At 45.0% G+C, this 57,671-nt stretch carries 40 protein-coding genes (1 of these 40 running past the window's edge); 12 read left to right on the top strand and 28 right to left on the bottom strand.

All coding sequences use genetic code 11. From position 1 onward, the window contains the following. A protein-coding gene (locus CA598_RS13640; RefSeq protein ID WP_094876862.1) for a TetR/AcrR family transcriptional regulator crosses the window boundary here: on the bottom strand, window positions 1-52 show its beginning. The gene continues 548 nt to the left of window position 1, outside the view; only the first 52 of its 600 coding nucleotides appear in the window; its start codon is at window positions 50-52; its stop codon lies beyond the left edge, outside the window. Between the two features lie 138 nt (window positions 53-190). On the opposite strand from CA598_RS13640, the gene CA598_RS13635 reads away from it, so the two are divergent. After that, window positions 191-1,078, top strand: coding sequence for an ABC transporter ATP-binding protein (locus tag CA598_RS13635; protein ID WP_094871622.1), 888 nt, complete (start codon window positions 191-193; stop codon window positions 1,076-1,078). Beyond that, window positions 1,075-1,887 carry an ABC transporter permease subunit gene (locus CA598_RS13630; RefSeq protein ID WP_094876861.1) on the top strand — a complete coding sequence of 271 codons (813 nt, stop codon included), beginning with the start codon at window positions 1,075-1,077 and terminating at the stop codon, window positions 1,885-1,887. Before CA598_RS13635 ends, CA598_RS13630 begins: the two co-directional genes overlap by 4 nt. A 96-nt stretch (window positions 1,888-1,983) precedes the next feature. Here CA598_RS13630 and CA598_RS13625 read toward each other — a convergent pair whose 3' ends face one another. The 4 genes from CA598_RS13625 to CA598_RS13610 all read right to left on the bottom strand — a co-directional run bounded on the left by CA598_RS13625 (window position 1,984) and on the right by CA598_RS13610 (window position 6,220). Then, window positions 1,984-2,946 carry a glycoside hydrolase family 43 protein gene (locus CA598_RS13625; RefSeq protein ID WP_094876860.1) on the bottom strand — a complete coding sequence of 321 codons (963 nt, stop codon included), beginning with the start codon at window positions 2,944-2,946 and terminating at the stop codon, window positions 1,984-1,986. Window positions 2,947-3,051: 105 nt separating this feature from the next. Next, complete coding sequence (locus CA598_RS13620; protein WP_094871617.1) at window positions 3,052-3,963, bottom strand: carbohydrate ABC transporter permease; 912 nt, start codon at window positions 3,961-3,963, stop codon at window positions 3,052-3,054. Window positions 3,964-4,017: 54 nt separating this feature from the next. Continuing rightward, entirely contained in the window at window positions 4,018-4,896 is an 879-nt protein-coding gene (locus CA598_RS13615) for a carbohydrate ABC transporter permease (protein WP_094871615.1), read from the bottom strand. Window positions 4,897-4,975: 79 nt separating this feature from the next. Then, a complete protein-coding gene (locus CA598_RS13610; protein WP_094876859.1) occupies window positions 4,976-6,220 on the bottom strand; it encodes an extracellular solute-binding protein in 1,245 nt (414 codons plus the stop codon). Between the two features lie 275 nt (window positions 6,221-6,495). On the opposite strand from CA598_RS13610, the gene CA598_RS13605 reads away from it, so the two are divergent. The 3 genes from CA598_RS13605 to CA598_RS13580 all read left to right on the top strand — a co-directional run bounded on the left by CA598_RS13605 (window position 6,496) and on the right by CA598_RS13580 (window position 13,695). Next, window positions 6,496-7,401 carry an ArsR/SmtB family transcription factor gene (locus tag CA598_RS13605; RefSeq protein WP_042186035.1) on the top strand — a complete coding sequence of 302 codons (906 nt, stop codon included), beginning with the start codon at window positions 6,496-6,498 and terminating at the stop codon, window positions 7,399-7,401. A 460-nt stretch (window positions 7,402-7,861) separates the two neighbouring features. Beyond that, complete coding sequence (locus CA598_RS32935) at window positions 7,862-12,610, top strand: LamG-like jellyroll fold domain-containing protein (protein ID WP_256990499.1); 4,749 nt, start codon at window positions 7,862-7,864, stop codon at window positions 12,608-12,610. Window positions 12,611-12,786: 176 nt separating this feature from the next. Then, window positions 12,787-13,695 carry an ArsR/SmtB family transcription factor gene (locus tag CA598_RS13580; protein WP_094876858.1) on the top strand — a complete coding sequence of 303 codons (909 nt, stop codon included), beginning with the start codon at window positions 12,787-12,789 and terminating at the stop codon, window positions 13,693-13,695. A gap of 148 nt (window positions 13,696-13,843) precedes the next feature. On the opposite strand, the gene CA598_RS13575 is transcribed toward CA598_RS13580, so the two are convergent. From CA598_RS13575 to CA598_RS13515, 13 genes are all read right to left on the bottom strand, one after another. Continuing rightward, window positions 13,844-14,131, bottom strand: coding sequence for a hypothetical protein (locus CA598_RS13575; protein ID WP_094871611.1), 288 nt, complete (start codon window positions 14,129-14,131; stop codon window positions 13,844-13,846). A gap of 12 nt (window positions 14,132-14,143) precedes the next feature. Beyond that, the gene (locus tag CA598_RS13570; RefSeq protein WP_094876857.1) at window positions 14,144-15,640 is read right to left on the bottom strand and encodes an alpha-N-arabinofuranosidase; all 1,497 of its coding nucleotides are present in this window, start codon (window positions 15,638-15,640) and stop codon (window positions 14,144-14,146) included. A 108-nt stretch (window positions 15,641-15,748) separates the two neighbouring features. Beyond that, window positions 15,749-16,456, bottom strand: a complete 708-nt coding sequence (locus CA598_RS13565) for a DUF421 domain-containing protein (protein WP_094876856.1) — start codon at window positions 16,454-16,456, stop codon at window positions 15,749-15,751. A gap of 161 nt (window positions 16,457-16,617) precedes the next feature. After that, window positions 16,618-24,585: a polysaccharide lyase family 8 super-sandwich domain-containing protein gene (locus CA598_RS13560; protein ID WP_094876855.1), complete on the bottom strand. Its 7,968-nt coding sequence runs from the start codon at window positions 24,583-24,585 to the stop codon at window positions 16,618-16,620. Window positions 24,586-24,626: 41 nt separating this feature from the next. Further along, a complete protein-coding gene (locus CA598_RS13555) occupies window positions 24,627-26,459 on the bottom strand; it encodes a glycoside hydrolase family 35 protein (RefSeq protein WP_094876854.1) in 1,833 nt (610 codons plus the stop codon). Between the two features lie 25 nt (window positions 26,460-26,484). Then, window positions 26,485-27,759 (bottom strand): alpha-L-fucosidase, encoded by a 1,275-nt coding sequence (locus CA598_RS13550; protein WP_256990498.1) that lies wholly within the window; start codon window positions 27,757-27,759, stop codon window positions 26,485-26,487. Window positions 27,760-27,873: 114 nt separating this feature from the next. After that, window positions 27,874-29,271, bottom strand: a complete 1,398-nt coding sequence (locus tag CA598_RS13545; protein WP_094876853.1) for an ABC transporter substrate-binding protein — start codon at window positions 29,269-29,271, stop codon at window positions 27,874-27,876. Between the two features lie 144 nt (window positions 29,272-29,415). Further along, a complete protein-coding gene (locus CA598_RS13540) occupies window positions 29,416-30,252 on the bottom strand; it encodes a carbohydrate ABC transporter permease (protein ID WP_042186014.1) in 837 nt (278 codons plus the stop codon). A gap of 15 nt (window positions 30,253-30,267) precedes the next feature. Further along, a complete protein-coding gene (locus tag CA598_RS13535; protein WP_042125419.1) occupies window positions 30,268-31,197 on the bottom strand; it encodes a carbohydrate ABC transporter permease in 930 nt (309 codons plus the stop codon). 170 nt (window positions 31,198-31,367) lie between these two features. Beyond that, window positions 31,368-32,951 carry a response regulator transcription factor gene (locus CA598_RS13530; RefSeq protein ID WP_094876852.1) on the bottom strand — a complete coding sequence of 528 codons (1,584 nt, stop codon included), beginning with the start codon at window positions 32,949-32,951 and terminating at the stop codon, window positions 31,368-31,370. Beyond that, window positions 32,951-34,672, bottom strand: a complete 1,722-nt coding sequence (locus tag CA598_RS13525; RefSeq protein ID WP_094871600.1) for a sensor histidine kinase — start codon at window positions 34,670-34,672, stop codon at window positions 32,951-32,953. The genes CA598_RS13530 and CA598_RS13525 overlap by 1 nt, the downstream gene beginning before the upstream one ends. A 67-nt stretch (window positions 34,673-34,739) precedes the next feature. Beyond that, complete coding sequence (locus CA598_RS13520; protein WP_094876851.1) at window positions 34,740-36,902, bottom strand: alginate lyase family protein; 2,163 nt, start codon at window positions 36,900-36,902, stop codon at window positions 34,740-34,742. After that, on the bottom strand, window positions 36,892-38,013 hold the full coding sequence (locus CA598_RS13515) for a glycoside hydrolase family 88 protein (RefSeq protein ID WP_094876850.1): 1,122 nt from the start codon (window positions 38,011-38,013) through the stop codon (window positions 36,892-36,894). The genes CA598_RS13520 and CA598_RS13515 overlap by 11 nt, the downstream gene beginning before the upstream one ends. Before the next feature lie 258 nt (window positions 38,014-38,271). On the opposite strand from CA598_RS13515, the gene CA598_RS13510 reads away from it, so the two are divergent. Then, a complete protein-coding gene (locus tag CA598_RS13510) occupies window positions 38,272-39,534 on the top strand; it encodes a TraB/GumN family protein (protein WP_094871595.1) in 1,263 nt (420 codons plus the stop codon). A 300-nt stretch (window positions 39,535-39,834) separates the two neighbouring features. Here CA598_RS13510 and CA598_RS13505 read toward each other — a convergent pair whose 3' ends face one another. Then, window positions 39,835-41,121: a Gfo/Idh/MocA family protein gene (locus CA598_RS13505; protein WP_094876849.1), complete on the bottom strand. Its 1,287-nt coding sequence runs from the start codon at window positions 41,119-41,121 to the stop codon at window positions 39,835-39,837. A 144-nt stretch (window positions 41,122-41,265) separates the two neighbouring features. Between CA598_RS13505 and CA598_RS13500 the strand changes: the two genes are divergently transcribed. Beyond that, complete coding sequence (locus tag CA598_RS13500) at window positions 41,266-42,096, top strand: helix-turn-helix transcriptional regulator (RefSeq protein ID WP_094876848.1); 831 nt, start codon at window positions 41,266-41,268, stop codon at window positions 42,094-42,096. Between the two features lie 3 nt (window positions 42,097-42,099). On the opposite strand, the gene CA598_RS13495 is transcribed toward CA598_RS13500, so the two are convergent. From CA598_RS13495 to CA598_RS13480, 4 genes are read right to left on the bottom strand one after another with little or no spacing between them, the layout of a single operon-like run. Further along, on the bottom strand, window positions 42,100-42,528 hold the full coding sequence (locus tag CA598_RS13495) for an RbsD/FucU family protein (protein ID WP_094876847.1): 429 nt from the start codon (window positions 42,526-42,528) through the stop codon (window positions 42,100-42,102). Window positions 42,529-42,540: 12 nt separating this feature from the next. Continuing rightward, a complete protein-coding gene (locus tag CA598_RS13490) occupies window positions 42,541-43,191 on the bottom strand; it encodes a class II aldolase/adducin family protein (protein ID WP_076298138.1) in 651 nt (216 codons plus the stop codon). An 18-nt stretch (window positions 43,192-43,209) separates the two neighbouring features. Further along, window positions 43,210-44,655 carry a rhamnulokinase gene (locus CA598_RS13485; RefSeq protein WP_094876846.1) on the bottom strand — a complete coding sequence of 482 codons (1,446 nt, stop codon included), beginning with the start codon at window positions 44,653-44,655 and terminating at the stop codon, window positions 43,210-43,212. A 30-nt stretch (window positions 44,656-44,685) separates the two neighbouring features. Next, window positions 44,686-46,452 (bottom strand): L-fucose isomerase, encoded by a 1,767-nt coding sequence (locus CA598_RS13480; RefSeq protein WP_094876845.1) that lies wholly within the window; start codon window positions 46,450-46,452, stop codon window positions 44,686-44,688. 244 nt (window positions 46,453-46,696) lie between these two features. Here CA598_RS13480 and CA598_RS13475 point away from each other — a divergent pair, with 244 nt between their 5' ends. Continuing rightward, entirely contained in the window at window positions 46,697-47,467 is a 771-nt protein-coding gene (locus CA598_RS13475; RefSeq protein WP_042125399.1) for a DeoR/GlpR family DNA-binding transcription regulator, read from the top strand. 43 nt (window positions 47,468-47,510) lie between these two features. Here CA598_RS13475 and CA598_RS13470 read toward each other — a convergent pair whose 3' ends face one another. Then, a complete protein-coding gene (locus tag CA598_RS13470) occupies window positions 47,511-48,179 on the bottom strand; it encodes an SGNH/GDSL hydrolase family protein (protein ID WP_094876844.1) in 669 nt (222 codons plus the stop codon). Between the two features lie 109 nt (window positions 48,180-48,288). Here CA598_RS13470 and CA598_RS13465 point away from each other — a divergent pair, with 109 nt between their 5' ends. Then, a complete protein-coding gene (locus tag CA598_RS13465; protein ID WP_094876843.1) occupies window positions 48,289-49,263 on the top strand; it encodes an aldo/keto reductase family protein in 975 nt (324 codons plus the stop codon). 58 nt (window positions 49,264-49,321) lie between these two features. Here CA598_RS13465 and CA598_RS13460 read toward each other — a convergent pair whose 3' ends face one another. Then, window positions 49,322-51,997: a YhgE/Pip domain-containing protein gene (locus tag CA598_RS13460; protein WP_094876842.1), complete on the bottom strand. Its 2,676-nt coding sequence runs from the start codon at window positions 51,995-51,997 to the stop codon at window positions 49,322-49,324. A 234-nt stretch (window positions 51,998-52,231) separates the two neighbouring features. Between CA598_RS13460 and CA598_RS13455 the strand changes: the two genes are divergently transcribed. Beyond that, complete coding sequence (locus tag CA598_RS13455) at window positions 52,232-52,759, top strand: hypothetical protein (RefSeq protein WP_094876841.1); 528 nt, start codon at window positions 52,232-52,234, stop codon at window positions 52,757-52,759. 92 nt (window positions 52,760-52,851) lie between these two features. On the opposite strand, the gene CA598_RS13450 is transcribed toward CA598_RS13455, so the two are convergent. Next, window positions 52,852-53,811, bottom strand: coding sequence for a glycoside hydrolase family 43 protein (locus CA598_RS13450; protein ID WP_094876840.1), 960 nt, complete (start codon window positions 53,809-53,811; stop codon window positions 52,852-52,854). A 12-nt stretch (window positions 53,812-53,823) separates the two neighbouring features. Beyond that, a complete protein-coding gene (locus CA598_RS13445; RefSeq protein WP_373455825.1) occupies window positions 53,824-55,089 on the bottom strand; it encodes a glycoside hydrolase family 27 protein in 1,266 nt (421 codons plus the stop codon). Window positions 55,090-55,415: 326 nt separating this feature from the next. Here CA598_RS13445 and CA598_RS13440 point away from each other — a divergent pair, with 326 nt between their 5' ends. Both CA598_RS13440 and CA598_RS13435 read left to right on the top strand, forming a co-directional pair. Continuing rightward, the gene (locus tag CA598_RS13440) at window positions 55,416-56,372 is read left to right on the top strand and encodes an ArsR/SmtB family transcription factor (protein WP_094871572.1); all 957 of its coding nucleotides are present in this window, start codon (window positions 55,416-55,418) and stop codon (window positions 56,370-56,372) included. Window positions 56,373-56,499: 127 nt separating this feature from the next. Further along, window positions 56,500-56,658: a hypothetical protein gene (locus tag CA598_RS13435; RefSeq protein WP_036675694.1), complete on the top strand. Its 159-nt coding sequence runs from the start codon at window positions 56,500-56,502 to the stop codon at window positions 56,656-56,658. Window positions 56,659-56,790: 132 nt separating this feature from the next. Here CA598_RS13435 and CA598_RS13430 read toward each other — a convergent pair whose 3' ends face one another. After that, on the bottom strand, window positions 56,791-57,561 hold the full coding sequence (locus tag CA598_RS13430) for a class I SAM-dependent DNA methyltransferase (RefSeq protein ID WP_042185976.1): 771 nt from the start codon (window positions 57,559-57,561) through the stop codon (window positions 56,791-56,793). Window positions 57,562-57,671 lie beyond the last annotated feature (110 nt).

Below are 57,671 nucleotides of genomic sequence, written 5' to 3'. Positions count from 1 at the left end.
TTTTCATAATTTTGAGCTTTATCTGTGCCGCTCTTTTCTCAAATCCATTCATGCTATCCACCCTTATTTAATGAAATATTCATAATCAATTATTTCATAATTTCATTGACTTCGTTGTTCACTAGGAATAATATAACATATGAAATATCCAATTAATAATAGTTCATTATTTTGCAGTGGGGGTGGCGGCATGCTTGTAGTTGAAGGCTTAACCAAAAGATTTTCGAATGGCAAGGGCATCGAAGATGTTACGTTTACCGTAAATAAAGGCGAGGTGTTTGGATTTCTGGGGCCTAACGGCGCAGGTAAATCAACGACTATAAGACATATCATGGGATTTATGGTGCCGGATCGAGGTTACGCGAGCATCCATGGACTTGATGTATGGAAAGCACAGGGTACGGTCCAGAAGCATATCGGTTATCTCCCTGGTGAGATCAATTTTTTTGACGGGATGACGGGCATTTCCTTTCTTAAATTCATGTCTGGCATGCAAGGGATGAAGAATACCACTAAACGTGACCACCTGATTGAACGACTGCAATTTGATGCCGCAACTCCGATCCGCAAAATGTCAAAGGGAATGAAGCAAAAAGTCGGTATTGTCGCAGCTTTCATGCACAATCCTGAAGTTATCATTCTGGATGAACCTACCTCGGGTCTCGACCCGCTTATGCAAAAGGTATTTATAGATCTCGTATTGGAGGAAAAAGCAGCCGGAACCACTTTTCTAATGTCCTCTCACAGCTTTCAAGAAATTGAGCGAACCTGTGACCGCGCTGCAATCATTAAAGACGGACGTATCATCACTGTAAAAGATATTCACGAATTACAATCGATGCAGCGGAAGCTGTTTGAGGTTGTTTTCACAAATCGTGAAGATGCAGAGCAATTTGCCGCCTCTGGTCTTCAAGTGGAGGCTCGCGAAGGGAATATGGTCCGCATTGCTGTACAAGGCAATTACGATCGATTCATTCAGGAGACTGGTAAATACAATATCCGCAGTATGGATGTGTTCACGCAGAATTTAGAGGATATCTTCATGGACTATTATGACCGTGAGGGGGCCGTGCAATGAATCTTCCACTCTATAAAGAAATGATGAGAGTGAACCTGAAAGGAATTATGAATTACGCCTTCGGTTCTGCCTTCTATATTCTGTTTATGATCTGGCTCTATCCAGGGATCGCTGGAAGCACACAAGCTATCGATGATCTCATTAAAGCTATGCCAGAAGGTGTGGGAAAAGCTTTTGGATTAAATAGCGGATTCACCAGTGCTGAGGCGTTTATCTCAGGAGAATATTACGGACTTATTCTGGTGCTGATTCTATCCATTGTCTGTGTACAAATGTCAACACAGCTCATGGCTCGGCTCGTGGATCGCGGCTCTATGGCTTATCTGCTTATAACACCAACTACGCGGAGAAAAGTAGCTACCACGCAGGCGCTTGTGCTCACGACAGCGTTGCTCCTGATTATGGGTGTGACTACACTCGCCGGACTATTAGGTAAAGCATGGTTCCTCGGCAGTGAATATGAATTTAACAGCGGACGTTTTGTACAGTTGAATACCGTTGCCTTTTTATTGTTTTTTGCCGTTGCGGGACTGACTTTTCTGATTTCCTCGATATGTAATGATGAGAAAAAAGCGCTTGGGATTTCCGGTGCTATCACCTTCGGATTCTTCACTTTGGACTTACTTGCTAAAATAAGTGATAAAATGGAGGGGTTACGTTACCTGACCCTATTCTCCTTCTATCAGCCGGGTAAAATCGTTCAAGGTAACGTGGAGATTATTCAGATTTCTAGTTGGTTACTGTTGATCGGTGTTCTCGCTTTCGCCTTAGGGATCGAGCTGTTTAAACGACGGGATCTTTCATTATAAGAAAAGGGGGACACTCCGATAGCATATTGCTAACGAAGCGTCCCCCTTTATTAATAGAAGAATATAAAAGCTTCTTCACACTAGAGAAGCATTATTTTAAGATTTCGTATCCGGTCTAGGGGCACCAAAGTTTGGCGTTCCATCTTCATTCCACTCGATCACTTGCACACGCGCATGCCGATTAGGATCATATAACGGGTCTCCTACAATCTCCTTATAGCTTCTAGCATGGAACACCAGGATATCCTGTGTGCCATCTTCAGAAACTGTAAAGCTATTATGCCCCGGACCATACTGACCGTTTTCTTCAGAAGTCGTAAACACAGGTTCTGGTGTTTTGACCCATGATTTCGGATCCATTAAATCACTATTCTCATCAGCGGTTAACAACCCCATACAGTAGTTATGATCTGTCGCACTTGCCGAGAAAGTCATGAAAATACGTCCATTACGTTTAAGAACTGCCGCACCCTCATTCACCAGGAAGCCGATTTTTTCCCATTCATATTCAGGCGTGGTGATGCACACCTGCTCTCCTTTTAATGTCCAAGGATTCTCCATTTCGGAGATATACATATTAGAATTACCAGGAACATCAGGATCCTTTTGTGCCCAAACGTAGTATCTAACCCCTCTGTGTTCAAAAGTGGTTGCATCCAGGGCAAAGGATTCCCATTTCGTTTTGATTTGACCCTTCTCCACCCATTCCCCTTCCAAAGGATTTGCGGATGAATTTTCTATGGCAAACATGCGATGATCAAATAAGCCATCTTTCGTATCGGAAGTATGTGCTGCTGCAAAATACACATACCATTTTTCATCAATATAGTGAATCTCAGGCGCCCAAATGTTGGCACTCATTAAGCCAGTTTCATGCTTCACCCAAATGGTCTTACCCTCAGCCTCAGCTAATCCCTGAATGGATTTAGAACGACGAAGCTCGATTCTATCAAACTCCGGAACCGAAGCTATGAAATAATAATAACCATCAGTATGTTTATAGATCCATGGATCTGCCCTTTGCTCAATAAGCGGATTTTTCGCATTGAATTCTCTCATGATGACAACTCCTATATCTCTCTTTATTTTTAATTTTATGGGTCACCAAAACACACCCTTCCTTATAAAGAAGGTAAGGTGTATTTAAGTTTATGTTCATTGGATCTACCCTTTAATACCTGAATTCAAGTTAATAGATTGAACGAAGTATTTTTGAGCAAATATAAATAGCAGCAAGGTTGGAATGATCGCCAAAATCGCCGACCCCATTAATTGCCCGATCATACGATAGTTTCCATAGATATCTTGAAGCAAGAGCAAACCCGCTGTAACCGGCATTTTGTCTACATCTGTGTACACGATAACCGGCCAGAGGAAGTCATTCCAAGATCCCGTAAAGGAGAACAATCCGCAAACAATCAAAATTGGCTTAACTAGCGGCAATATAATTTGTGCGAAAATTCTAAAATCACTAGCACCGTCAACTTTTGCAGACTCATCTAATTCTTTGGGGATACCGTTCATAAACTGTCTGACCAAGAAGATGTTCCCCATACCCGCAAGACCCGGAATAATCATTGCCCAGGAAGTATTCACCCAACCCAAGGAATCGATAATTTTGTAAGAAGGAATCAAGTTAACCACACCGGGGAAGAAGGAGATGCCTAGCAAAGTGAAGAACAACGTGTCTCTTCCTTTAAAGTTAATCCGGGTATAACCAAAGCCAGTAATCGAAATCACAATAACCACCAGGATGGTGTGGGATGTCGCGATAAATAATGAATTGCCTAACCAACGTAGAATCGGGGCTGTTGAAGTATTGTTCAGAATCGTTACATAGTTCTCAAAAACCCATGTTTCAGGAAATAGTCTAAAGCCGGTGGAAACCACTTCCGTTTGTGATCTAAAAGATGTGGAAATCCCGAATATAACCGGAATAATCCAAATCACACAAAGGATAAGCAAAAAAGCATATGATACATATTTTGAAATGCTAATATTGGATGAGCCTTTTACTTTGCCTGTTCTATTTACAACTGGACGATTATCTAGGCCATTTAACGCCTGATTTGACATTTTAGTACACCTACCTTTTCCATTTCCTTGTTAATCCATTAGTTCCCGAGAACCTTATGTAGCATTTCGGTTCATTACATAATATTGCAGTGCGGAGATCACCAAGATTACTAATCCCAATAACACTGCCATCGCCGATGCCATCCCTGCAATGGATTCACCATTACCGAAAGCTAATTGACGAATATACATCATGAGTACATGTGTACTTTGTCGAGGCCCGCCATCGGTCATCATTAACGGTTGGCCGAATACATTGAAGGCTCCAGCAGTTGTCATAACAAAGGTATAGATTAATGGAAAACGAATAGACGGCAAGGTGATACTTGTGAATCTTTTAATTGAACCCGCACCATCGAGCTCTGCCGATTCATATAATTCCTGCGCAACACCACTTAAGGAAGCACGATAAATAATCATGTTGCCCCCAATACCACCCCATAGTGTAATTACAATGATGATAATCCACGCATACGGCTGATTTGCTGGCCAAGCAATTTGTGATCCGAATAGATTACCAGTAATCCCTAATTGCTTATTAAAGATCAAAAGCCAGATTAGTGCTGCCGCAGAAATTGAAATTAAGCCTGGAATATAGAGAATAGATTGAATTAAGCTCTTCATTTTAACTTTTTTATGTTCAAGTGCAACAGCAACCATTAATGGGATAACTATTAATAATGGAACAGAGAGAACCACAAAGACCAGCGTATTTTTCAGACCTCTGAAAAATTGAGTATGAAACGTTGATTTGCCATCAAAAAGAATGGCCTTATAGTTATCAAAGCCTACCCATACCGGGTCACTCATTAAATTCCACTTTGTAAATGAAGCATAAATCCCATAAATCGTTGGCAATAAAATGAAGATAGCAAACAAAATGACGTGCGGACCTACAAAGAAGGCAGGTGCCCAGTTTATTTTCTTTTTCATAGGATTTCATTTCTCCTTTTGCACAAAGTAATGCACCACAGTACGGCACATTACTTCGTACAATCTATTCTATTTCGCTTTATTTCGCTGCACTGCTGCTTTCTGCGATCTTATCTTCTACAAACTTCTGCATGGTTGCCAAGGTCTCATCTAGATCAACGTTACCGCGAACGATATCTGCGCAATAAGTATCTACTGCTTCTGCAATGTATGGGTAGTACTCATATGTGTAAATGTAAAGGGATTCAATTTCTTTTTCATTAGAAGTAAAGAAGGATTGCATGTAGTTTTGGTATTCTGGACTTTGGTTAACTACGTTACTGGCTACGTTTTGACCAGCTTTTGCCCATTCCATTGAGTTTGTACGCACATATTCTAAGAAGTTAGCAATCCCTACTTCTTTTTCATCTGTTCTCTTGTCGTTCTTAAGCATAGCGAACAAGTGAGAAGAAGATCTGTTCGTGAATTTATCAGCGGTTGGAGAATAAATGTTAGTCACACCAAAGTTCAAGCCTTCAACTCCGGCATGTGCGGTAGAACTCCAAGTTCCATCTGTGGAGAAGAGTACATTTTGGGATTGGAACATCAAGTAACCGTCTTCACCAAATGGAGTCATCAAACCCGCATCGGCAATTTTCTTAACATCTTCAAAAGCTTGTTTAAATACTGGGGAGTTAACAGCCGGTTTGCCATCCACCTGAATATCTCCGCCCAAGTTTTGAATTTGAGCCAGGATAACCCATCCGAGCAAGGCATCATTCACTACATAGTCGCCTTCATCCAATTTACCTTGCAAGGAAAGCATTTCATCAATCGTAACAACGTTATCATCCAAGAAAGATTCAGCATTATATTTCTTGAGCAAATCTTTATTGTAATACATTACGTTACTGTGGATATCAAGAGGTACTGTGTATTGCGTTCCGTCGATGTTACCAGTGTTCCAAGCTTGTGGTAAGTAATTTTCAGCTTTTAGTTCAGGTTGTGCCGGCAATACAGTATCCTGCATGGGTTCTAAGACACCTTGCTTAACAAACCCGGGAACACGGTCAGCGTGGATAATGGCTAAATCAGGAACACCTTTGCTGGAAGCCAAAACGGTAGAAATTTTCGTGTACATATCAGCTGTAATAACGTGCTTCACTTTAATCTCTGGATTCGTTTCATTGTATTCTTTAACGATTTGATCCATATAAGCACCATCATCACCGGTCAGCGGTGTCCAGAACGTAATCGTCTTACTATCATCTTTACCACCACATCCTGCTAACACTGTCGTTAACATTAGAACCGTTGCTAATACTACTCCAAATTTCTTTTTCATTACTCTCTCCCCCTGCAGCTGTAATGTTAAGATAATCATTCACATTAACTTTGTTGGAAACGATTAACTTAAACTTAGTATACAGTCGATTTGAAAGCGTAGTCAATAACTTTTAAATAAACTTAATTGATTTTTTTAAATCTTAGTTAACCTTTTAGTTCATTAAGACGAGATGAAAGCGATATATTATTTACTTCAGTTACCTTTCGTGTTACTTTATATAGAGATTAATAAACTTTACAGTATATGAAATTACTTTGAAAGAAGTGGATAAAATGCAATTGGAAATAGACAAGTCCTCTCTCGTTGTTTATGAAGCCTTGGCAAGTGAAGTACGAATAAAAATCATTCAGTTACTCTCCAAAAATAAGATGAACATCAAAGATTTGGCAGAAGAACTTAAAATAAGCAGTCCCATCGTAACAAAACATATTAAAAAGTTAGAAGATGCAGGCATCATAAAAACAGAAAAGGTTCCTGGTAAATCCGGAATGCAAAAAATTTCAATTCTTAGAGTCGATCATATTGAGATTAACTTCCCTAAGAAAATCTTTCATTCCTTTGCCTCCTATGAGACATCCGTGCCGATTGGTCATTATACGGACTATGATCTGAAGCCTACATGCGGACTTGCCACAGAGAAAGAGTTTATCGGCAGAGTAGACGAACCCAAGTATTTCATGGACTCTAAAAGAGTCGATGCAGAGATTCTATGGTTTACCCAAGGTTATGTTCAATACAACATTGCCAATTTCCTAAAAAAAGATGAAACCTTACAGCAATTTGAGATTAGCTTAGAGCTTTCTTCTGAATTCCCATTTGCCAATGACGTATGGCCTTCAGACATTACCTTTTCATTGAACGGCTTGGAACTAGGTACTTGGACAAGCCCTGGCGATTTTGCTGATGCAAGAGGTAAATTCACACCTGAGTGGTGGCCGCACAATATTAACCAGTATGGATTACTAAAAACGATTAGAATCACTAATCACAATGGAACTTACATTGACGGTGACCCCATGTCTTCCGTTTCGATAGAAGATTTAGATACGACCTGTGACCGATGGACTTTCCGGATCGAAGTGAAGGAAGATGCAAAACACGTCGGAGGCGCGACAATTTTCGGAAAAAAATTCGGAAATCATGATCAAGATATTATGTTCAAAATGTATTACCTTTAAAATCTTCTAGTACACTTAAGAATCAAGGCTGGTTCTTTCATGGGGGCGAACAACTAATTAGTATTTATTCTTCCTTAGCCCCCCTATCTGTACTGTGATATGAACCAGTTATCACTTTCCACTATCCAGCTCTTTATCGCCCACATCTCCCACCTTCTTTTACTTTCCACAACTTCAGTAGTAATCTACAGTACTTTTCATACGCTATCCAAACCCAACTCCCTTTTATTAATAAAAATATAAATAGATTCATCCTTTCATAAATTTCTATTTGACTATATGCTAATATCATGCTTAAAATGAGATCAATATACAACGTTTTCCACGATATGGTTTGTATGAACATAAAACAAATCCATTTTTATTTGTGAAAAACGTTTTTTTAGTAGTTTTATTGTAAGCGTTTTACATTTTTCGTACCGCCGCAATCTCTAATCAATAGAATCGGAGGATCATGAATTTGAGGAAAACAACTCGTAAGCTAACCGCTTCACTTCTTGCACTCACGCTGCTAGTACCTGCACCATTCATTTCAGCAGCTTCTGCAAGCGATTCCAAAACAATCGCACTATCCACGCATCAACAGGCTGTCGATTATTCAGGCCACTGGGCAGAGAAAGATTTTCAATCCTGGGTGGATAAGGGCTTGATTTCAGGCTATGGAAATGGAATTTACAAACCGGATCAAGAGATCACCCGCGCGGAATGGGTTACATTGATCAATCGGACCTTTAATTTGCAGGAAAAATCAGAAATTGCCTTCACGGATGTACTGGAGTCAGGCGCTTATTACAGCGATATCCAGAAAGCTTCGGCTGCAGGATATGTATCAGGATATAGCGATGGCACCTTCCGTCCAACACAGGTAGTAAGCCGTCAAGAAGCCGCGGTTATGCTGCACAGACTATTCCAGCTCAATTCTTCTGCAAATACCGCTGCACCAAAAGATGTTGAAGATTTACCCTCATGGAGCCAAGAAGCTGTAATATCTTTATTTGGTGAAGGTTATTTGAATGGTTATAGTGACGGCAGCTTTAAAGGCGCAAAAGCCGTAACAAGAGCGGAAGCACTGCGCATGATTGAGAAGTTGGCCGGGCAAATCACTTCTAAGAGCGGGAGTTATACGGGGATTACCACTCAGAATATGGTAATTAGTAGCCCGGGTGTTGAGTTGAACAACTCCACCATCTCCGGAAACCTGTACCTTACCGAAGGGATTGCAGAAGGCGATATCACGCTGAATAACGTCACTGTTAAAGGAACAATATTCGTATCCGGCGGCGGCGAAAATAGTATCGTGCTTAGTAACTCTAATGCAGGTGACATGGTTGTAGATAAGCGTAATGGGAGACTTCGCGTCGTTACTAAAGGAACGAGTGCCGTACCAAGCGTACGTGTACATTCCGGTGTAGCGCTTGAGGAAGATACTACTTTGACGGGAGCAGGCTTCGGTCGGGTCGTTATAGAGAATACGCTCCCGAACGATTCAATCATCAGGCTGAGAGGAAACTTTGATTCTGCTGAGGTACGGGCGTTAGGAGTGCCTACACTACATCTAGCTGCAGGCAATATTACTGAAGTTACATTGAACCAATTAGCCAAGCTGCGTGTAGATGCTGGTGCAGCAATCAAGAATCTTATCCTTGGCATAAACGAGATGATTACTATCCAAGGCACCGGTAAGATTAGCTTTGACAGTAAATACAGTAATCTAATCAAATTTGAAACACCTACTCCAACAGCTACGGCAACGTCTGGTTCTGGTGGTTCAGGTTCTGGTGGATCGGACGGCGGCGCTGTTGCTACAGCTACTACTACTCCGATTCCTACAGCTACAGTGACTCCTACTGCTACGCCGGGTCCGTCAGCAACGGCACCAGCACTCACCAATGTTTCTGTACATGATCCTTCGGTGGCTGTAGACAAAGGAACGTATTATGTGTTCGGGTCTCATATCGATGCGGCCAAAAGCGATGATCTGCTGAATTGGACTCGTTTCACAAATGGTTATACAACACCGGGCAACGTACTCTTTGGTGATCTTTCCGCGAATCTGGCAGAATCCTTTAAATGGGCTGGAGAGAACGATTCTGACAGTAAAGGCGGATTTTCCATATGGGCTCCAGACGTTTTCTGGAATGAGGATTATAAGAATGCGGACGGGACCACTGGTGCTTATATGATGTATTATAGCGCTTCTTCCACTTACATCCGCTCAGCGATCGGCTTTGCCACTTCGCAAAATATTGAAGGTCCTTATACCTATGGAAATACCGTAATTTATTCCGGCTTCACCAAGGAAGAAGATTACGATACTAACAGCAAAATTAATAAAAAATGGACAAACACAAATATTCAAAAGCTTATTAATAACGGAACATTAGAAGATGCCAACCCAGATTGGTTTGACGCAGGCGGTTCTTATAAGAACAAAACGTATACAAACGCAATTGACCCGACGTTATTCTACGATAAAGACGGCAAGCTGTGGATGACTTATGGATCATGGTCAGGCGGCATATTTATTCTAGAAATCGATCCAGCTTCCGGCGAGCCTAAATATCCGGGTAAAGATGGAACGACCGCTGATGGACGTCTAATCGACCGGTATTTCGGTACCCATATTTCTGGCGGTATGACCAAATCGGGCGAAGGTCCGTATATCGTTTACGACAAGAATACTGGTTACTACTTCTTATATGTAACTTATGGAGGACTTGCGTCCGACGGTGGTTACAATATGCGTCAGTTCCGTTCAACGAATCCGGATGGTCCTTATGTGGATGCTGCCGGACAAAGTGCAGTGCTGGCAACGAGCAATGACCATTCGGCCATTGGCAACAAAGTTCTTGGTAACTTCATGTTCACGAACGTGAATAGTGACCCAGACTTTCAAACCTACGGCTATGTTGCATCAGGCCATAATTCAGTGAATTATGATGAAGAGACAGGTAAAATATTCAACTTCTTCCACACTCGTTTCCCGCAGCGTGGTGAAACACATGAGCTTCGTGTGCATCAAATGTTCACCAACGAGGATGGATGGCCGCTCACTTCTCCTCATCGTTACACTGGTGAAACTATCGCTGCTGTTATGCAGGATGATGTTATTGGAGCTTATCAGTTCGTGAATCACGGGAAAGATACTTCTGCTAAAATTAAATCCACAACAGCTATCGAACTGCGAGGTGATGGAACTATTACAGGGTCCGTAACCGGTTCTTGGGCGCTAAAAGGAGAGTATTACGCCGACCTGCTCATCAATGAAACAGAAAACGGAGCTACTGTACAAAATCTCTACAAAGGTGTATTCGTAAAACAATGGGATTCCACTCGTCAGAGCAATGTTATGACTTTCACAGCCATGTCCAATAAGGGTGTTACCGTCTGGGGCAGCCAAATTGAACTGCTGAGCACAGATCAAATTGTATCCAATGTTAAAGATAGTTTAAGCCTAGGCAACACAAGTAAAGTGTACAAAGATCTTACGCTCCCAACTGAGGCCGTAAGTGGAACAGTCATTACGTGGTCATCTTCCAATGAAGCCGTAGTAGGAAACGATGGTTCAGTTGTTCGTCCTGAAAAAGGACTCGGCAACGCAACGATTGAACTTACTGCTACGATTGTGCTGGGTGAGTCTACTGCAACTAAGACCTTTACTATCGTTGTAATGGAACTGACTGGAAATATACTGGAAGACGGTTTGGTGGCAGCGTATGATTTTGAAGGAGATCTTTCAGAGAACGGAGATCGTACTGATAAGGGTACAATTACCGGCAATCGGATTAACAATACTGGTGGGAACATCACCTATGAGACTGGTGAAGTTGGTCTTGCAGCTAAATTCGACGGTAGCTCCGGTATTCGCCTACCAAATGGTTTGATTAAAGGCAACACCTACACAGTAGGCATGTGGCTTAACCCACAAGAATTGACTCCATTCACTACAGCCTTCTTTGGTGCTACAACAGATACGAATTGGATTAGTCTCTTGCCTTATGGAAACGGCGGAGCTACAACCCGGATGTGGTTTGGCAGTCAAACCTTCCATGATGCAGAAGCAGGCATCCAGATTCCAGTTAACCAATGGTCGCATATAGCTTTCACTTACGATGCTGGGACTGCGAAGCTCTATGTAAACGGAGTATTGAAGTACACTGGAAAAGGATTTACGGATGTATTTGACAGCGCAGATGCAGTATTCTCCTTGGGCGTAAACTATTGGGATATCCCCTACAAAGGATTGATAGATGACCTGCGAATCTATGAAAGTGCACTCTCCGCAGAAGCGGTTGACTTGCTGGTAAACGGTCAGCCTGACAGCAATGTTAAAGTAAGTACGATAACCATCAGTGCTGCTGAAATGGATGTGGCTGTGGGGAATACCTTTACTCCTCAAGTAAATGTACTGCCTACCAATGCAGGAAATAAGAAACTCACTTGGAGTTCTAGTGATCCTAGCGCCGTTTCAATAGATGGTACAACCGGAACCATAACAGCACTAACGGTCGGTGGTGAAGCAGTAATTACTGCTACTGCGGCTGATGATAGTGGTGTCTCAGCAGACTATAAGGTAAACGTTACGGATGGAAAAGTAGCCTATTATGCTTTTGACGGAAACCTTGATGACTCCCTCCAATGGGTCGGTACTGGCCAGGTTACGGGAATAAAAATCGAAGCTCCAACTGTAGGTAACATTACTTACGGTAGCGGTATCATTAATCAAGCAGCAGTATTTGACGGTGTTTCCGGAATCCGGTTACCTGATGGATTAATTGACAGCAATACCTATACCGTATCTATGTGGTTAAACCCTGAGCAGCTTACTGATGCAACAACAACCTTCTTCGGTACTGCTTCGATAAGCAGCTGGATTAGCTTCGTTCCTCAGAACGGCGGAGGTAAAACACTCCTATGGTCTGGCGAGGCCTGGTATGATGCTGTTTCCGCTATGAAGATTCCAGAGAATAAATGGACGCATGTAGCATTTACGGTCAACAACGGTACCGTGAAGGTATACCTCGACGGAGTTGAGCAATTCTCCGGTGAGGGCTTCCCGAATGTGTTTAAGAACAAGAATGGTGTATTCGCACTTGGCGTAAATTATTGGGACGTCCCTTACAAGGGAATGATTGATGAACTGAAGATTTACAGCAGAGCGCTTAAAGCAGACGAAGTACTGACAGAGTATCACTCGAATGTAAATTAAGAAATCATCAGCGGAAATGGAAAGAGAGCGGAGCCTCAGGCTCCGTTCTTTTTATCTTAAATCACGCGATTAAAGTGAATGAGCATCCAGAAAGTTTCTCACCTTCGTATTGTAAAACAAGCATTTAAATAATATAATCATTAACTATACGTCTTGAACTAAATTGGAGGCCATCTATGAAACTTGACCTGTCGGAAGAATCCCTTCCCGTCTACGAAGCTTTAGCCAGTTCAGTTCGTCTGCACCTGCTGCGCTTGCTTGCCGAGAACCCAATGAATGTCAAGGAATTGGCCGCAGCAGTAAATTTGAGCAGCGCCATTATGACAATGCATGTGCGTAAGCTGGAAGCTGCAGGACTTATCCAGACACATATGGCACCTGGACGAAGCGGTCTGCAAAAGATCTGTACCATAGCTGCTGAAAGTGCCGAGATCACCTTTCCAGGCAGACAAATGCATGAGCGCAAAAGCTACCGTAAAGAAATTCCGGTTGGACATTATTCGGACTTCCTGATCGAGCCTACCTGCGGTCTCGCCACTACGGAGCAAGTGATTGGCAGCTTTGATGATCCCCGTTATTTCTGGGATCTCGAGCGTATGAATGCTGGTATTCTCTGGTTCGGCAAAGGATATATCGAATATAAAATTCCTAACTTCCTTCTCTCCAGTCAACAGCCCGAGGAGCTAATCATTACGATGGAGATTGCCTCCGAAGCACCTTCCATTAATAATAATTGGCCCTCCGACATCACCTTCACACTAAACGGAGTGCAGCTTGGATTCTGGACAAGTCCGGGTGACTACGGAGATCGACGCGGTAAATACACGCCAGCTTGGTGGCCAGCACTCACGAATCAATACGGCCTTCTTAAGCAGCTGCGCATTACATCTAAAGGCACGTTTATGGACGGCTTGAAATTGTCCGACGTTACGCTGGATCAAGTGAACATCCGCAACAAGCAATGGACTTTCAAGCTTTCCGTCGATGAAGAGGCCGAGCATATTGGCGGCATTACTCTTTTTGGCAAAGGCTTCGGCAACTATAATGATGATCTAATCGTTGAGCTGTTCTACACAGATACTTAAGAAGAAACGACGTTGTCGTCTTTTAAAGACGATACCCGTTTCTTGAAAAATATAAGATCTAAACTATAGCGTGAAACTTATACTTTCTTATATTTCATGAATAAAGCCGCATTCATCTCCCGTTGGAGAGTCGAATGCGGCTCTTATTTTACCTTATTTCATGTTCAATGAAGGGTCCCCATAATCCGCCACCAGGCAGCGGACAGCTACGTTCCTTAAGCTTAGCTACAACGGGAATAATGCAGCCACAAGCGACGCAAGTCACATTCTCATGCAGCTTAGGACAAGTCCCGCAAAGAGAAATCCGTTCAGCATAAACCTTATCTGGAACACAAAGCTCTGTCTTAAACATGGATGATGACAGGATACGCTTTATCTGTGCTTCGGTAACCTTATAATCGTCGCGACACCCCTTGCATGCAGATGTTGTTGACATGATAACACCACCTTATGCCTTCGGCGTAATCTCCAGCACTGTTACTGACATTGGAGCCAGCTCTACATTAAGAAGATCACCTTCAAGTGTAAAGGCTGTAAAAGCTTGTGGTACAACAGCATCCGGCTGGTTAAATGTATTATGAGCATCTATCTTGTTACCTGTGAGCGTAGTGCCTGTCACTTCAACCTTCTGCCCGGAAAGGCCACGTAGCTCAAGGGGTACCGTAGCTGAAGCAGCGTGATTCAAGTTGCAAAGACTGACATGAATGATCCCAGCGTCTGTGACGGAAGCTGAAGCAGATACTTCAGGAATCTCGCGGCCCTCAAAGCTGTAAGTCCCACTATCGATTGTTAAATCCAACAACTCAGCATCCTGATGGACTTTGAACATATTAAATACATGATAGGTAGGCGTTAGCAGCATTTTTTCGCCTTCGGTTAAAATCACCGCTTGAAGCACATTAATGGTCTGCGCAATATTTGCCATCCGTACCCGGTCACTGTGTTTATGGAAAATATTCAGGGTCACGCCAGCTACAAGGGCATCCCGAATCGAATTTTGTTGATATAGGAATCCCGGGTTCGTGCCTGGCTCAACATCGTACCAAGTTCCCCACTCGTCAACGATAAGGCCTACTCTTTTATCTGGGTCATATTTATCCATAATAACGCCATGTTTAGTAATCAGCTCATCCATACGAAGGGCCTTCTCTAAAGTGCTAAACCACTCACTAGTTTCAAAGCCTGTTGCTGCCCCTTTATCCTCCCAAGCTGGACCAGGAATCGTATAATAATGAAGAGTAATCGAGTCCATAAAGCGCGTAGCTTCACGCATCAGAACTTCCATCCAGTGATAATCATCCACGTTAGGACCACAAGCGATCCGGTGAATACGATTGTCCCCATAATTACGTACATACGTCTGATATTGGCGATAAAGATCTGCATAATATTCCGGACGCATATTCCCGCCACAGCCCCAGTTCTCATTACCGACGCCAAAATAAGTCACGGCCCAAGGCTCTTGATGGCCGTTCTGCTGGCGAAGCTCAGACATCGGGGAGACACCGCCAAAGGTTAAATACTCTACCCATTCGGACATCTCTTGAACCGTACCACTGCCCACATTACCATTGATATAAGGTTCACATTCCAGCATCTCACATAATTCCATAAATTCATGTGTACCAAAATGGTTGTTCTCAACCGTGCCGCCCCAATGCGTATTGATCATACGTTTACGAACTTCGCGATCGCCAATACCATCTTTCCAATGATATTCATCTGCAAAACATCCACCCGGCCAGCGAAGCACTGGAATTTGTATTTCTTTAAGCGCTTTCACAACATCATTACGAATACCGTTAGTGTTAGGAATCGGTGAATCTTCTCCTACCCAAATGCCTTCATAAATACAACGTCCTAGATGCTCAGAAAAGTGTCCATAAATATTTTTGTTTATCGTACCTTTGCGAATGTCTGTGTTAAGGATTGCGTGATCTGCCATGAATAAACTCCGCCCTTCAACATTTATATTTTTATTAACTAATTAATAATTATACAAACATTATAGAGCGGTCCTCAGCGATCCGTCAATCTCCAATTTGAATAAACATTATTCTTTATCAATAGGTTCTTTTATCCCGTCTTCATAGTAGTCAAAAACAAGCTGCTGCTGCGTTCCTCTTACCCCGTAAAATACGTCGGAGATCCTTTTCCCCTTCCGTCTTAATTCGTTCTCCAGCCATTCTTTGGTCAGTCCATTATTCTCAAGATTCTCTTCCATAAGAACGCCATCCATAATTAACTCAACGGGAAAGCTCTGAGGAACCGAAAGAAGCTTCAAATCTTTTCGAGTAACATATTGATACTCTTGTTTCTTTAAGACGGATACCATTCCGTTATCTTCTAATACGGCATACTCTACTACCTCTAGATTAAAAATTTCTTTTTCCCTCAGCGCCTGATCCAAGGAGTCTAAAGAATACCTTACCTTTTTCATATTCCCTTCAAGAATTTTCCCGTTTTCGATAAGTACCGTAGGTGATCCTGAGATCCAGCTTCTCATTCTACGATTCTTTAAAGCGAGAACAGAAAATAAAAAAGACACGGCTACAACGACTAGAAGGGCCACGATCATATACGAAGATTTCAGATCTTTATTAAATGCTAAATTCGATGCAATCGATCCTAAAATAATTCCTGTCACGAAATCGTGGAACGTCAGATTAGAAATAGTCTGTTTGCCCAATATTTTAGCGGTCAATAAGAGCATGATCATAGCAACAACAGCCCGCAGCACTATATCCATATATTCTTGCATCTCTAATGCTCCCTTCCTATTCAATCCTCCATTATTCACAAACCGAGTAGAAATGAAACCTCAACGAAAGCTTTGTCCATCCAAACCGGCAGATTTCTCTAAACGCCAAAAGGGCTTTGGAATGGTTCTACTGAACCTTCCCAAAGCCCTGGCTTCAATTCTTAATTTTCAGTCTTAATTGCTAAAAGATTGTGTAGAACCATTGCACTCTCAGCTCGAGTTGCTGAGCCTCCCGGAGCAAATTGCTGGTCACTTCGTCCCTGGATAAGTCCAAGGGCTTGGGCAGCGCTGATCGATTCACGGGCCCATGAGGCAGCCGCACGCAAGTCACCGAATTGGATTACAGGCTTCGGCTCCACCTTTCTCCCGCTGACATATTTGTACGCTCGCATCACCATGACCGCCATTTCTTGGCGGGAAATAAGAGCTTCTGGGGCGAAGCGAGTCTCACTCACCCCATGGACTATCCCCGCCTCTACAGCCCGCGCCACTTCCCCCGCATACCACTGATCCGCAGATACATCCGCAAATGCTGTAGATCCTTTCGCTTCAAGTCCTAGCAAGCGGACCAGCATAGCTGTAAATTCGGCACGGGTCACTGATCGGTTCGGCTCGAAATTCCGAGGTCCGACGCCTTGAATCAGATGTTTGGCCGACAGCTCTTGCACAACCGCCGCCACCCAATGTCCAGAAGGAATATCGTCATACGATTTGTTATATTCCAGCACAGCATATGTGCCTAAGTGTTCGGTGTGCAGAGCCACCTTGCCCTTCAGCCAGGAACCACCCGCATACTCCATATTTCCGGACTCCGGAAAATAATAGCCGCCGAGCAAATTCCTTTTTGCCTCAGGGTAAATGTTAAGCTCCAATGTAACGGGCTCAACAAATGGGTGAAGTATGCTTCGTGTACCGTCACCAGCGACAATATACAGGTTAAAGAGAAGGAACTCCCCTGCCTGGTTCAATGCTGCACCAGATTGCCGCTCCGCGTTAGCTAGTATTCTCTGCTTCGCTCCCCCATTTACCTCGGAAGCCTCCAGAAGGATTTGGCTATCGGCCAATTGCTCCGCAGGAACCAAAGCCTGCAATTGTTGAAGCACCGCTGCCGGAAGGGTCACATTGAAGTTAGAAGCCTCTACCCGAAGCGGCTTCTGGTTCAGCATGTCTGCTGCCATCCCCGGCAATACTAGCATTCTCAATTTACCCTTGTAGACAATTGCTGCCGAAAGATCGTTCAACGAGGCTGCATTTAGTTGCAGTCGTCCCGCCGTTTCCTCCGGTACGGAAGGTACTTGTGGTTGCGGACTCGAAACAGTTGAAGTATTGTCTTCCGTTTGTAGAATCTGAAGCGTCAGACTGCTCTGCTGTCCTCCGTAACTTGCAGTAATCACAGTCATGCCCGGATCGAGTGCTTGTAGCTGCCCTGTTGCCGTTACTGTGGCTACCTTCCTGTTACTGCTCTCGTAGATCACACCCTCGGTTACCGTATGGCGGCTATCATCACTATATACTGCTGTTGTGACCACCGTACCACTCTGCCCTGTTTCCAAGGATGTCGGACCGCTTAACGAAATGGAGAGAAGCTCCGGCGGCTGTTCATACACCTTTAATGAATAGGAAGCGGTCATGCTGTCATAAACGGATGAAATAACCGAAACACCCGGGCCTTTTGCTTCAATATGGCCATCTTTGCCTATACTTGCGACGTTAGTATCGCTGCTCTCATAGATTATGCCTTCGGTTACTATATAACGGCTGCCATCGCTGTATACAACCGAAGTAACCGCCGTTCCGGTCTCCCCGACAGTCAGGATTGCCGGACCGCTGATTGCCGTTGAGACTCTTTCTGTAGGCTCCATGACCGTCACCTGAAGCTGCCGGAACGGCTCTACATTGCCAGCCTTATCCACCGAACGATAATCAATGCTGAAGGTTCCGGGGTTCTCAATATATACGCTCTGAGTAACCGCATTCCATGCACCTCCGTTGAGCCGGTATTCGGTCCGCTTGACTCCCCAGCCAACAGCCCCCCCATTGGATTGGTCGGTAACATCAAAAGTGATATTGACTTTGCCCTTAAATGCGCCCCCTTCTCCTGCTTCTCCAAGTACAGTCGCCTTCGTGACTGGAGGTGTTGTATCTTTCGGCAGAATCTCCAGATTCGCAGCATATTTGCCATTCTCGTTCTTGCGGCTTCTTATATCTGTGGCGAGATTATAGCCTACCTGCCTGAGCGCCAAGCTTATCACCGGATCGGAAGGGAACTCTTTACCAACCCATGAGGTGATATCGAACTGCCGCCACTGCTCCGGTCCGGAAAAAGTCTGCAGCGCGGCTTGAGTTCCGATTGTTGGAGCATTATTGTAATTTATCGTTGCTTCTGTCCAAGAATCATCTTGGACTCCAAATGCACCGATATCGGACAAAGTGCCTGCCCCGTCATTTGTCTTTCCGAACACATTCAGCTTCACAGAACCGACTTCGCCGACAAATGAGCTCAGGTCGAATTTCAGATAAGTCCTTCTGTCTGTGTCCCCACTGCCATTTCTGATTTGCAAGTAATTGACCGAGCTATAATTGACTGCAGCTTTCGATCCTCCATTGACATACGCATCTTCAGAAACATACAGCTTCGTTTTTGCCGCTTCATCTGGTTCCGAATCGGAGGGCTCGGAAGGCTCGGCATTCGGATCAATTCTGAACTTGACTACATGGCTTTTTCCTTTTGATCCGCTCGTATGAATTGCGAGTTCGATCCTCGGCGAGGTCTGCAGTACCGTCACGGTTGGATCTTTCATCAGCTCTTCCAGCGCGGTTCTGCCGACATCCACATTCACCACGGTTTGAGACTGTGTCGGATCCGAAATGGCTATCGTCAGTTCATCTCCAGACTCCTTGACGATAATGGAAGCTGGCTGATTGGCACGCACGGATTCGATCATTCCCGGAACCCAGAAGTTCATAGCCGTAAGTCCCAGCTTCTGTTCCTTCACGGCTTGAACACTATCCGTGTTGGCTATAATTTCAATGTCAGGACTACTGCTGTAGCGCGCTGTCGCCATTTCATCCTGATTCGGCAGCAGCACATACGAATACGATTGATTCACCGGATTCGTTCCCTGAGCAATCGACAGGCTGGCATAATTTCTCGTAATCGGCTCCGTGGATCCCCCTTGATTAATATCCTTCCATGCGCCAGTCCGAGACTCTCGCAGACCGTCTATCGTCGGGGCATCAGGGAAATAATAACCGATCCCCGAACCAGGAACATTGCCTTCCAGATGTGCCCAATGCACCTGATTCATTGACTCAGACCAGCCCAGCGCGGATGGTTTAACCTCTCCGTTGACCGTAAGTACATTATCTCCGCTCGCCTTGAGCTTACGGTTATCTACGATGGTCTCCACCTTGCGGTTATCCGTGCTTGTAATGCCTGCACCAAGCGCTACGATTTCATCATCGAACATGAACCAGGACTTTTTACCGGACAATGTGCTGTTATCCGGATCCAGATCCATGCCGGCCGCTCCGTAAAGACCGTCTATGGATGATCCTCCCACCCATGTTTTAGATGTGGTCTTGCCTGCACCGCGCGTTGCCCCATCCGATGTAACCCCAGGCAGACGGTAAGCGTTCACGGTTGGCCAGAATGCATCTGCATATTGATCCAGATCCTGGTTATACAGATAGGTCATGCCTTCACCTGTATACCAGCCCTTCAGGTTCTCTGTGCCAGCTTCATAGTTGGCGATTCGGGCGGATGACATGCTGATCCCAAAGGCATATCCAGGCCGATGGTGGACAATCCGGTCCATAGCCGCGAACTGCTTATGCACGGTAAGGTCTCCTGATGGCTGCACCTCAGGATCATTCATAAGACTCTGAAGCAGAACAACATCAGCTACTCGTAGACCCTCGTAATAACTTTCTACTACCGTATCGGCTTCAAACCAATACTTTACCATCGATTTAAATCGGGCCGCTTGCTCCGGTGGCGCGGAAGAGGCCAGCCGCAGAATATGTGACCAAGGCACGAGCTGCCTGTTGCCCCGAGCTATCGATCTGCCGAACACCATATCCATCATTAATTTTCTGTAGACAAGAGTTTCATAAGAATCCGTTACCCAGTTGTATACATTCTTCATATTGGCATCCGTCAGCGGCCAGGAGGACCCTGTCAGCAGAGTCATCATTTTCATCATATCGCCAAGCAATACAGCCCCATAACTGCCGGTATAAGCAATATTATTATGCTGGATAAAGGAGCCGTCCTCATAAAAGCCGTCTCCGCGGGTCACATAGGGCAATACCTGGCTAACCGCATCCCGTCCTTGTTTGATCTTTGCGCTGTCACGATTATGAATGCCCCTCAGGACCACCGCCAGTGCTTTATCCAGCCGATTCGCACCGGTTTCCATCAACGAGGGCTGATTGGTCCGTTTGGTTGGGTCCGGACAGAACTTATCAATGGCTTTGGTATATTTATTAATCTGATCGGCTGACAAATACTCGAACATCAAGGCCATTGTATCTCCCAATGCAAGCGGAATACCGATCTCCCATTCGAACCAATTGCCTTTCTCCAGTTTGGTTTCGTTATACCAATTCACATATAGGAAATCTAAAGCGTCCAGAATATCTGATTTCAGCTGCTTGTTCTCGTATAATGGTGAGCCAGTTGTCGAAAAGGCAATAGCCATATCCTTCAACCGATTATAAGAGGCGGCCGTATCAAAAGCATCCGCTGTGCTGCCCGGCTTATCACTCCATAAATAAGTACGGTTCATTTGCTTGTTCATCGTATCCCAGAATCCAGTTTGCTCCTGATTGCTAATCTTATCTGATAAAATCTTTATGGACTTGGCAATGTCCGGATGATTCGGGTTGAAGGATTGCCCTCCGGTCAAATACTCCACCCATCTTCCACGAAGCTCATCATATTCGTCTTTTGGAGCCTCTCCTTCAGTAATCTTAAATTTCAATACATGTGTAGCCCCTATAGAATCCTTCACATCCACCGTAATAACAGTATTTCCCGAAGCCTGCATCACATCTGTCTTGCTGTCTTTGCTGAGCAGTGTCAATCCCGGTATATCCAGTTCCAGGGACAATTGATTTTGTGACTGTGTAGGATCAGACACCGAAACTACAAGCTCCTGATCGATCTGCCGAATCATCACGGAAGCCGGATTGCGCGCCTTGATGAAATCTACCGTTCCTGGATTCCAGAAATTAGCGGCGGTTATGCCCAGCTTCTTCTCTCTGACCGCATGCACATCCTCTGTATTGCGCAGCACTTCGATATCCGGGTTGCCACTGTAACCCTCAGTACCTGAAATGTCACGATTAGGCAACAGAACATAACTGTATGAGTCATTCGTAGGCGTATCCCCATGCTCAACTGCCAGGCTTAAATAGTTGCGCGTAATGGGAGCATCGGATTGAGAAGCATTAATCTCTTTCCAACTGCCAGTTCTGGACTCGCGTTGCGCCAGAATACTTGGAGCTTCAGGGAAATAGTAGCCAACGTCGGAACCTGGCACATTCCCCTTCAGATGGGCCCATTGAACATTCTTCAATGTCGCTGACCATCCCGGCTGTGACGGTTCTACAGCTCCGTTGATTACAAGTTTGTTGTTTCCCACTTCGTTCAGCATCCGGTTATCGATAATCGTCTCAACAGACTGCGGGCCGGCAGTTGTTTTGGAAATTCCCGAACCAAGCGCCACAATCTCGTCATCGAACATGAACCAGGATTTCTTGCCCTGTAAATCGCTGCCGGTCACTTGCGAGAGTGAGAAATCCATACCGGCTGAACCGTAAAGGCCTTCCAGCGACGATCCACCCACCCAGGTTTTGGGATTCATGTAGCTTTTCCATTCCACAGGTACCATCCCTTGCCCAGATCCATCCGTTGTCGTGCCAGGCAAGCGGTAGGAATTGACGGTAGGCCAGAAGTCATTGCGGTATTGAGCCAGATCCTGATCATATAAATAGGTCATCCCAATCCCCGTATACCATCCTTTCAGGTTCTCGTTGTTCCCTTTCTCAAACGCCGAGATGCGATTCGAGAACAGACTCAAGCCGAAGCCGTAACCTTCTCGCAGATGAACTACCCGATCCATGCCGGCGAATACCTGATTCTTAATAAGAGCTCCTCTTGGATGGATCTTCCCGTCATTCATCAGCTTTTTTACAATCGTTATATCGGCATGCGACAACCCTTCATAATAATTGCCGGATGCCATATTCGCTGAGATCCATTCTTTTGAGGCTTGCTTAATGGATACTGCAATATTGTCCGGAGCAGTTTCAGCCATCCGCAGCAGGGTGACAATTAACCCCCTTGCGCTGCCGCTCCCTTTTCTAGAAATACCTCTACCATTTACCGAATCCATAAATTGACCGTTGTAGATCACCGGCTCGTAAGTCTGAGCCACCCATTCGTAAATGTTCAGAACATTCGGGTCCGTTATTGGCCATGGGGAATCGGTCAGCAGATAAGACATATCAGCCGTCCCTTTGAGCCAGACCGAACCATAACCTCCCGTATAGGCAATATTATTATGCTGAACGAGCGAACCATCCTTATATACACCATCTCCATGGGTTGTGTACACATACTCGGAGCCAATGGAATCACGGCCCTGAATGATCTTCGCGCTGTTGTTGCCAATCACGCCTCTTACCGTGACCACAAGCGCTTTATCCAGCAGGTTTGCTCCCGTCATCTTTGTGCCTTTGACGCCAAGCACCGACCCTACTCTGGGATCCGGGCAGAAGGCATCAATAGCCGCAAGATACTGATTGATTTGCTGCGGCGTCAGATGGTCATACATGAGCACTATAAGATCATTTACAACCTGCGGCGTGCCGATCTCCCAGTCCCACCAGTTCCCATAAGCACTTTTTCCCGGATTATAACGGTTGGTGTACATCCAATTGATTGCGCTTACAATATCATTGGCCAAAACGCTGCTGCCATAAAGCTCCGAGCCCTCCACAGAATAGGCCAATGCCATAGTCTTCAAGCGATTGTAAGCGCTTGTAATAAACTGTGAATCTGTAGTGCTCGCGGTATCACTCCACAAGGAGGTGCGGCCGGAGGATTTGTTCATACTCTCCCAAAATGCAGCAGCCGTCACAGCCTGAGCATTTATACTGGCAGCGATATCAGGATCATTCCCATCGTATTGGCCACCACTTAATCGGTCATACCATTTCAGCATCAGTTTTTTATAGGCCTGTATCGTGTCAGGAGCTTCAACAGTAACCAGACATTCGGCTGCGAGGCTACCATCCGGCGTGGCAATCTTGATGGTCGAAGATCCGATCCCCGTACCCGTTACATTACCAAATACATCCACAGTCGCAGCTTCTGGATTGCTTGAAGTCCACACTACCGTTTTATCCACCGCCGTTAAAGGAGATAATGTCGGCAGAAGTGCAACGGTGTCCCCTTTGACCATAGAGAAGGCCGTCCGGTCCAGTGCAATCCCCGTAAGACCCGTATATTCCTCCAATAGGATATCATCTATCCAAAGCTTTCCTTTTCCAGTCTCCAAAAAAGGCTCGATGACAAGCTTCGTCGCATTAGCCGGCATAGTTAAAAGTACTTGCTGCATACTCCAGTCCTGTGTGCCTGTTATTTTGGGAGAAGAAGGTCCATCTCCCACTTTGGCAGTATTGTAATACTGTGTTCTAAAGTAGGCTCCCTGCCCAGTGACGTTGTCTGTCTTTAGCCAGACTTTAAGTCTGTAGGATTTACCGGGGATAACCGAAGTTACCCCCTGATTGATGGAAATCCTGCTTGTGGCAAAGGCATCAAACAGCATGGACCGGGTTCCTTCATGCGCAGTGCCAGCGTCTATCTTGATATTCGCTGTTTTATTCGTGCCTTTCCCGCTACCTGTAGGGACCCATAAGCTCCAGCCCACCGGAGCAGCGTCTGTAACCCCTGTCCAGGTTGAATCCAGGGTTGTCGTTGTATTCTCAAAGCTTCCGTTAAGCATGAGATTTGATGCAGCCGCTGAGGCTTTACCATCAGCGTTGTAATGAATTCCTACGCATGAAGAAAAAAGATCAACCATGAGAACTAACACTAAAACCAGACTTGATTTCCGCATTTGTTCACCCCAATCTTTGAATTGTTTAAAGCTAAAAATATCTACACATTATCTTCCTGTACAAAATTCAGCACGGCATCGTCGACGGCCGAAGTTTTTCCCAGATCAGGGCAATTCACAAGCTCAACTTCGCATGTCTCCGCACAGCCGTGCAGTTCAAAAAGAACCAGTTCATTACGACCTTTGCGCAGCAATGGACCGGGGATATATAGCGCCCTTTGCGGTCCTGCGTTCCAGTAGCGCCCCAGATTAAACCCGTTAATCCAGGCAACCCCTTTGTTCCATCCATCGAATCTTAGAAAGGTATCCCCTATTTCCTCCGCCTCGAAGCTGCCCCGGTAAAATCCAGGTAGATCCGAAGGTGTCGTAGCTTCCTGCTGCTCCACCGGATGTTCCTTATACACAAGTAAATCTAGCGATCCAGATTCCAGTGGCAGTGTACGGATCGTCCAGTTATATTGCAGCTGGTTATCGATTCTAACCCCATCTAAGATCCCTTTAGGATCACGAATGAGCGGCCCATAATTGATCCGCCCCATATTCTCGACGAGAATATCCAGCTGCGCTCCCCCGGCAGGAATGGAAAGTTCAAGTGGCTGCGGATTCCAGCGTTCAATTACCCCAAGTACCTGTCCATCCAGGAAGACCTGCGCCCGATCACGCACGCCCTCGATGTAAAGCTTCTGCCTGGACCGTGGTCCCTGCACATAAGTGCTGTACAATATAAAACCATAAGATTGTCCTAGCTTTTCCATCGGCTGCACATACACACTATTCACCGGCTCGGATAACTTTGCCAGATTGGAAGTGGTGAACAGTTCCGCTCTTTCCATCAAGGCAACTTTCCCGTAGGAAATCTTCGGAATCGGCTCAGGGAGCGAACAAGTCGGTGCAAATCCATGTTTGCCCAGTACCGACCGAACAGCTTCAAATTTCGCTGTCATATCTCCCCATTCCGTGAGCGGGGCATCATAATCATAGCTTGTAGTCGTCGGCTCGTAGGCGACGATATGATTCGCCCCATTAAAGAAGCCAAAATTGGTCCCTCCGTGGAACATGTACATATTGAGTGAGGAGCCGTGCGTCAGGATATCATCCAGAACGCCAGCTACATCTTCAGCATCGCGCACATGATGATCCTCCATCCAATGATCGAACCAGCCATTCCAATATTCCATCACCATCAGCGGCTCTTCAGATCGGTATTCCCGGTATTTGCGGAAGGATTCCTCTGCACAGGAGCCAAAATTGACTGTAGCATGCACATCTTCCAGTGTTCCGCCGAGCAACATTTCATCGGTTGGTCCGTCGGAGGTAAAGAGCAACACATCGACCCCTCTGCTGAGGAGTCCATTACGCATATATCTCAGGTAACTACTGTCATTGCCATAGCTGCCATATTCATTCTCTACCTGGACGGCCAGAATCGGCCCGCCATGTGTGGAGAGCAGAGGAACCAGCCGAGGAATCAGCTCATCGTAATACCTGTCCACTTTGCTTAAATAAAGAGGATCACAACAGCGAAGCTGAAGTTCACTGTAAGCCAGCAGCCAGGCCGGCAGACCTCCGAACTCCCATTCCGCACAGATGAATGGACTTGGTCTGACAATTACATGGAGCCCAAGCTCTCCGGCCAGTTCAATAAAAGAGACCACATCGGCCATGCCATCAAATACGAACTCCCCTTCTTTAGGTTCATGCATATTCCAGGCGATGTAGGTCTCCACGGTATTGAATCCGCAGGCTTTCAATTTCAGCAGCCGGTCTTTCCAGTATTCAGGCACAACCCGAAAATAATGAATGGCTCCCGATACGATCCGGTAAGGCTGTCCGTCCAGCAAATAGTGTCCATCGTTCCAAGTGAGTAGGCTCATACTCTACAACCTCCTTTTTCAACATCTATTCTATCGTTTCTCCACAGTGATAAACGGCAAGCCGTCTGATCTCGGCACTTGCGGAAGCTTCCATCACCCGCAGCCGTATTTTTTCTGCATATACTGGAGGGAAAGCGTCAATTTTCTTATGGCCAATCGCGCTACCGCGCTTTAACTCCAGCCACTCCCCATTGCTGTACGCTTCCAGTACATAGCTTTCCACCCGCTCTCCGTAAGCAATGTCCTCCATCATCTCGGCATGGTCAATCACAGCAGCCGCAGGCAGTTCCAGCTCAATAAGCTCTCCAGTGCCTGTCGTTACCGCCAGAGCCTCGCCGAATCTATGCTTAATCTCCTTACCGAATTCCAGCAGACGCTGCACATCAGCCTCCGGAAACAGCCCGCGGTTGTCAGGCGCCACATTGAGCAGCAAAGTCGCCCCATGCCCAACCGAACGATAATAAATGTCCATTAGCTGTTCTAGGGACAGCAGCAAATGCTCTTCCTCAGGATGCCAGAACCAACGGTCTTTACGGATAGGCACATCGCATTCCGCAGGCACCCACTTCGGTGTTCCGGGCAGCCAGTTTAGCGAAGCTTCACTGAACATGCTCCCCCTTGCGGTATTCGCAGTGTTCCAGCATGGATAAGGAGCAACCCCCTCCTCATTGCCAACCCAGCGAATCGTTGGTGCTCCCATATTAAACACCATAGCGCTTGGCTGATGGAGCTTAATCAGCTCCATAATCCGCCGCCAATCATAATTGCGTCCCTCAGATCCTGCACCGTCGAACCAAATCTCCGTAAGCGGACCATATCCCGTAAGTAATTCCTGCAATTGCAGGGCATAGAAATCATCGTACGCTTGCGGATCCGCATAACATGGCTCATGTCTGTCCCATGGAGACAAATAAATGCCAAAGCCGACCCCAAGTTCCCGGCAAGCTTCTGCGCACTCCTTAACGATATCGCCGCGTCCTTTTTTCCATGGACTGGAAGCCACAGAATAGGTGCTTGTCGCAGTCGGCCACAGGCAGAAGCCGTCATGATGCTTAGCCGTCAGTATAAAATAACGGAATCCAGCTTCTTTGGCTGTACTAACCCATTGGCGGGCATCCAGCTCAAGCGGATTAAAAACGGCAGGTGAATCGCCGCCTTCTCCCCACTCCTGATCGCAAAATGTATTGATACCAAAATGGCAGAACATCCCCAGCTCCAGGTCTTGCCAAGCCATCTGCTCTCTGGAAGGCAACGCTGCTTGCTCTTCGGACTTGTTCTTTGAAGAAATACTTTCCATCATTTTTATACTCTCCCATATATTTGTGTAGCCCAATGTATAAATAAGGCTTTGGAAAGCCGGTTGATGACCTTCCAAAGCCCGTCCCCAACTTGGGATACCTCGCTTATTGCCTATTTATTTGATGACGCCTTTTTCATTGATGATTTTCGTTGCTTCATCAACCATCCATTGCTGCACTTTATCCACTGATTCATTGCCGAGCATAAATCTGCTGAACCCGTCATCGATAACTTTGGTCAACTCGGAAGTCGCCGTCGTCATCACCTGCGCACCGTCGAGGAACTGAATTCCGCTATCGAAGAGTGTATATTTGAGTGAATCCATATCATACATATCTTCTTTTCCAGCAACTAATTTAGTCAGTAGAGCCTCATTGTCAGCTTTTTTATAGCCGGAGAATTCCAGTCTGTTATCACTAACAGCCGTTGACATGAATCTCATCAGTTTAAAGGAAGCTTCTTTGTTCTTCGAAGTTGCACCCATCGCCAGCATGTTGCCGCTGGTGAAGTATTTGCCTTCATATTCTTTCGGTTCCGATCCTGCCGGAGGTACCGGAACCGGAGCAAAAGCTGTCTTAAATCCATGTGGGTACTGCTCTGTATTACCTGGGTCAGCAATCGTCCAGTTCCCTGCCAGAATCATAGCAGCTTCTTCATTGAAGAATTCAGTCCGGTAGTTGAGCTTTGCAGCAAGAGCATCCGCATAAGATTTTGCAGACTTATCAACCGACTCCATGTCTTTACGTAGCTGGAAGAAATATTTATAGGTTGGATCCGCGAAAATGGTTGTTCCATCATCATATACGAACGGATCTTTCATCATCGTTTGGGCTGGAGCATTCATGTATAGCTCCCAAGTGTGAAAGTATGTGCCGTAACGTTTGTCCACACCTTCGCCTTTAGTCAATTTTTTAGCATAGTCGCGGTAGTCATCCCATGTCCAGCCAAAAGTAGGGACAGGCAACCCCGCTTCATCCAGCGCGTCCTTGTTCAGCATCACATAGTTGCTGCTCTTAGTGTATTGCATCCCATAATATTTGCTATCGACCTTAGCGTTTACATAATATTCATCCTCAGGAACGAGGTTATCCTTCTCATAGAATTCATTCAGCGGGGCAAGCGCTCCCCGAGTCGCCCGTTCAAGCACACCGCCAAGGCTTGGTACCTGCACAACGTCAATCGCTTCGCCGGAAGAAATCAGGAAGTCAAGTTTCTTCAGCATTTCTACGGAATCCCCAGGAACGAGTGTCACATGCTCTACCTTGATGTCCGGGTTCTGATCCATAAATTCCTTCAGCATACCATCGGTTCCTGCCGACTGCGCTTCATTGTCCCAGTTGTAATACTTGATGGCGACCTGCTTGTCCGCCTTAGCATTCCCTGCATTTGCACTTGCGTCAGCACTGCCATTCTCGGCCGTATTGCCGGAATTACCACAAGCGCTTAGCGTTAAGGAAACCGCTAGCATGGAGCCTAATACAACGGATAATCCTTTTTTGCTCTTTGTTTTCATTTTATTTCCCCCCGCACTGAATTTTAAGTATAGTGCCTTGTTCATTTCTTATTATAGGCACCTGCTATACAGGCCAAGTGCACAATTTTGCTGTTGTAGGATTACATTTTTGACTTTTCCCCATCTTTTGGTGCAGCTGCTTGATCAGCCCTTTACACCACCTAAGGAAATCCCGTTAATGACTTGCTTCTGTAAGGCAATGAACACAATGACCAGAGGGATGATCGCAGACACCGCTGCCGTCATCATAATCGCATAGTTGTTCGAATAATCGTCCCGGAACAGTGTCATACCGAGTGGGATAGTGTACAAATTCTTATTTAGTAAGAAGATCAGCGGATTCTGGTAATCATTCCAGGTCCAGATAAATTTGATGATCGCCACCGTAGCGAGCACCGGCTTGCAGAGCGGAATAATGATAGACCAGAATATCCGTAAATGGCCTGCACCGTCAATTCGCGCCGCTTCAATATATTCGTCGCTGACACCAATCATAAATTGCCGCAGCAGGAACGTGAAGTAGATGGAGAACATACTCATTAATATGATTGCAGCATGAGTATCATAAAGACCGAACCAGCGAATCAGCAGAAAGCGCGGAATCAGTGTGGCCTGGTCAGGTATAATCATGAACGACAGCAGCGCCAGAAATACCATATTTCGTCCTTTAAACTTGATTTTGGTCAAGGCGTACGCCGACATAGATGATATGATAAGTGTAATTAAGGTTGTAATAATCGCAACTTTAAAGGAATTTAAATAGAAATGAGAAAAAGGTACTCGTCCCATCCAAACCATCTTGAAATTATACGCTACATTGATCTTCTCGGGAATCCATTGGATCGGGAAGCGCATAACATCTTTCTCATATTTAAAGGCTGCGGAAATCATCCAGATCAGAGGAATAAGAAATACAATGGACAAAGCCCCCATGATGCAGGTAGTGATCACTCTGGACATATTTTTTCTAATCAGTTGCATGTTAATCTCCCCCCTTTATTCTTCATTTCTCATTTTCCAAGTAGCTGCGGTGATCAAGCCTATGACGGCGAATAGCAGCCAGGAAATTGCAGAAGCATAGCCCATGTTGTAGTATTTGAACCCTTCCTCATAGATCCTGAACACAAGCACGGTAGAAGAATTGTTCGGGCCGCCTTCGGTCAAAAAGGCGATGATGTCGAACACCTTAAACGAGCCGATCAGCATGGTTATAAGTAAGAAGAACGTGGTTGGACGCAGCATCGGAACCGTGATAGCAAAGAATTTTTTCAGTGCGCTGGCTCCGTCTATTTCTGCAGCCTCGTAGATTTCATCGGAAATATTCGTCAAGCCGGCCATATAGATAATAATGGTGTAACCCAGACTCGCCCAAGAACTGATAATGGCAATCGATAACAGCGAGGTCTTTGGATCCACCAGCCATTTTGGAGGGCTGGAAATTCCAAGCTCCATCAAGAACTGATTAATCGGTCCAAGGGATGGATGGAACAATGCGCTCCATACAGCGGCAATTGCAATAATCGAAGAAATATAAGGGATAAAGAAGGCAACTTTGAAATAATTTTTAAGAAATACACTATTTTGAATCAATGCCGCCAGCACCAAAGCAATCGCAATCGGTATCGGCACGGTCATAATCATATAAATAGCATTGTTCTTCAAAGCTTGAATGATGCTCGGATCATGGAACATTTTGATATAGTTATCCAATCCGATAAACTCGATCCCTTGAACCCCCGACAATAGATCCCATTTCGAGAAGCTTAAATAAAGTGAGAATCCAAGTGCAAATACATTAAGAAAAAGCATTCCGACAATTTCCGGAGCTAGAAACAGCCACCCGGTCAAAGCCTCTTTCCGCTGCGGAGTCCAGAACTTCCGCTTCTCCTGCAGAATTTTTGGCACAGGTTGTTTTGCAGCCTCCACGTTGTATCACCTCGACAATTTGATTTGTCATTATAGTAATATATCTGCCTTCCGCATGAAGGAGTGATTATGACCCGAGATGTGCAAGATTTTGACCTTTGTCCGCTGACAATAAAAAGACCGCCCGGGAGGGGCGGCGGCTCTGTTCAGAACGATAGGCATTAATCTTCTCAGCGTACCGAGTGTTTGGATTTATATTCGCTCGGCGTTGTTCCCACATATTTTTTAAACACTTTTGAAAAATAGGTTCTGTCCGAATATCCCAGACCAACGGCCAGCGATTCCAGGTTCTGGCTGGAGATTTTCAGCATTTTGGTCGCAACCTTCATCTTGTGCTGATGTACATAGTCCGTAAAGGTCAAACCTGTCATGCGTTTGAAATAACGCGAGAAATAGCTCGGGTCCAGAAAGAGATAACGTGCCATATCGATTGAAGTGATGTTATCGCCAAGATGCTGATCGATAAATTGCTGGATAAGCTGCAGCTTGGGCTCCTGCGGAGGAGTTCCCGCCACCTGCTGTTTGTTGCCTGTAATCTGCACAAGCTTTCTTTCCACCAGTTCCATCGTATCCTCCAGTGTGCGGGTTTGCACGAGATAGACGAACAGATCCTCATCGAATGTTAGGCTAGTGAACATCAGCTCGATACCGCGGAGCATAAAGGATAAATCCCGGACGAAATCTCCCGGATGGATAGCCATAACTTTTGCAGTCCTAGCGATTTCCTGAAGAGTGCCACGGATGGCTTCAAGATCATTTTTAATCACTGCCCGTTCCATCTGCGGGATATAACTATCCAGAAATCCTTGAGGAGCAGGCTGGAAGCGAGGAGTAGCGATTTGCAGAGTATCCAGAACTGTGTAATCCGAACTCGCATAAAACTCGCACTTGTCCTGGACAATTTGCCGATGAATCTGTCCGATCGCCTGTAGCTCTATTTTCTCAGTGACTGCAATGATGCCCGGTTGAATCTTAAGGAGATGGGAGCACTCAGAACACAATCGCTGTAAATAATCATGAAAATAAAGACTGGCATTCTGCGCCAGATTCACACGGTAATTATACAGAATCACAATATTCTTCTGCTCCAAAAAAGGCGTAATCCCCTCACACGCTTCGGACAGCTCTAAGGCTATATTGTAAATGGCATATAAAATAAGTGGATACTCGCTCTGCTTGTACCTCTTCTCGAAACTGGAAAAGTGAATACTGACCGTGCCCAGCATGAACCACGGGTACGTCCAGGATATGCCGATTTGCGTCGCATAGGCTAACGTGGTTTCGGGCGGAGCGCCGCCAATCACCCTTTGCAGCAGATTCTGCCGGAATAGCTGGCTGTTGTAACCCGTCTCCCCATGCTTGATTAACCCGATCTTCGATTTAAGCAAGCGTACAGACTTGGCAAGGCTTTTCTCCAGTTGCTCGTCTGTAAGCTGGTCCTTGATTAAATAGTCATCCACCTTCAGCTTTACCGCTTGCTGAGCATAATGGAAATCCTCATGACAGGTCAGGAAAATAATTCTGACCTCCGGCTTCATCCGGGTAAAGTAATCGGCCAGTTCAATCCCGTTCTTTTGCGGCAAGCCTATATCCGTGATCACGATGTCGGGCTGCACTTCCTCAAACATTAATAACGCCTTGGCACTGGAATAGGTGCTGCCGACAATCTGCAAGCTATGTGCTTCCCAGTCAATCATCTGCTGAAGCACTTTGAGCATAGGAACATCATCATCTATGAGCATCACTTTATACATCAATATCCCTCTCTCTCGGGCAGATTAACCTGATGATTGCCTTGCGGCAAATACAGAGAAACGGACACCCCACCTTGCGGCAAATTATGAAGCGACAAGCGGGTATCCTGACCATAGGTCAGCCTCAGTCTTTGGACCACGTTAATTAAACCGACCCTTTGATAAGCTCCATCCTGTTCATCGTCCTTGTAGAGCAATCTGCGGTTCAGTCCTGCCAGAATTTCTGCCCCTGCTCCGCAGCCATTGTCTTCGACTTCAATCATAATCCCATCAGTAATCGTTCGGGCACGTACGACAATACGCGGTGCCGGGTGGTCAACTAGACCGTGAACGATCGCATTCTCTACGAGAGGCTGCAGAATAAGTTTAGGAACGATGAGCTTCTCTGTATCCGCTTCCAGATCGACCTCCAGTTCAAGAGGGATTTCGTTGCGGATCTTCATGATGTCGATATAATGGCCAAGCAGTCTGCATTCTTCCCGTAAGGTAGCCGGTTCATTGACCTTCAAATAGGCACGGAGAAGACTCATTAGCGAATCAATGATCCCGCTGTGCAGCTTATCTTTAGCCAAAATAAGGCTACATTTGATCGAATTCAACGTGTTGATCAAAAAGTGGGGACGAATCTGCATAAACAGGGCCTCAAGTTCCATCACTCGCTTCTGTTCTTGCTCCAGCTCGATGTCGTGAATCAATCCTTGCAGTTGATCCAGCATAGTATTCAATGTCTGCCCCAGCTCAGCGATTTCATCCTTGCCCTTGACCTCCAGCCTGACATCAAGATTCCCCATTCCGAACTGGCGCACAACGCGCTGCAGCTTCATGATCGGACTATGCAATCTTTTGGCAATCAGCATGGAAGTGGCGGAAAAGACAATAAACAAGAGAAGCACTAAACCAATACCACTATAAAAAGTTCGCGAAATCTGGCCCGACCATTCTTTCTCTGAAGCTTCATAGACCAGCTCCCAATTGGATTTGTCGATGGCTCTGGCCGTACGCACGCTCCCTCTATCTGCCTTGCCTTCTGGGGCTAGCTCTGAGTTCCCTGCGATCAGACCTCCTCTGGAATCAAACAACGCCAGCTTGCCAAACTCAACCGGTCCGAGCAATTTATTGAAATAGGCATCAGGAATCGAGATGAGAAGCACGGACACCTGCTGTTTCTCCCGGCTATCATAGATTACTCTGGCAATATAGTAGCTGCTGCTTTTACCGGAACCGCTGTCGGCCATCCCAAGCCATTGCAAGGTCTCCGGTTCGTGAATATTGACACGTCCCATCAGCTTGTCCATGTTGGCATTAATCACGGATAAATTCTCAGTCCCAGAGGAGATCACAAAGTGTTTCCGGTTAACCAAATACATACGAATGTTATTATTTAGCGGCTTAGAGTTGATGAGCGAAAACACATCCTGAATTTGCGTAAAATGTACGTAATCCTGATAGGTGTTCAGTCGCCCGGTATCTGCAAAGACCTTCAGATTGGCGCGAAAATTGGTATCGTTTACAATAAAATGCGATGCAAATGTCACATCATCAATGGTCTTGTTTAGTTCGTCAATCATAACGTTCAGGAAGTTATCGTTGCTGAGCTGTAGCTTTTCTACCATCGTATCCCGAATAAGCACAAAGGAGATGATCGATACTGCAATCAGCGGGATAAAAATCAGCAAAAGAAATGATGCCTGGATACGTCTATAGTAAGTGAATTTGAACATGTTTTCTCCGCGCCTCTCTCATGCTCTTTTCTTTTATTCTATCAGCCCGTTATCCAGTATACATGCATTATCTGATTACCGTGACTTTCTTTCGACCGTTTGCGAAAACAATAAGCACTACTTCACCGAAAATTTGTATATCTTCTACTACATAGGAATCCAAGTGACTGGATGGAAGCTTATGGCTGATCACGATAATATGCTCCTCATTCCTTTCAGGGAAGCTGATGCGGCATGCCTCTGCCTGTACAGCATCCACAGGTTCACCCGTATGGCGGTAAATCGGCACCTGTTCAACCTGTGGACAGAATGGCTCACCGGAAGGCTGCGGGTACAGCATCTGCATCATCGATACCGTTCCTTTTCCCGTTCGGGAATAAACGGCATGCTGATTGGGTTCCAGCAGATTGTATTCGCGGGAGATTACCCCGTCATCAATCTTGCCCTGAAGTCCTTTAACATTAACGGGAATGATGCTAAGATTGGCTTCCCTATCTTTTGTTGTACGGCAAATGAATGTCTCGTTTTCCATCTGAACCGCTCCGGGTGCAAAATGAAAATGCTGGGAAAACGTATGCTCCTGACGGCAGCTAAAGCTGTCGACCAGAAGCCAGTAATAAGGCTTGATGAATATGATCCTCCTTAGCAGGTGTACCGGATCATCCAAATGAAGGTAGCCATCATGGCTGCCTTCAACATAATCAAAATCCGGATTGCTGATCCATTTGCTGCCTGTCGGCTTCGCAATTTGGGAGAAGGACCATGTATCCGTGATTTCAGTGAATCCAATTCCGTCAACAGTAGTCGTATTATGGGCAGCGCTTTCTTTTAACGCTTTTCTGAGTGGTGTGTGATCACTATAGTTGTATCTGCCCAGATCGGTAAGCATATCCCGCCCAAAGGCATGCAGATCGAAATGTAGCAAATCCGCGTGACCATGTCCACCCCCAAGCGGCCCGCAGTGGAAATATAGATACAAGTCCTGCTCGTCCCAACCCGTTCGCATCACATAATGACCGGAATGTGCGAAAGAGCGCGACAAGTAAGGCGGTTCCTCCGCAATCAGCTGCTCGTAGCCTTCAACTCCACTCGTTCCGAACAACCAGGCATTGTCATAATCCATATGATCGTATCCGCCAAAGCGGAGCACAGAATCTTGAAACAACCAACCTGCATAAGTCAAAATCGAACGGACATCGCTATCATCGCTATCCCCGAGCATCGGCTGCCGATGATTCGGTTTGGCCCAATACAAGGAAGCGGCGGCCATTTGATGAACTTTTTGCTGAAGTTCAGCCTGTAGCTCCAGTCCATTCATGCGAGCCAAGCGGATGCAGTCGAGAAAACATACCAGAACCTCATGATGATAGGTGGGCGATTGCTCCCAATGGATACCGTCTGCCATGACCTGGATTCTAGCCGTTTCCCCCAATCTCTCCTCACCGAGCCGTCGCCAAATCTTAGCCCTTGTGAACTCAGGGAAGTAGAGCGCGGTTTGGAATAAGCCACAAGTCTCCAGAACTCCCCAATTGCTGATATTCTTCCAGCCCGTAAACGATAAAGACAAATATTCGCTGTGTTCATGAAGGGATATCATCACTTTCGCCAGAAGCGTCGGTGTAAGCAGCGGGCTATCCTGTATATAGGACAGCGCTTTGATCCAGTTCGCACAGCGAAGACCCGCTTCAATGGTGCGCCAAGTCAACGTATCATTCGTAGGCATGTCTGGAACAGGATTACGGTCCATCCAATCTTCAAGCTGACAACAAAATGTTCTCGCATACTCCTCATTACCTGTTATCGCATACGCTTGTCCTAATGCCACCCAGTAGCGGTGGCGATTCAGCATATAAGCCCATTCTACATCCTTATCGGGAATATAACGCCAGTCAATTTCTTCCTCAAAAGTGACCGGAATGCGGCTGCGTTCCATATCCCAGGGAAACCGAAAAAGAAACGTCTGCTCCATAACTTCATCCGCCGTCTTCATTACGACTTCCAGCTCTTCTGCGCAATATCGCTGTATATAATCGATATGCTGCTGTTTCCGACTGTCCTCTGCCCGCCAGCCCGGCATGCTCCGACTAGTCAAATAACGATGCAATTCAGTTAGCGCATCTTCCTGCCGTGCTTGGCTGAGCGCATCCTTCACGGGCGCTAAAGCAGGTAACTCAAGGTCGAGTAGCGTAAAGACAGCATAGGGAGAGGTTGATCGGCCATCAGCGTTCATACCAGTACCCCCTGGTGCCTTTTTGCAGCCGCAGCAACGCTTCGAGGTAGAAATAATCTCCCCAGATCATGAAATCATCCGGAGACAGACCACCGCGTACATGGTAAGAGCCGTGCTTCAGCAGCCCCTCCGCGTCTTCACCGATCGTGGAATAGTTCTGCACAAGTGAAGTCATCGACTGTATTAATCCTTGTTGAAAATAAGCCCGTTCGGGATCTTCCTCCTCCATTAGCTCCAGCAGTTCCTGCAGTCCAGCCGCAACAATTGCAGAGGCCGAGCTATCCCTGTACGTATCCGCAGACACTGGAGCATTAAAGTCCCAGTAAGCGACATGATCCTCTGGTAAATGTTCTAAAAAATAACGAGCCATCCGCTTGGACGTTTCCAAATACAACGGATCCTTAGTATAGCGATAAGATAATGCAAAACCGTAGACGCCCCAGGCCTGCCCTCGCGTCCAAGTTGATCCGTTAGTATAACCCTGGTGTGTAGCGCCGCCAATCGGCTCTCCAGTCTTCTGGTCGAAGAAAAACGTATGGTAGGAGCTGTCATCTCCCCGCACCAGATAACGTTTCGTTTTATCCGCCTGCATGACCGCCACCTGACGGTATAGTGAATCACCAGTTTGTTGTTCCGCCCAGTACAAAAGAGGTAGATTCAACAGACAATCAATAATGATGCGTCCACCTTCCTTGGCATCTCCCACAGGTCCCCAAGCCTGAATATAACCGCCGCCTGTCCGCCAGCGCTTCAGTAGTAAATCTGCCGCTTGCAGTGTCAACTGACGTGCGGATTCGTCTTTATCAATCATCCACTGGGCCTTGGAGGATAATGAATACAAAAAACCGATGTCGTGATGATCAAGCACCGTCTTTGCCGAGAAACGGCGCCGGAAATCCTCTACGGTATGAGATGCCGCAATACGAAAGCTGTCATCCTGCGTATATTCATAGCACAACCACAACATGCCGCTCCAGAATCCATTGGTCCAATCATCGTTGTTATTAAGCTGGTAAGTTCCATTGATGCTGACATGAGGGAATCTGCCCCCAAATCGGTCAATGTTCTTACGTACCTTCTCTATTGCATCTTCAATCGCACTGCTCCACATAAGCTCCTTGCTCCCTTCGGGCTCTTCGTTTCTTATGTTTCATGATAAGGAGAGTGAACAGGATCTAATAGGGGCGATTTTTGCTTTGATGTGCATTATTTTGACTTTTGTACGAAGTAAAGTGATACAGGTTCGCTTTCCAATCCTAGGCATCAAATCAATATAGTAACAAAACGTATAACTATTTATGGAAAAATACGTTAAAATCAAAAAGTGACTTACAACTTTCATTCTTTTTAGAAACGGAGTGTCCTATTAATGAAAAAGCTAGGTGCATTATTTTTATCCATTTTCATGGTTATGTCTGTCTTTACCACTGCCCATGCGGCTGAAAAGCCTGTCGGTGTGTGGATTGATGGAACAGAAGTAAAGTTAGGCAATTCTAACCCAATTGTTGAAAAAGGAACGACCTTGGTTCCTATGCGTCCACTCCTAGAGAAGCTAAATGTAAATATGAATTGGAATAAAAAGACCCAAACCGTAACGGGGACCAAAAATGGACTGGCCCTTTCACTGACTATCGGCAGCACCACAGCAACGGTAAACGGGGAGAAGAAAAAACTAGAGGTGGCTCCTAAAACCATCAACAATGTCACCTATGTTCCTGTCCGCTTTATCGGTGAAACGATCGGCTATAAGGTAGAATGGAGTGCGGCGCAGCGCACCATCACCTTTGTAGCTAATAACGAGGCTGCTGGTAGCAACGGATTCTTATGGAAAGTGGAGAACAACGGTAATACCGTCTATCTACTTGGCTCTATCCATGTAGCTAACGACAAAATGTACCCGCTACGCCCGGAAATTGAAGCTGCTTTTGAAGCATCTCAATATCTCGGGGTTGAAGTTGACTTAACAAAGGTTGATCAAACGGAGATGCAAAAGTTCCTTGCGGAGAAAGGTTCTTATACAGATGGGACCAAACTCAAGGATCACGTATCTGCTGATACCTATAACAAAGTTGTTGCGGTTCTGAAAGCGAATGGTCTTGCAGGAAATGCATTCGATTCCTATAAGCCATGGGTCGTTACTCAAGGGATCTCAAGCCTACAAATGCAAACAACAGATTATACACCGGATACGGGGATCGACCTATATTTCACACAGAAGGCAGGCAAACTGAATAAACCTATCATTGAATTGGAAAATATGCAATTGCAGCTGAATATGTTTAATCAATTCTCAGATGGATTGCAAGAAAAGCTTCTCCTCGATACACTCGATAGCCTCAAGCAAACGGACAATGCTGCAGCAACGGCTTCGTTGGATGCATTATCCCAAATGTGGATGCAGGGGGATGAACAATCACTCGTAGCTATGACACAAGCGGTCGCTAAGGAGCCAGAATACTATAAAGGTCTCGTTTCGGATCGGAATGCCAACATGGTGAAGCATGTAAAAGAATATTTGAATAGTGATAAAAAAGCGACTTATCTTGTCATTGTTGGTGCACTACACATGCTGGGTGATGATGGCATTGTGACTCAATTGCAAAAAGACGGCTTCAACGTCGTCAAACAATAATTTCTATAGCCAAAATAAATAAGGCTGTCTCTTAGTCATCTACAATGACTTTGGAGGCAGCCTTTTATTTTTACTTTTTTAGCTCAATCTAAAAATAGTAGTAAATTGACGTGAAGACAGAGCGGAGGGGTGGAGGGATTCTGGAGAAACGCCAGTGTTCGCCTTTAAAGACCAATTTCAACTACTAATCTTTCTACTATCCAGAAATTGGGCTTTAACAGCGATCGTAAGAACCCTCCACTCCACAGCGGTTTGTTCACAAACAGGCTACTACTAATTTTGGTTTTGAGCTTTTTCCTTCTACCATTTGATTAACTGATCCACCTTCACCGGCAGTCCAGTAGCGATCGAACGATTAGCCGCAATCCCGGTCATAATAGACAACGCCCCATCCACATGGGAAGCTGCACGATTAAACCGATCCTCCACAGGTCGTTCAAAAATATCACGAAGCATGACCGGATCTCCACCCCCATGTCCCCCAACGCCTTCTTCAATTTCCACTTCATAAGGCGGCGCAAAATGAGGGAATACAGTGATCTGCTTGTCCTTTAGTGCCCCTTCATCTTCTTTCTTCCCCCCGGCGTTTACATAGGACTGTTCAACAACCTTAACTTCCATCCGCCCCTTCGTCCCGTTAAATACTACAATGAAGCCCTCCCAAGGCAAATAAGCATTAAGTGAATAGTTCATAATCGTCTTGTTTTTGTATTTGACCATGACTGCCATCGTATCCTCAATGCTGATATTATCACCGAATACACTTTGATCTCGCAGGTACCCATCTTCATGCTCGGCATCCAGATACATCTGCTTAAGCTGCTCGTTGTCTTTTAGATGAAGCGCAAAGGGATCATTTTCCGCTGCACTACTCCCATGGGCACGCTGATAAAACTCCGTCACCCCGCGCTTCTCCGCATTCTCTCTGCCATAGAACCTTAAATCTCCCATGGCATAGATCGTATCCGGACGGGAGCCCAACCAGAAATTCATCAAATCGAAATGATGTGTTGATTTATGAACTAACAACCCTCCGCTGTTCCGTTTATCCCGATGCCATCTGCGGAAGTAATCCGCCCCATGCTGCGTATTTAGCAGCCACTCAAAATTGACGGATAACACTTCTCCAATCGCCCCATCCATGATCAATTCACGGATTTTGGTATTATGCGGGGCGTAGCGGTAATTGAACGTAACACGCAGTTTTTTCCCCGTCCGCTCAACCGCTTCAAGAATTTCCTGGCATTTCTCTTCATCCACCGTCATCGGTTTCTCTGAAATTACATCACAGCCAAGCTCCATCGCCCGGATAATGTAACGATGATGTGTGCGGTCAATACTCGTAACGATAACCACATCCGGCTTGGTCTCTTCAACCATACGATCAAACTCATGAGCTTTATAAGTAGGAACCGCATGATAATGATATTTCCCTTTCAGTAATCGATTCGCATAATCCATTCTTGTCCCATTCACATCGCAAAAGCCTACAATTTCTGAAGTTTCACGATAATTCGTAGTTATCTCACCATAGAAGAACTCCGCTCGGCCACCAGTACCAACGAATACATATTTCTTCTTCGACACAAGGATCACTCCATCGCTATTGATTTAGATGCCGTTTCTTCTTATAGTTTATAGTATAAAATACATCCAAATCTAAGCGATTATTAGTAGAAATAACGAAAACTTTGCATATATTAGCTTCATTATCTGAAAGGGGGATATAGAATGGAACAGGTGCTTGAACCTCCATTTTTCATTGAGCAAATCAAAAGAGCCGGTCCATTCAGCATGGATTCCGACCATTATCACGAAACATATGAGATTTATTATTTACTCGCAGGTGAGCGCAGCTATTATATCAATAATCTGATTTATACCTTACGCAAAGGTGATTTAATATTTATTAAAAAAAATGAACTCCATCGCACCACTTCTAAGGGCTCAGCGCGCCATGAACGAATATTGATTAACTTTGAGGAGGTCTTTCTGCAAAAAACGTTGGCAAACTACGACCTAAGTATTCCTTCTTTTTTAACTACACAAAGCTTACTTCTGCGTCCCGGAGTACATGAACAAGGAGCCATCGAAACTATCCTCTTCTCCATGCTAAAAGAACAAGAAGAACATCAATCACAGCAAGTCCCCTATCTTCAGACACTGCTCATCCAGTTATTTATTGAAATGAACAGAGTACAAGAAATAAGCCGCGAGCCCATCGCTCCTGAGAGCAGTGAGAAGCAGCTTAAAGTCTACGAAATTATCGATTATTTACAGGCACATTATGTTGAAAAGCTTACATTAGAGCAGCTATCCGAAACTTTTTTCATCAGCAGTACCTATCTTTGCCGTTTATTCAAACAGACCACTGGCTTCACCATTGTGGAATATCTAAACTACATTCGGATCAAGGAAGCTCAGCGACTCTTGCAGAGCACTAACACTAAAGTCACTACCATTGCTGAGAATACAGGATTTGACAGCATAGCCCACTTTGGGCGGGTGTTTAAGCAAATCGCGAAATGCTCACCTCTGCAATACCGCAAGCAGAATCGCTGATCATCAGGCCTTGATTACACCTTTTTTGATAATAATATTTCCATAAAGTGCTTCTTCACCTGTGACTACAATAGTGTAGCTTTGCTTAGAACGATTGTAGAAATCAAACCGCTTCTCATATTTAATCGTCGCTTCAGCGTCATGTTTGGCGATTATCGACTCGTACGTGGACCAGATCACCGGCACCGTAGGATCTCCCTCAACCACAGCCATAAACGCCACCTGATGCTCCACATAATGATCTAGGGGCAGCAGTTCCAATATTGCATCCAAAAGATCAGGTATTCCAATGCCATCATATCTTAGTACTTTTGAGTTTAAGGAGTGTCCTGGATAATTAGCATCTGCCAGTACAAGCTCATCACCATGACCCATCTCCATCATCACTCGTACCAGTTCCGGAGAGAGTAGCTTAGGAATTTTTTTCAACATCCAAGCACCTCATTACTTCCCATAAAAAGATCTCAAAGCAACCAGCTCATCGATCCGATGCTGTGGCAGTTCTCTCTCCCCGTCAATCATACGTGTAATAAAGGTAATCTTGGCTGTATATTCGAGTCTCTCCATATTCAGATAAGCCTCCATAACATCCGTTCCCCAAGTAAGTGCTCCGTGATTTTCGAGCAGGACTGCTGTTTTTTTGCCAAGGAAAGGCATCAGTGAGTCCGGGATTTCTTCTGTTGAAGGTGTTCCGTATTCCGCCAAAGGAATATCCCCGATCATGATAACCGACTCTGGCATCATCATTTTATCGAGCGCCTCACCTTTAATGGCAAAAGCGGTAGCATACGGGGGATGTGCATGAACCACACCATTCATCTCAGGTAGCTCATTATAAATTCTCAAATGCATTTTGGTTTCCGTTGAAGGTCTGTATCCTTCCGCCGCTTCAAGAACTTCCCCTTGCAGGTTTACTTTTACAATCATATGTGGCTCTAAATATCCCTTGCTTACGGCTCTGGGGGTAGTGAGAATTTCATTCTCTGATAACCGTGCTGAAATATTCCCATCATTGGCGGCAATGAAATCTTTATTAAACAAATTTCTGCCAATATCACAAATCTGCGAACGTAGTTTTTGTTCCAAGTTATCCATAAGTTCTCTCCTCATATCCTATTTTTTAGAGTTCTTCACCAAAGAAGGCTGGTATGTCTTAAAGGTAAAAGATCGTGCCACGAACTCTTTCGCCTTAGAAACCTCCAATTTCCCCAGGGCAGCCAGCTGGACAATGATATTGCCAATTCCACTGGCCTCCACTGGCCCTGCAACGACCTCTCTACCCGTAGCATCAGCGGTGAGCTGGCATAATAGCTCATTTTGAATCCCACCGCCAACCATATGAATGATAGTGATTGTCTTGCCGGTGATCTCTTCCATTTCTTCAATCGTTCTACAGTATGATTGCGCAAGGCTCTCAAGGATAACGCGTATAAATTCAGCTTTCGTATTAGGCGACTGTTGCCCCGTTCGCTCACAATATTCCTGAATCCGCTGCATCATCACACCAGGTGTGCTGAAAAGCTGGTCATTCGGGTCAATGATCGCTGGCGCTTGATCAATCGTTTTAGCTAATTCAACCATTTCACTTTGACTAAGATTCTCTCCTGCTTTTGCCCAATTCCTTTGGAGCTCCTGTAGAATCCATAGTCCCGTTGTGTTTTTTAGCAAACGATTAGAATTACCGTAGCAACGTTCATTTGTGAAACCATATTCATAGCTTTTCTCTGAAATGACCGGCTCAGGCGTCTCCATCCCCACCAACGACCACGTACCACAGCTTAAAAATGCAGCTTCATCCTTACGAGTATACGGAATCGAAGCCACTGCTGAAGCCGTATCATGTGAAGCGCCGGCAATCACTTTCATCGGTCCGATACTAAGCTCCTCTTGAATAACCGGAAGGATTGATCCAATAACTGTCCCCGCATGAACCTTATGTGGAACTAGATGACTCGGAATCCCCAGCCTGCTAAATAATTCAGAGGAGAGTTCTCCCGTAACAGCATCCATTAAGCCGCTTGTACTCCAGATCGTGCTTTCTGCTGCTTTTATACCAGAAAATAGATAATGAAATAGATCTGGCATCATTAAAATAGTGTCCGCAGTCTCCCTAACAGAATCATTATCCTGAAAGTCAGAGAACAACTGATAGACTGTATTAATCACACTTGGTTGAATACCGGTCATACGGAACTGCTCTGCCGGTGACAGTAACGCTTCCAATTTGAGACGGTGAACCTCCATCCTCCGATCCCTATAATGATGTGGGGAATAGAGCAGCATTCCATTCTTATCGATAAAACCGTAGTCGACGCCCCATGTATCCACACTTAAAGACGTCAGTTCTCCATGTTGCCTAAAGGCTTTTTGAACCCCTTGCTTCATTTCATGGAACAGTCTAAGAACATCCCAATATAAGTGCCCGTTGATCTGTACCGGCGTATTATCAAACCGATGAATTTCTTCCATTTGTAGCCTATCGCCATCATATATCCCCAGCATCACTCTTCCGGAGCTGGCGCCGAGATCTATGGCTAGAAGTTTAATCGTATCACCCATTGTTCACCACACCTGCTTCACAGGAAGATTTTAATAGAGAGGTCCAAAGTTCTGACAGGCTCTGTAATCGGCTCCCTCTAGATCTTCAGTGCCAAATAATGACCATACCCGTGGTCTAAAAATACGTGATTCCTCAACGTTATGCATGCTGACTGGAATGCGTAAAATGGACGCCAGTGTAATCAAATCCGCTCCAATATGCCCATAACTAATCGCCCCATGATTTGCGCCCCAATTATCCATGACATCATAAACAGATTGGAATGAACCACTATTAGTTAGCTTAGGTGCAAACCAGGTCGTTGGCCAAGTTGGGTCTGTTCTTTGATCCAGTGTATGGTGAACATCCTCAGGCAGCTCTACGGTATAACCTTCTACAAGCTGAAGAACAGGCCCAAGTCCTTTTACCAAGTTCAAACGTGCCATGGTAACTGGCATCCCGCCTTTGGTTAAATAATTCGTAGAAAAGCCGCCCCCACGGAAATATTCTTGAGAAGCCGGGCGGAATTGTGTATGGCTTAAACAAGCTTCTACCTCATCCTCTGTAATTTCCCAAAAAGGTTTAATCGCAGGTTTGCCGTCTATCGTCTGTTCACCCGTACCATCAAGAGCAGCCGAACCCGAGTTGATCAAGTGTAGTATTCCGTGTGCTGCCTCACCTTGCAATTGATGACCTGTTACACGCTTAACAGCATCTGGACTCCAAAAGGTGCGGACATCCGCAAAGATTTGTGCAGTATTCGTCAGCAGATAATTGAACAGCATTGTTACTCCGTTCAGGCTATCATTCTCTGTTGCTACGATATAAGGGTTACGTTTGCCGTTCCAGTCAAAAGAGGAGTTCAGAATTGTCTCCATAAAATCTCCGTTAGGAAAATGATCGGTCCATTGGCGTTGCCCTTGGAAGCCACCAACAATCGCATGATGACCATTGGCCTCTTCCTCAAAGCCCAGCTCAGCGAGAACAGGATTACCGATCATCAGATCCCGGGCGATCAATGTCATTTTCACACAAGTCTCCCACTGCTTCTCTTTCTCATCATCACTTATTTGCAGATGCTTCGGATTATTATCGGCACCAACTTGGCAGTTTTCTTTAGTCCACGCGAGGGCTCGTTTATATTCCTCTTTATCATAAATCTCCTCTTCAAAGCGGCGTACATATTCTGACATATCTATATATTCATTGCGCATCCCCAGATACTCTTGGAAGAACTGTTCATTCACAATCGATCCAGCAATCCCCATCGAAACAGAACCCATAGATAAATAGGACTTCCCTCTCATTTGAGCAACTGCCATCCCTGCTTTAGCGAACTGTAGCAATTTCGTCTGCACATCCGCTGGAATCTCCTCACTGCCAGACTCCTGAACATCCTCACCATAGATACCAAACGCCGGAATTCCTTTTTGTGCATAAGCAGAGAGAACAGCAGCTAGATAGACGGCGCCTGGGCGTTCCGTTCCGTTAAATCCCCAAACCGCATGCGGGATCGAGGCGTCCATATCCATCGTCTCAGAACCATAACACCAGCAAGGGGTCACAGTAATCGATACGCCAACATTAGCCCCGGCAAATTTCTGAGCCGCAGCCGCAGCTTCTTTAACACCACCAATCGTAGTATCGGCAATGATACACTCCACGGGGCGGCCATCTGGATAAAATAAGTTCTCTTCAATAAACTTAGCTACCCGCTGTGCCATACCCATGGTTTGAGCTTCTAGCGATTCGCGAACCCCTCTTCTTCTGCCATCAATGGTCGGACGGATACCAATTTTCGGATAGTTTTCTATCACTGCTGTTCCTCCTCAAGATCATCTTTAATCTTATCGATAATGGAATGATTTCTCCTCCATCATAAAATATGGAAACGCTTTAGTCAACATAAATCAACATATTTATAGATAAATAATGTGGTTTTATGTGGTATTTATAACATAACACTGTGGTATTATGTGAGTATGAGGTTATTTTTTGATTTTGATTTTTATGACAATGTAGTAAACTATGAAGTAGATGATGATAGAGGTGAGTGAACGGATGAAAGCATTTGAACGGCGGGATCTAATCATTAATGAGCTGTATAGACAAAAGAAAGTCCATGTCGCTCAGCTGGCGCAAAAATTCAATGTCTCGGAAGAGACCATTCGGCGGGATCTGGATAAACTGGACAAGGAAGGCCTTGCCAAGAAAAATTATGGCGGTGCAATTCTTAATGCCCACACGAATGAGGACCCTCCCTATGTGAGTAGGCATCAGGTAAATATAGAGGCCAAACGTACGATAGCTGATCATGTTCTCCAATTAATTAATGATGGGGATAGCTTGGTGACGGATACGAGCTCAACCGTTTTTGAGGCTTTACGGAGAATTATAGAGGAGAAAAACAATCTGACGATTATTACGAATTCTTTGGTTGTATTATCCGAATTTCAACACTCCGGGCAAAAGCTAATTTCCACTGGTGGAATACTAGGGCCCGAGACCAGCTCCTTCGTTGGACATACCGCCTCGCAGACTATTCAAAAATATAATGTGGACGTAGCTATATTCAGCTGTAAAGCGTTGTCTATGACTGGTGGGCTCAGCGATTCGAATGAAGAAGAAAGTGAATTGAAGATTCTTATGCAACAGCAGGCGAATAAAGTAATTCTGCTCGCAGATCACTCTAAGTTCGACAGGACTGCGTTCATTAAATTATTTAGTTTCGATAGAGTGGATTATATCGTTACAGACGAGAAGCCTTCTGAGGAATGGATCGAATTTCTGAACAACTATCATATCTCTCTTATCTATGCACCCGCTGAGTAATCAGTAGGTGCATAAATTAAGATAAGGGGAAACCTTTATTTCACTAGTCGTTTAAAAGACCGCTTTTCCCTACGATCTTCAGCCACTCCCCGGCAATCAGATCATGCCCGGCCGCTGTCGGGTGAACGCCGTCCCACAGCCAGTAGGCTGCATCTGTTCTACGAGCAGCTGCATCGAATGCTTCCTGTAAAGGAACAAACACTGCATTAAACTCTTCTGCAAGCTGCTTAACAACGCTCTGGTAATGCGTAATTTTAGCTTCCCATTCTTCCCATTGTTCTGCCGGAGCTCCGGTATTCAGAATAAAAGGCTCACACAAGACTAGCTTCGTTTGCGGAAGTACTTCCCCAGTTTCTTCAAGCACGTGACGGTACGCACGTTCAAAACGGTCCGTTACACCGCTTGGTTCCCCTTTCATTGTTCTCCAAAGATCATTAACACCAATCAAAATACTGATGATATTCGGCCGAAGGTAAATCGCATCCTCATTCCAGCGTGCATACAAATCGGAGATTCGATCCCCACTTATCCCACGGTTATAGAATACTAGATTCTGCTCAGCCCGTTCATTACCTAACTTGCCACCAATGATATATGCATAGCTATGTCCCAGAATATGATTGGGATCTTCATCACGACCACGGTTCCCATCCGTAATAGAGTCGCCCTGAAATAAAATCACTTTTTTAGCTTTAGAAGTTGGAATAGTCATTCCTATGATTCATCTCCTTGTTCTCTTCTTTCACATGAAACACTCAAGTTGAATATTCCATAAGATACAAGTAAAGTTAACATATACAACTCAAGGAGGGAAGAAAATAATGAAATACAGAAGGCTAGGCAATTCAGGTCTAAAAATCAGTGAAATCGGCTTAGGCAGCTGGCTTACATATGGAACAGCAGCAGAGCAAAAGGCAGCAGACGCCTGCATCAGCAAAGCTTTTGAATGCGGTATCAATTTCTTTGATACAGCTAATGCCTATAACCGAGGTGAAGGTGAAAAAGCAATGGGTGCTGCTCTTCGCGCTTATGAAAGATCGTCTTATGTGCTGAGTACAAAGGTATTCTTTCCGATGGGGGATGATGTGAATAATCGTGGTTTATCACGTAAGCACATCATGGAGCAATGCGAAGCTAGCCTACGGCGTTTAGGAACCGATTATATTGATGTTTATTTTTGTCATCGATTTGACAGAGAGACGCCTGTGGAGGAAACTTTGCGCGCGCTGGACGACCTAACTGCACAAGGTAAAATTCTATATTCGGCAGTGAGCGAATGGAGCGCAGCTCAAATTTCTGACGCCACCGGCATTTCACGCAAACTAAATCTGCGTCCGCTTATTTCCAATCAGCCTATCTATAACATGTTCGAGCGGTACATTGAAGATGAGGTACTTGAGGTATGTCAGCGTGAGGGCCTCGGACAAGTGGTCTTTTCTCCACTCGCCCAAGGTATTCTGACAGGTAAATACAAACCTGGACAACAGCCTCCGGCAGGAACCCGCGCAGCTGATGATTCGGTAAATGGCGTCATTCGCAGCTACTTCCGCGATGATGTATTGACTGTTGTCGGACAGCTCGATGAACTAGCTAACCGTCTTGATTTGAAGCTGTCGCAACTAGCGTTAGCTTGGACCCTACGTCAACCCGGCGTAAGTTCTGCTATTATCGGGGCCAGTAAGCCAGCGCAGGTGGAAGAGAATGCCCAAGCTGTTGATGCCGTATTGTCTCCTGAAACTTTGGAGAGAATTGAAGAGCTTCTAAAGCCAGTAGCCGATTTCGCTCCCGCGAGATAATCTGAAAGAGGTTGTACCAAAAGCCACAGCAATTGGCTTAGGTACAACCTCTTTTTTCTTAAGAAATCAATTTAGATTCTTCGGCTTGTTCAGCCGCCTTTTCGATATAACGCTCCAGCGGCTTCTTGAGCGTTAGCGCCAGTAAGAGTGCTATTACACCAAATAGGATCAAATAAAGACAATCGCGAATCGCCACTTCCGGCAGAATCCCCCCTACCGCCTCCCGCATCAAACTAATCGCATAAGTAAATGGCATAAACGGATTCAACATTTGAAAAAAATGGCCTGTTGTACTGATTGGAAACGTACCGCCAGAGCTTGAGAATTGAAGCACCATGAATACGATCGCTATCCCCTTCCCAACGTTGCCGAATACGGAGACAAGCGTAAAAACAATCGTCACGAATACGATACTAATTAATACTGCAAAAAGGACAAACCACACCTTGTCCACCACATAACATTTCAGAATAAAGAGATTACCGAGTACAGCCACCAGCGCTTGAAGAATTCCAACCGTAAGAAACGTCAGCAAACGTCCAAAATACAATTGATACCGCTTGTACACAATTCCCTCCGTATCCACTCCCGTACGAAGAAGTGAGATTAGGAGTGTGCCACCTACCCATAAGGAAAGTACAACATAAAAAGGAGTCATAGCCGAACCATAATTCGGAATAGGATATAACTTATTCTCTTTTAATACTACCGGGTTGGCCAAAAAATCACTTTTGCTCTTAATATCCCCTCCGAGCAGCTCTGCAATCTCTCCCAGATCCACCTCATCTTTGATCTGACGGATGGTAGCTGCCGCTTTACGAATCGAATCTTCCAGGATCGGAAGATCATTTCGCACCATATCCGCTGCGACCGCCACTCCCTTATCCGCACGGGGGAGACCTGTACGTATCAGATCAGAAATCTGATGCACCCGTTCCTCTACAGCCGGCAGATCCTGACGGACGAAATTTGCAGCTTGTTGTATTTTTTCTCCTGCAACAGGTAAGCTGCTCTGAATTAGTGGAAGTGTATCGCGAACAAAAGCACCAAAGCTCTGTGTCTTATCTGCGACACCGCTAGCTGCTGTATGTACCGCTTCACGAATAGCTGGTAAGTCCTGCTGTAGACTAGCCAAGCTTGATTGTCCGAACTCAATTGCTGCCATAGTCTCCTCAAGAAGGGTACCCAGCGCCGATAGACGATCCGGAACTTGTTCCAGGGCAGTGGCTGTAGTCTCTGCAGCAGTGGATATTTGCTCTAACGTATTTTTTATAGCAGGGATAGTTGCCGCTTCATATTCGGAAATAAGCTTCGCTATGGCTACGTTCCCTTCGCCAGATTTAAGACCTAATTGCTTAACATCACTCGGATCTGGCTGACCTTCATTTTGTAAATCCAATACCAACGAATTTACCAAAGAAGTCTGTCTGCTCAAGGTATTATTTACATCCTTCAAGGCGCCAATCTCAGCATTAGGCACTGTTCCTGGCGAGAATGTATTCAGTGCCGATAACAAAGAAAGCGTATGATCCATCACGTTACTTCCCGACCCCAGCTGAGCGGAAACAGACTCAAGTTGTTCGCGGACCGCTTGCGGGTCAATATCTTCTCCCTGCAGCAATTCAGCAAGCTGAACTACTGCATTCTCCGTTTTTTGCAGCAGGTATATATTTTGTTTGAGGGCGGCAGGTACCGCTTCAAATGCAGCATTACTCTTCTCTAAGAACTTTTGAAGCTCTAGAACAAAATCATTTCCAGCAGTTGCAATCTTTTCCGCCTTAGGTAGCGCAGTTAGGGCAGTGCTAACAACTTTATTTGCTTCCGTAAGACCTTCAGACGCCTTGTCCATAATTTGTTCAACTTCACCAAAATGATGATCAAGTTGAACGATTAGCTGTGCTGCTTGTTCAATTTTGGGCAGCTTATCCTGCAGTGCGTCTAAATGATCTGCAGCATCGGCAATTTGCGGCCAATGTTCAGCTATTTTTTCTAAAGCTAGGCCCGCCTTCTCTACCTCAGGCAGTTTGTTCTCCAGTTTAGAGATACGCTCTGCTGATGCATGAATTTGTGGCCATTGCGCCTCCATTTTCAATACATGTTGGCCTGCCGTTTCAATTTCGGGGAGACTTGCCTCTAACTGAAAAAGTCCTTTTTCTACCTTGCGTATAATAGGCAATTCAGATTGGAACTTTGAATCGATTTGTTTTAAGGCTGTAAATACGGTTTCGCTAATGGTTTCCGTAAAATTCTCACTGATCTGTGTCGTGATTGAAGAGGCACCTTTATCCGTGATTTTAGGCGCAATCGCGTTAATCTTCTCATTGACGGTGTATTCAATCTCTGGTTTCACGATCCTGCCTTCAAGGATTCCTGTCATTCTTTTGGAGAAATCAGCAGGGATAACAATACTCGCATAATAATCTCCACGCTTCACACCATTGTGCGCAGCTTCTGCATCTACGAAGGTCCACCCTAAGCTTTTATTATTCCGAAGACTTTCCATGACATCATTGCCGATATTGAAGCTCTTATCCTTCACAGTGGTCCCTTCATCCAGACTAGTTACAGCAATCTTAATGCCAGAGGTATTACTGTAGGGATCCCACACCGCCGCAACGTTAAACCAATCATACACAGAAGGTAACACCACCAAAGCAGCGATCAGGAACACGGCCACAGGAACCTTAAAAACGTTGCGCCAGTCGTTCCTATAAATCCGTAGTATTCCACCCATTCGTTGCTCCCCCTAATCTGTATGTTTTGACATTTTAATATGCCCGAGGAGACAAACTTTTACTATCATTTTCAGTGGATTCACGACTGGCTTCTTTTTTCAGAAATTTTAAAAAAAATTGCAACAAAACCTGCCCGTTTAACGTAATAGAAGTATATAGCCCGTTTAGGAAAAAACATAGCGGGTAATAAGCTATATACAACCTTTTTACATATCTCAAGGGGGAGATTTCTAATGTTTAAGAAAAAGTCAGCGTATGTGTTACCGGTTGTTGTTCTATTGTTTCTTTCCCTAATTACTACTGCTAGTACCGTTGGAACACGAGTAGATGCGCAAGATAGTGCCAAGACTCAGCAACAGACGGTATATATTCATACTATTCAATCCGAGAGTGGCAAGCTTTCCATTACAGCCGATGAAATAAACTGGTATCAGGGTGCTGATGCTGACCGAGTCTTTGCTGAAAGAGACCCGGAAGGTGCAGCAGAAATTGGCGGAGCTCCAGACGGATATTATGTTGTTAATGATGTTGATACACTGACAACCTATCCGATCGCTGATAACGCAACAGTCACCATGCAGATCTTTGATCACACTGGTAACATTGAGGACTTAGACATTCAGTGGAACGAAGCCATTACCTTAGAGCAATTTATCGATCAATTTAATAAGACGGATATTTTCGATCTAAGCCAATTCCCTTATCACCTTACGATTCAGGACGGCGTAATCACTTCCATCGTGCAACAATATATACCTTAAGCAGCAACATGTAACAAATGAAAAAGAGGGTTACCCAGCGGCCATTAACGTGGCTTATGGGTAACTCTCTTTTTTTGCAAAACGGAGTATTTTTAGTGTGCATCCTTAACAGGAACTCCAAAATTCGGTGTGCCATCTTCATTCCAATGGAAGACCTGAGCACGAGTATGACGGTTTGGATCATATAGAGGATCGCCAGTAATATCTTTATAATTGCGGCAGTGGTAAATGAGCACATCTTCCCCATTTTCATTGACCGTAAAGCTATTATGGCCTGGACCGAATTGTCCATTTTCTTCATTCGTTTGGAAGACAGGATTCGGTAGTTTAGTCCATGAAGCTGCATCAAGAAGCTCGCTGTCTTCATCCGCTACCAATAATCCCATACAGTAGTTAAAGTCGGTAGCACTCGCCGAGAAGCTGATAAAGATACGTCCGTTACGTTTCAATACTGCTGCCCCTTCGTTTACTTTGTACCCAATAATTTCCCAGTCATGCTCAGGAGTCGCAATCATAGTCTGAGGACCGGTTAGTGTCCACGGATTGCTCATTTCAGAAATATACAGATTAGAATTCCCCTCAATATTCAGGTCCTTCTGAGCCCATACATAGTACAGTTTTCCTTTATGCTGAAACGTAGTCGCGTCCAGCGCGAACGATTTCCAAGCGGTTTTTACTTGGCCTTTTTCTTCCCATGTTCCTTCTAAGGGATTAGCAGATGCATTCTCGAGCGCAAACATCCGGTGATCGAACAAACCATCTGTCGTCTCCGTAGTCCGTGCTGCGGCAAAGTAAATGTACCATTTCCCGTCTATGTAATGAATTTCCGGCGCCCAAATGTTAGCACTAAGTGGCCCCGTCTCATACTTGCGCCAAGCTACAACTGGTTCTGCAGTAGTTAATCCTTCGATGGTTGTCGATCTTCTTACTTCGATCCGGTCGTATTCTGGAACAGAAGCTGTGAAATAGTAATAGCCATCCGTATGTTTATATACCCATGGATCAGCACGTTGCTCCACCAATGGGTTGTTGTACGCTCTACTCGTATCCATAATCTCTCTCCTCTATAAAAGCTTTAACAATGCAGAACCATGCGGTGGAAGAAGCTGCTTAACCCCTTCATTAACAACCTCCAGGTCACGGCCTAGCCATAGATCACGGATCGTGCTTGGAATGGAAACATGAAGCTGCTGAAACGATATTTGAAGCGTCGACTCTTCATCACTGAGATTGAACAACGCTACATAATGGTTACCTTGCTCATCCTCAGAAGTCCAGATCGCATACTCTTCATTCCGCTCTACCTGTCTACCACCCTTACCAAAATGATGCAGATGAAGCACTTCCTTATTGGTTAACAAAGATAAAGTCCACTCATCATTGTCTCTAAGCTCCCCTCCGAACATTAAAGGCGAACGGAAAATAGCCCAGAGTGTCATCATGGTAACCTGTTCGTCAGGAGTAAACCTTGTAAATCTGTCTCCCCCGCCATCAACAGAACGAATTCCAAGATGACCTAGCGGCAGCATATCACAATCCGGCCAATGGCCTGGCTGAACGTAGGAAGCCCACTTCTCACAGCGCTCGAACATTCCGCGTAGCAAATGCCAATGATCCCAATAATCGTCAGTCATTCTCCACAGGTTTGCGTGATCAGCTAAGTGTTTCGCATCTTCCACTGGAGCAGGTCCAGGGGAAAGACTAAGCACCATTTCGCGACCACAGCGGTCGATAGCCTTACGGATCATGGCAACTTCGTCTTTGTGGTATCCATAAATACGTGAAGCGGCAATATCATCTACTTTCACATAATCAACGCCCCAACTGGCATACAGCTGAAAGAGCGAATCATAATAAGCCTGACTGCCTTCTTTAGAAGCATCTACTCCATACATATCTGTATTCCATGGACAAATAGAATTGGGATGAGCGATATCACGTGCAGTTTGCTTAGATCCTAGAATGGCACTGCCAGCATGAACGGCCTGACGAGGAATTCCACGCATAATATGTATGCCAAATTTCAACCCTAATCCATGCACATATTCAGCAAGTGGAGCAAAACCTCTGCCTCCCTTAGCGGAAGGAAAACGATTTTCTGCCGGTTGAAGTCTGGAATACTCGTCCATGACCAGCGGTACAAAGTTACGATATTGCGAAGAGTTCGCTCCAGGCTCATACCACTGAATATCCACAACAACATATTCCCAGCCGAATTCCTTCAAATAAGCAGCCATATATTCAGCGTTGCCTCTTACCTCTTCTTCATTAACACTAGCTCCGTAACAGTCCCAGCTATTCCAGCCCATCGGGGGCGTTGCAGCTAACATAATGATTTTCACGTCCTTTTCTAAGACTTTCAGTTTAAAAATAGCATAGACAAAAAGACTTGTAAATATATTTATTTAAACCTTTTAATACTTTTATAAAATAAATAGTTAAAGTAACAGGATTACGGTGTAAAATCATCTCTTTTTGTAAATTAGTTTCATTAATTTTTAAATTAAATTAGATTAGATGTAAAAACATGAAAAAAACGCCCTTATTTTTATCATTCTACAAAATAAGGAAGGATGCTTTATTTATATGCTATATTAGTTTATAATTTCATAAAACAGTATTCATTTATGACCATTTGGAAGAAGGTATTGATAAAATGATCTATATTAAAGATTTAATGAGTGGTCTTGAAATATTCAAGGCGCTTAGTTCTGAAATCAGAATCCTCATACTCGAACTTTTAGCTACCAATCAAGCACTGAATCTGAATGAAATTGCCAAGAAGCTGAATCTCAGCAATGGCGCAATCACGATGCATATTAAAAAGCTAGAAGAAAGCGGTCTCATCGAGATAAACACATCCGTGGGTAAACACGGTATTCAGAAGGTCTGCTATTTAAATAAGGATAAGCTTATTGTTGATCTTCGCAGCAAGGATGTTGATAATCTCTACGAAGTAGAAATCCAAGTAGGACATTATAGCAACTATCAGGCTGTTCCGACCTGCGGACTTGCTACCAAAGACAGCATAATCGGGGATTTTGATGAGCCGCGTTATTTTGCAGACCCCCAACGGATTGAAGCCGAGATCATATGGATGGGCGAAGGCTTTCTCGAATATAGAGTTCCGAACTATCTTAAAGCTAATCAAACGTTCCGTGAAATCCAATTCTCGATGGAGATTGGCTCGGAGGCCCCAGGATCTAACGATAACTACCCTTCCGATCTTTATTTTTACTTAAATGGAATTGAAATCGGCTACTGGACTAGTCCTGGAGATTTCGGAGACACCCGTGGAACGTTTAATCCAGACTGGTGGCCTCCACATTTAAACCAATATGGTATGCTCAAACTGATCCGTATTAATAATGAAGGCAGCTTTATTGACGGCTGCCGGATTTCTGACGTGACCCTGGATGATATCCAGCTTGATTACAAGAGCGAGCTTACTTTCCGGATAGCTGTAACGGACAAGCCTGTAAACAAACGCGGACTCACCATTTACGGCAAACATTTCGGCAACTATAGCCAGGACTTGCTGGCGCGTGTACTATATGATGTTCATGAAGTTGAAATTGGCGCTTCTCGTACTGCTGTTACCTTATCAGAGTAAACCATTTAAACAAAAAGACCGCAGAAGCAGAAATTTCTGTTCTCCGGTCTTTTTTACCTTCGTATATTTTTTTGGGTTTGACTCATAATAACCTTGTCTCCCAAACCACCGAGAAGGAGTGTTTCGAATGCGTGAAGGTCTAATTCCCGCTGTTCTTGGAACCGTCGTAACCGCTTCAAGCGCCGCTTTTCTTGGAAGCAAGTATAAGATGGCAGCAACAGGCGTACTTGGATTTGGTCTGGCTCATGTCGTATTGGGTGCCATTGATCTGTTTGAGCATCGGTAAGGATTGGAAGATGCCGGGTGGCATAAACACTGCCCGGTTTTTTGTTTTACATAAGTACGAAGTCAAAAAAAGGGTGTCCCATCAGCTATTTTCATAGCTAATGAGACACCCCTCTTATTATTATGGAAATATTTATTTTATAGCAATATAAAATAAACGTTCCGCATCATCATCCGCCTCTATCCACTCGAAATCGGCGTAAGTCTTCACATCACTAAATCCAGCCTTAAGCAGTTCATCCTTCATCCACTGGGGATCGTAGGCACGCTGAATATGCGTCTCTTCGAAACGGCGATATACATCACTCCGTCCCTCTTCGCGGGCGAAAATAGACAGATGATGTTCTATTTCGCGGCGTGGAACATCCATCTCACAAGTCCAAATATAAGACACCGATGGTTCATCCAGAATAAAAGGCTGTTCTTCTTCATAACGGATCAGTGTATTTGGATGATGCACATCGAACAGAAAGGTGCCGCCTTGCTTCAGTCCTGCGAAGGTACTAGCAAAGACAGCTCTGATATCGTCTTCTTCCAGCACATAATTCAGACAATCACAGAAAGAAATCACAGAATCCACAAGCTCTGGAAGCTCCCATTCCTTCATATTTTGTCTAATCCAACGAACACTACCTTCGCGCAAGAAGCGCCGTCCCTGGGGATGCTCTTCCATTTTGCGCTGTGCCACTGAGAGCATATCTGAAGATAGATCGATTCCGGTCATATGATACCCTGAACCCGCCAAAGGAATAGTGATACTCCCGGTGCCGCAGCCAAGCTCAGCCACGGTTACAGGCTTACCGTATTTACTCCATGCGGTTTCAGCAAAGGAGATCCAATCAGGATACGGCATATCTGCCATGAGCTCATCGTATACATAAGCAAATTTCCCATAGGAAGACACTAGTACACCGCTTTCTATTACAACATTTAATGTAAATCTGTTATTGACCCATCAAGCATAAACGCCCTCGGCGTCCCTACAAGGACGGTAAGCGTTTAAGCGAGAAATAT

Source organism: Paenibacillus sp. VTT E-133291 (assembly GCF_002264395.1).
Classification (GTDB): Bacteria; Bacillota; Bacilli; order Paenibacillales; family Paenibacillaceae; genus Paenibacillus_AQ; species Paenibacillus_AQ nitricinens.
Note: the sequence above shows the minus strand (reverse complement) of the source record. Positions and strands in the feature narration are given on the sequence as shown.

Coding starts and splice junctions, on each gene's coding strand:
- CA598_RS13635 (WP_094871622.1), top strand. CDS start 191: ATGCTTGTAGTTGAAGGCTTAACCAAAAGATTTTCGAATGGCAAGGGC.
- CA598_RS13630 (WP_094876861.1), top strand. CDS start 1,075: ATGAATCTTCCACTCTATAAAGAAATGATGAGAGTGAACCTGAAAGGA.
- CA598_RS13625 (WP_094876860.1), bottom strand. CDS start 2,946: ATGAGAGAATTCAATGCGAAAAATCCGCTTATTGAGCAAAGGGCAGAT.
- CA598_RS13620 (WP_094871617.1), bottom strand. CDS start 3,963: ATGTCAAATCAGGCGTTAAATGGCCTAGATAATCGTCCAGTTGTAAAT.
- CA598_RS13615 (WP_094871615.1), bottom strand. CDS start 4,896: ATGAAAAAGAAAATAAACTGGGCACCTGCCTTCTTTGTAGGTCCGCAC.
- CA598_RS13610 (WP_094876859.1), bottom strand. CDS start 6,220: ATGAAAAAGAAATTTGGAGTAGTATTAGCAACGGTTCTAATGTTAACG.
- CA598_RS13605 (WP_042186035.1), top strand. CDS start 6,496: ATGCAATTGGAAATAGACAAGTCCTCTCTCGTTGTTTATGAAGCCTTG.
- CA598_RS13580 (WP_094876858.1), top strand. CDS start 12,787: ATGAAACTTGACCTGTCGGAAGAATCCCTTCCCGTCTACGAAGCTTTA.
- CA598_RS13575 (WP_094871611.1), bottom strand. CDS start 14,131: ATGTCAACAACATCTGCATGCAAGGGGTGTCGCGACGATTATAAGGTT.
- CA598_RS13570 (WP_094876857.1), bottom strand. CDS start 15,640: ATGGCAGATCACGCAATCCTTAACACAGACATTCGCAAAGGTACGATA.
- CA598_RS13565 (WP_094876856.1), bottom strand. CDS start 16,456: ATGCAAGAATATATGGATATAGTGCTGCGGGCTGTTGTTGCTATGATC.
- CA598_RS13560 (WP_094876855.1), bottom strand. CDS start 24,585: ATGCGGAAATCAAGTCTGGTTTTAGTGTTAGTTCTCATGGTTGATCTT.
- CA598_RS13555 (WP_094876854.1), bottom strand. CDS start 26,459: ATGAGCCTACTCACTTGGAACGATGGACACTATTTGCTGGACGGACAG.
- CA598_RS13550 (WP_256990498.1), bottom strand. CDS start 27,759: ATGATGGAAAGTATTTCTTCAAAGAACAAGTCCGAAGAGCAAGCAGCG.
- CA598_RS13545 (WP_094876853.1), bottom strand. CDS start 29,271: ATGAAAACAAAGAGCAAAAAAGGATTATCCGTTGTATTAGGCTCCATG.
- CA598_RS13540 (WP_042186014.1), bottom strand. CDS start 30,252: ATGCAACTGATTAGAAAAAATATGTCCAGAGTGATCACTACCTGCATC.
- CA598_RS13530 (WP_094876852.1), bottom strand. CDS start 32,951: ATGTATAAAGTGATGCTCATAGATGATGATGTTCCTATGCTCAAAGTG.
- CA598_RS13525 (WP_094871600.1), bottom strand. CDS start 34,672: ATGTTCAAATTCACTTACTATAGACGTATCCAGGCATCATTTCTTTTG.
- CA598_RS13520 (WP_094876851.1), bottom strand. CDS start 36,902: ATGAACGCTGATGGCCGATCAACCTCTCCCTATGCTGTCTTTACGCTA.
- CA598_RS13515 (WP_094876850.1), bottom strand. CDS start 38,013: ATGTGGAGCAGTGCGATTGAAGATGCAATAGAGAAGGTACGTAAGAAC.
- CA598_RS13510 (WP_094871595.1), top strand. CDS start 38,272: ATGAAAAAGCTAGGTGCATTATTTTTATCCATTTTCATGGTTATGTCT.
- CA598_RS13500 (WP_094876848.1), top strand. CDS start 41,266: ATGGAACAGGTGCTTGAACCTCCATTTTTCATTGAGCAAATCAAAAGA.
- CA598_RS13495 (WP_094876847.1), bottom strand. CDS start 42,528: ATGTTGAAAAAAATTCCTAAGCTACTCTCTCCGGAACTGGTACGAGTG.
- CA598_RS13490 (WP_076298138.1), bottom strand. CDS start 43,191: ATGGATAACTTGGAACAAAAACTACGTTCGCAGATTTGTGATATTGGC.
- CA598_RS13485 (WP_094876846.1), bottom strand. CDS start 44,655: ATGGGTGATACGATTAAACTTCTAGCCATAGATCTCGGCGCCAGCTCC.
- CA598_RS13475 (WP_042125399.1), top strand. CDS start 46,697: ATGAAAGCATTTGAACGGCGGGATCTAATCATTAATGAGCTGTATAGA.
- CA598_RS13470 (WP_094876844.1), bottom strand. CDS start 48,179: ATGACTATTCCAACTTCTAAAGCTAAAAAAGTGATTTTATTTCAGGGC.
- CA598_RS13465 (WP_094876843.1), top strand. CDS start 48,289: ATGAAATACAGAAGGCTAGGCAATTCAGGTCTAAAAATCAGTGAAATC.
- CA598_RS13460 (WP_094876842.1), bottom strand. CDS start 51,997: ATGGGTGGAATACTACGGATTTATAGGAACGACTGGCGCAACGTTTTT.
- CA598_RS13455 (WP_094876841.1), top strand. CDS start 52,232: ATGTTTAAGAAAAAGTCAGCGTATGTGTTACCGGTTGTTGTTCTATTG.
- CA598_RS13450 (WP_094876840.1), bottom strand. CDS start 53,811: ATGGATACGAGTAGAGCGTACAACAACCCATTGGTGGAGCAACGTGCT.
- CA598_RS13445 (WP_373455825.1), bottom strand. CDS start 55,089: ATGTTAGCTGCAACGCCCCCGATGGGCTGGAATAGCTGGGACTGTTAC.
- CA598_RS13440 (WP_094871572.1), top strand. CDS start 55,416: ATGATCTATATTAAAGATTTAATGAGTGGTCTTGAAATATTCAAGGCG.
- CA598_RS13435 (WP_036675694.1), top strand. CDS start 56,500: ATGCGTGAAGGTCTAATTCCCGCTGTTCTTGGAACCGTCGTAACCGCT.